Raw genomic sequence first — 57,671 nt, 5'->3', positions numbered from 1 at the left:
CGATTTGCACCACGCGCATCATCGCCGGCGTGGGCGTTCCGCAGCTCTCGGCCATCTACGCCGCCGCATCGGCCGCCAAGGGTTCGGGCGTTCCGGTCATCGCCGACGGCGGTCTGCGCTACTCGGGCGACATCGTCAAGGCGCTTGCCGCAGGCGGCGACTGCGTGATGATTGGCTCGATGTTCGCCGGCACGGAGGAGGCTCCGGGCGAGACGATTATCTACAACGGCCGCAAGTTCAAGGCCTACCGCGGCATGGGCTCCATCGAGGCCATGAAGGCGGGCTCGGCCGACCGCTACTTCCAGAAGGGGTGCAACATCAACAAGCTGGTGCCCGAAGGCATCGAGGCCCGCGTCCCCTTCAAGGGTGCCCTCAGCGAGACGGTCTACCAGCTCATCGGCGGTCTGCGTTCGGGCATGGGCTACTGCGGCGCGAAGGACATCCCGACGCTTCAGACGGCCAAATTCATCCGAATCACCGCTTCGGGCATGCATGAGAGCCACCCGCACGACGTGGCCATTACGCGCGAAGCTCCCAACTACTCGAGTGAACGATAAATGACGAAAAACCGCACAAGAACTCTGTTGGAGTGGGCCGTTGCCGTACTGGCAGTGGCCTCGCTCCTTATCCGGCTGGTGACCGACTGGCATACGGCCGGAATCGTCGTCCAGGCGCTCGGCGCCGTGGCGGCCTGCTGCGTGCTGCTTGTGGGCCTGTCCTCCGGCAAGGAGGAGCCGGCAAACGCCTCGCGCCGGGGCGACCATGGGGCGCAGCGCGGCGAGGGGCGCAACGGGCGCGGCCGCAATGGCCGTTCGGGACGCAACGCATCGACGGCCGCTGCCGCCTCCGTACGCCGGGGCGAGGAGGGCGCCCGTCCGCAGGGACAGCCCCGCAACCGTGCCGACGTGAAGACGGCCCCGCAGCGCGGCAAAGCCGCCGCAAAGGGAGCCCGCAACGAGGCTCCGGCCCGTCCGCAACAGGCTGCCGGCGTGAAGGAGGGGGAGGCTTCCGCCTCGTCGCGCCGTCGCCGCCGCAACCGGGGCGGTCGCGGTGAAGCCGCCGCCGCTGAGCAGCCGCAGGGCTCGGCTCCGCGCAATGCCGCCGCAGCCCCGGCCCAGACGACCCAGACGCCGTCGGAGCGTCCGGCCGAACGCCGGAAACCGGCCGGAGACGCCGCCCGGAAGCAGACAGATGCCGCGACTGCGGAAAAGGCCGTTGCCGCTGAGAAGCCCGTTGGTGCCGAGAAGTCGGCAGCCGTGGAGCGGAGCGCAGCCGGAAAACCCGCTTCGGAGCAGCCTGCCGCCGTCAAGACGGCCGAGTCCACGGCCGCGCGGACGGAGCGTGAAGCGCAGCCCGAAGTTCGTTCCGAGGCACGTTCCGAGGAGCCGCTTCGTGCGGAGGCCGCAGCCGCTTCGGCCGCTGCTGAGCACGCTGCACCGAGTGCCGCACCGGCAGAGGGTGCGCCTGCAGCCGGCGAAAAGGGGTCGGCCGAGGGGGCGCAGGAGCAGTCCGCCGCCCCGCGCAGCCGCAGCCGTCACCGCCGCCGCGGAGCCCGTCCTTCGGGCGAGCACTCCGCAGAGGGTGCCGGCGGAGAGGCCTCGGGCGCAACAGCCGACGGAGCCGCTGCGGAACATACGTCCAACGAAACTAACAAACCTACGGAATAATGCAGGAAAAAATCTTGATTCTCGACTTCGGCTCGCAGTACACGCAGCTCATTGCGCGGCGTGTGCGCGAGCTGAATGTCTACTGCGAGATTCACCCCTTCAACAAGATTCCGGCGCTCGACGCGTCGGTGCGGGGCGTGATTCTCTCGGGCAGCCCCTACTCGGTGCGCGACAAGGAGGCTCCCAACCCCGACCTCTCGGCCATCAAGGGCCGGCTGCCGCTGCTGGGCGTCTGCTACGGGGCACAGTTCCTCGCCTCGGCCTTCGGCGGCGAGGTGAAGCCTGCGCCGAGCCGCGAGTACGGCCGTGCGATGCTGACGGTGGGCGACGCCGGGGATGCCCTGATGAAGGGGCTTCCGGCCAAGACGCAGGTGTGGATGTCGCACGGCGACACTATCACGCGCGTGCCCGACAACTACCGAATTGTCGCCTCGACGGAGGATGTCCGCGTGGCGGCCTACCACATCGAGGGTGAGCAGACGTGGGGCATCCAGTTCCACCCCGAGGTCTACCACTCGACCGACGGCACGCAGCTGCTCCGCAACTTCGTCGTGGGCATCTGCGGATGCGCGCAGTCGTGGACCTCGGAGAGCTTCGTCGAGTCGACCGTGCGCGAGCTGCGCGAGCGGCTGGGCAACGACCGCGTGGTGCTGGGCCTCTCGGGCGGTGTCGATTCGTCGGTGGCCGCCGTGCTGCTCCACAAGGCCATCGGCCATAACCTCTACTGCATCTTCGTCGACTCGGGCCTGCTGCGCAAGAACGAGTTCGAGGAGGTGCTGGCATCCTACGAGAACATGGGGCTCAACGTCAAGGGGGTCAAGGCCGGGGCGAAGTTCCTCGGCGACCTTGCGGGCGTGACCGACCCCGAGACCAAGCGCAAAATCATCGGCCGCGACTTCGTGGAGGTCTTCAACGAGGAGGCGCAGCAAATCAAGGATGTGAAGTGGCTGGCACAGGGTACGATTTATCCCGACGTCATTGAGTCCTGCTCGGTCAACGGACCCTCGGCCACCATCAAGTCGCACCACAACGTGGGCGGCCTGCCCGAGAAGATGAATCTGCGCATCGTCGAGCCGCTGCGGCTGCTCTTCAAGGACGAGGTGCGCCGCGTGGGGCGTTCGCTCGGCATCTCGGAGCAGCTCATCGGCCGCCATCCCTTCCCGGGACCGGGCCTGGCCATCCGCATTCTGGGCGACATCACCCCCGAGAAGGTGGAGATTCTCCAGAACGTCGACAAGATTTATATCGATGCCCTCCATGCGGCCGGGCTCTACGACAAGGTATGGCAGGCAGGTGCCATCCTGCTGCCGGTCAAGAGCGTCGGCGTGATGGGCGACGAGCGTACCTACGAGAGCTGCGTGGCGCTGCGCGCCGTGACCTCGACCGACGGCATGACGGCCGACTGGGTGCATCTGCCCTACGAGTTCCTGGCCGATGTCTCGAACGACATCATCAACAAGGTCAAGGGGGTCAACCGCGTAGTCTACGACATCTCCTCGAAACCGCCCGCCACCATCGAGTGGGAGTAATCCCGCTCTGCGGCAAGCAAACGCTCCGGACCGAGCCTCTCGGTCCGGTTTTTTTGTGTCGGCGGAAGAGCGGGACATCGAGGTGGAGTGGGGACGGAGGAGGAGGGGAGTCATGGGGGGCGGAGGAGGACCGGAGGCGGAATTTTATGGCGGTCCGGCGCCTCGGGGGTGGAGGACGGTGCCGGAGGGACGTGCCGGGGGGGGCTCAGCCGGAGTCCGTGGCCGCGGAGTTGCGCGGGGGCTTGTTGCTGCGTCCGGCGCCGTGGTCGCGGGGCGAAGGAAAGGAAGGCCCCGGAGCCCATTCTTGTGCGGGAACACGGCCGGAACTTTCCCGCGGCGGCGGTTTTTGAGCCGGCGGGGCAGGGCTTGTTGCTGCGTCCGGTACCGCGGTCGCGGGGCGGAGGAGAGGAGAGCCTGGGGTCCATTCTTGTGCGGGGACACGGCCGGAACTTCTCAGCGGCGGCGGTTTTTGAGCCGGCAGGGAGTACATCCGATGCCGGAAATGGCTATCTTTGCATCCGCCTCCGACGCTGCGTCCCTGCGGCGTGCGGAGCTGCGTTAAGATTGACTGCAACCCATGACCGATTTTGCCGCCATTGATTTCGAAACGGCCAACGGCAAGCGCTCCAGCGTCTGCTCGGTGGGCGTGGTGGTCGTGCGCGGCGGCGAGGTGGTCGATTCGCTCTACCGCCTCATCCGTCCCCGTCCCAACTACTACAGCGCCTTCACCACCGCCATCCACGGCCTGAGCTATGCCGATACGGCCGATGCCCCCGATTTCCGCACCGTGTGGGAGGAGGTTGCCCCCCGCATCGAGGGGCTGCCCCTCGTGGCCCACAACTCGCCCTTCGACGAAGGGTGCCTCAAGGCCGCCTTCGAGCTCTACGGCATGCCCTATCCCGGCTACCGCTTCTACTGCACCTGCCGCGCCTCGCGCCGCATCTTCGGCAGCCGCCTGCCCAACCATCAGCTCCATACCGTTGCGGCCGCCTGCGGCTTCGACCTCGAACACCACCACCATGCGCTGGCCGATGCCGAGGCCTGCGCCCGCATTGCGCTCAAGATTCTCTGAAAGGTGCGGCCGTATGCCGTCGTTAGCGGCGGAACGCTGCGCATGCCGCCGGGCCGAAGCCGGACTCTGCGCTGTCGCCTGTTGCGGCGGAACACTGCGCACGCCGCCGGCGCGCATCCTCCGTATGACCCCGCATGAAACGAAGACCCCCGACACGACTGCGTGCCGGGGGTCTTTGTCTGTCGGGCGGCTCGATGGCCTAAAGACCCAGCTCGACCTGGAAGCGGATTTCCCAGCGGTTGTAGTTGGGGTTGAGCGCTCCGCTCTGGTGGTTGTACGAGGCGTCGGCCTGCAGCTTGAGGCTGTGCCCGATGAGGTAGCGCGTCACGCCGATGGTGGTCTGGTTCCAGCGGCGGTAGCCGGCCAGCGACTGCACCTCGCGGTCGGGGAACATCGTCGAGTTGCGCAGCGCGATTTCCCACTTCTGCTTGATGAGGTAGCTCGTCTGGAGGTTGAGGCCCTTGCCCGTGTAGACGAAGATGCCTTCGTTGCCGTCGAAGAGCGGGGTGTCGCACGTGCGGCCCATGAAGTCGGTATAGAAGGCGAAGCCGCGGTACTTGAGGATGAAGTCGAAAAAGTAGGAGCCCAGGTTGCGGTGCTCGCCCTCGGGCATCAGTGCGCCGTTCTGGCCCTGGATGCGCACGGCGCGGCTGTTGTAGGAGTAGGCGCCCGCCAGCAGGATGCGCACCTGCTCATCGTATTCGAAGTCGCCTTCGATGACGTCGCCCTTCGACTTGAAACGCCCCAGCGGGTAGAGCTCCAGGCGTCCCGTATAGGCCAGTCCGCCGTCGGACGACGTGCTCCAGTTGCGGCCCTCGCCCAGCGTGATGGAGCCTTTGGCCGAGAGGCGGAAGCGCTTGCCGATGCGGCCGTTGTATTCACCGAAGAATCCGAAGTCGCGGTCGAGGTTGAATTCGCTGTTGACGATGCTGCGGTCGACGAACTGCAGGGCACTCGACGAGTTGACGCGGGCGCGGTTGGCCTTGATTTTCGTCTGTCCGAAGCCGATGTTCCAGTGTGCGTTGGGTACGTAGTAGACGATTGCGTCGCGGACGATGTTCGTGTTGCCGTTGGGCAGCTCCTTGGTGTCGTAGGGAGTGAATCCGAGCTGGATGGAGTAGACCAGCTTGGGCGAGTAGATGTAACCGTCGAAGCGCAGGCGCAGCCGCTTGACGCGCGCCTCGGTCTGCGTGAGCGAGAAGTCGCGGTCGAACGAGAGCCCCACCATGTTCTGCATGCGGAAGCGCAGCGTCATCGAGTACCACTTGCTCCGCGGCTGGAAGGTGATGCCCTTGCCTATCTCGATGTTGGGCATCATGCGCAGCAGTTCGAGCAGCTCCTCGTCGGAGTGCTCCGCGTCGGCGAGAGCCGCGATGCTGTCTGCGGGATACTCCTGATGGGCCACTTCGAGGCTGTCGGAATCCGTCTGCGAGGCGCCGTTGACGGTGAATACGGTTTTTCGGAACAGGGAACGCTCCTCCTGGGCGCGAAGTCCCGTTGCGGCGGTCAGACACAACAGCAAAAGCAGGATACGGTGTTTCATCTTGGGGTATTTTGGTTCGGTAAAAGGTTTTGGTTGACGGGAATGGTTTCATTCCGGCTTTCGAGTGACAAAGTTGCGAAATAAATCTGAAACCTTTATGAAACCGATGTTACAATTCGGTTACAGCTCCGGCTTCCCGGTTGCCATGCTGCCGCGGGAGGCCCCTCTGGAGGGGGTGGCTCCCTTCGAAGGGGCCGGGTCATGGCTGCCCGCGAGGCGGAGTTCCCGACCTCCCGTTTGCCATTGAGCCCATCTTTCACTATATTTGTATCAAGCCTGCGGCGCGGAACGGTCTGTCGCCCCTCCTCGGGGAACGGCAGCGTGTTGTCAGACGACATTTTTCAAACACGTGGCTTATGGTACAGGTGTTCGGTCGGAGCTTCGGGCTCCGAATCTCGTGGGCGCTGCTGGCGCTGTCACTCTCGGCCTGCGGGGCGGAGCAGAAGGGGGCGGATGAGCCGCTTTTCCCGGCACGTCCGTCGCGCGAAGCCTTCGAGAATTTTTGGTGGGAGGAGGTCTCCGGTGCGGGCCTTCGCTTCTGGAGTCAGAGCGACGGCCGGCTGCAGGTGGTGGCCGATTCGGAACTGCCCGGTGCCCGGCTCGAGTGCGACGGTGTCCCGGGGCAGCCGGTGCTGCGGGTGCTCCGCATCGACGGCGACGGTCCCGAAGCCCTGCTCTCGCAGCTCGGGAGGATGCCCGGTTGGGATGCATCGCAGGAGTGTGTCATGCAGGAGGTGGCGAGCGGTCGTCGGGGTGTGCGGCGCTTTGAGCTTCGGCCGGCAGGGGCCTGCGCCGAGGAGTTCCGCCGGCGGAGTGCCGGGGAGCCCGTGCCTGCAACCTGCAGCGGATGGGGTATGGGCAACAGCGGTATGCGCTATTTCGAGCTGCATGCCAATGCTCCGGGGCGTGCGCTCTTTGTCGAAATCGGCCAGGATGCACCCCTTTTCGACGAGCAGAGCATCGTGCTGCTGCCCGATTCGGTTGTCTTGGGCGGCACGAAGCGCGTCAAGGGGCGGTTGATTATCGGTCACGAGGTCCGTTCGTTCATGGCCGACAACGATACGTGTGAATATTGGGTCATCGACCGCACCGGTCGGCTTGCGGCGGAGTATGACCGTGTCACGGGCGGTGTGAAGAACGGTCGGGTCGTCGAGGCGGAGCTTGAGGTCCGTGATACGGGACCCCGCGATGAGGGTTTTGCGGCCGAATATACGGGCGTCTACGAGGTGACGAAGGTCGTCTCGCTGCGAGCCGGGCAGTAAGTCTCCGTCCCGTGCGGCTGCGCCGTTCCGGCCTTTTTGCTCCGCCCGCCCGTCCCGTGCGGGGCCGGTCCGGCGGTGAAACAAAAAAGCCTGAGTTTTGAGAACTCAGGCCTTTCTTCGTTGCGGAGAGTGGGGATTAACTGTGCTGCGCACGCTTTTTCCCCGTCCCCTCGCCGGGGAGGCCCCTGCAACAGGCGAAAAGCCGTGCGGCTGCGCCGTTCCGGCCTTTTTGCTCCGCCCGCCCGTCCCGTGCGGGGCCGGTCCGGCGGTGAAACAAAAAAAGCCTGAGTTCTCGAAACTCAGGCTTTTCTTCGTTGCGGAGAGTGGGGTAACTGAACCCATATCATAATCGCCAATATATCAACGTATTAAGATTGTAAAAATTTTTAGATACACCGAATAGGCCACAACCTATTTTCGCTGTTTTCCCTTGTATTCACTTGGTTGTTACAAAGTTACGAAAAAATCCCTGATTTTGCAACCGAATTGGAAACGAACCTGCGGATTTTTGAAGCTGTATTTCTAATGGTGTGAGATTGCAACACTTTGTCTACTTATTATGCACATAGGTGTTAGAAAATATTTTCATGGTAATCTATTTGTTTCTCAATAAATCGTGATGATTTCTTGCTTGCTTGTAGATGAAACTCTAACTACCGATAAATATTAATTTATAGTGTTAATCTTGCGTCTCTGTCGTGGCTTATAAATTGTGGAGCGTTTTGACTTTTATACTCCTCCAAATTCGAGGTCAAAGGATGGGTTAATAGATATCTACCGAGACGGAGACATCATTTGTGGTTGTGATACCCTTCTTGTCCAACTTATTTTTCTGGTTCTCATATTAAGTTCAATTGGTAAGTATGGGTACGTAATTTAGAAACTTTATGATACTTTTAATTTCTTACTTGAGATTTTCATGGACGTTTCGGCCAACGGCATATTGACGATGAATTTGAACATATTGAATGCATCCAATAGCCCCACGGGCACATTAAATCCTTGATGCTGATATCATCATCTTGAGTTAAAAAAGAGATTACTATTTACTCTCTTATTTATATCATAAGTTGAGTTATTTTTAATTGCTTATTGGCAAATTTTGTATTATATTAGCGTAATAAATTTAAAACGCAATAATCTTATGGCACAACGTGTATCTGTTTTCGTGGATGGAGCTAATTTATTTTACATGCAAAGAGATGATTTAAGATGGTTTGTTGATCCATGCAAATTACTTGCATACATTGAGTCCAATTATGGTAATATTGCAGACGCATTTTATTATATTGGTCAAGGTATTCCACCGGAGGTTAAGCAGGAGTTATTTCTTAAGGCGCTTCCTCGAATGGGATATAGCCTTGTAACAAAACCTATTAAAACGATATTTGATGCTAAGACTAAAACACAAAAGCAAAAAGCTAATTTAGACATTGAAATAGTATTAGATATGTTTAATACTATTGATAATTATGATTTAGCAGTATTAGTTAGTGGTGATGGTGATTTTACACGAGCATTAGATTTATTAAAAGCCCGAGGTAAAAAGGTCATCGTCATTGCATCAAGTAAGTTTATGGCCTCGGAATTACAGAAAATGGTGGGTCGGCATTGGGTGCATTTAGAAGATCTTAAGAGTAGTGTTAAGAAGGATGAAGAGAAAAAAGATTAGAATGTTCTCTCTATCTCTAATTTGAGGTTCTCCTTGCTGAGAACATAAGCTAAATTATGACCCTTGATAGTCTACTGACCGTCAAGGGTTATTCGTGTCTGTTCTTGTTTCTGATTGATGGAACATAGCCTATAGTTTTAACATCAGGTAATATTTGGGCCTATGTGAGGTGGTAGATGTTGGGTTCTTAGGTTAGATTTTCAGTTGAGTTCTGTTAAAATGTTGTTGTTTGCACTCATAAATGGGTGGTTGGTATAATTAGGGACTGTCGTAAAAAGAATAAAACTTTATAATGAATTGATTGCCAATGTAATATAAAATTTGCATCTTAGCTAAAGATAAAAAGAATACCTCCAATTGCCCTAGAAAAGCCAAATTTGGAGGTATCGCAAAAATTAATCTGCATGGCTAAGGTACAAAATTTCTCTGAAATATCACCCGATCTTCCTTTCACGGAGTTCGATTTTTATGAATTGTATAGGCGGACGTTCGAGACTAGCGAGCTGGGAAAAATCAGGAAGAGGCTGCCGCTTAGTGAGATGGCAGAGAACTTTGGACTGATAAGCAAGAGCATGAGAGCGAAGAAAGGACGAAAAACATACTTCACCCCGGAGGGCAAGGTTGCGCTGATGTTCCTGAAGATGTACACAGGTCTGAGCAGCCCGAGGTTGATGGAGCATCTTAACGGCAACGTCCACTATCAGCTCTTCTGCGATGTGAGAATAGACCCGATGCATCCTCTGACGAACTACAAACTTCTGGACGACGTGTTTTCGGAGCTGGCCCGCGGGCTGAAGATCCAACAGCAGCAGGAGATACTGGCAAGAGCCTGGAAACCGTACATGAAGGACCTGGATACGATGTATACGGATGCAACCTGTTACGAGAGCGAGATGCGCTATCCTACGGATGCGAAGCTTCTGTGGGAAGGAATAGAGAAGTCATATGAGATAATGTGCACTCTGAGTGCCAAGCTGAATGTGCACCGTCCGAGGACGAAGTACGTAGACGTAGAGAAGGCCAACCTGTCGTACAGGAAGCGGCGCAGGCATACGAAAGTCCAGACCAGGAAACTGACCAGACGCCTGCTCAACCTTTTGGGGAAGATACTGAAGCAGACCCGCACACTGGAGAGGGAGAATGCAGGCGCGGAGAAATTGCTGACAGCCAGACAGAAGAGCGATATTGAAATCATCACAAGAGTGTACCGCCAGCAGAAGGCCCACTTCGAGAACAACAATCCTCGCGAGAGTGTCAAGGACAGGATAGTGAGCATCAGCAAGCCGTATGTGAGGCCGATCGTGAGAGGCAAGGAAGTGAAGAGCGTAGAGTTTGGTGCGAAGTGCAACAACATCCAGGTTGACGGACTCTCATTCATCGAGAAGCTGTCATTCAATGCCTTCAACGAGGGAACCAGGCTTACGCACTGCCTGAAGATGCACCGAAAGCTCTTCGGTGTGGAGGCGAAGAAGGTCGGAGGAGATGCAGGCTATGCCGGCAGCGCCAACAGGGGGTACTGCAAGGATAGAGGAATACAGACGTCATTCGTCAAGCGTGGCCGTCCGTCCTTGGAAAAGAAAGAGAACGACATCATCCGCAACGAGCTGGCGAGGGTGAGGGCAACGAGGATGGAAGGCTCGTTCGGAACGCAGAAGGAACACTATGGCCTGAAACGCATCAAGGCAAGGACGAAGTTGACCGAAATCCTGTACATCTTCTTTGGCATCCACACGGCGAATGCAGTACAGCTCGTCCGGCGGGAAGTCAACGAAATTGCCCAGGCTGCCTGATGTTCGAGGTGAGTGAGAAACGGCCCTTTCACTGGAGTATTGGCTCCAGTTGGGTCCAAAAATGAAAAAAGGGCTCCGAAACGGAGCCGAAAATATAAAAGATGAGTTCGATTGGAAAAATTACCGGGACAGTCTGCCGATTGACTCATAATGACGGAATTAAACGACTGTCCCTATAATAGATATATCTGCAACAAAAATGTCGCATTGGTCAATTTTAGAAAAAATTCCACTTGCTAATTCAGGAGTTCCTATTTCACCTCGGCTATCACTTTCAATATTCCAGTCAGATATAATCTTATTATTTGCATGAATGTCTTTCATGGCTGCATCAAGACATTTTTTTATAAATTGTCTATTTGTTTTATTAGGTAAATCAGATTGCCATGAATAAAATATATTCAATTTCATAATTTGCAAAATTGGTTAGTTTCTAATGATAGGTTGGTACTTCAAAAAGTGTGTTTGTGAGGAAGCCCTTAAATCTTTCTATTAAGCAAATATAATGATTTGCCGATTTCAGTGCAATATGTCTCACTGGATTGCTCTCATTTCTCTTTTTGATTATTAATTGGAGAATAATTCCCAATCCAGGTCAATCGGGGTGTCTTTTCTATGTAAAAATTTCTTATTCATAGACATCCTATCCATTAGGTACAGAACAGACTTCTCGTAAGGTATGGCTCTACTCATGCAAGTTATCCGTTGAAGATTCTTTTACCAATGTTTGATTAGACCTGATGGATAGATTATTGGAGGACTCTTACTTTATAATTTGAAGTTTGAATATAGTATTGTATATTAACTATTTATATGATCTTACAAATGCGCATAATTGATGAAAACAATCGATGATATGTCTCAAAAAAGCACGTAAGTTTTTTGTGAAACATCCATGTGAACGTAGCCAAGTATCCGCGAATTCCTTACCCCGCAATAATGCTCGTTACTCGCTATAGAAAGTGAGTCTTTTGTGTAGGGGTAAAACGGCCCTCCTGATTACGAGGATTAGTAGGAGTGGATTCGTCTGGCAGTGCACCTCCTTGGATAGTGTGGTCTCTATACTGCCTATCTTGTTGGTCAGAGACTTATAGTTGTTTGTGGCAAACCACTCCTTGCGGCTATCCGACGCGTTAGACTTGAGTTACGTATGCAGTCCCTTAATGGGGGAGAGCTATTCTCTTCTTCTAGCCAGTCGAGAGCCAAATTGATGTTGGGGACGTTGTCAGTAGTTCTAGGATGTTGTTCACGCACGGCGTTTTGTTATTGACATTCCATTGGGTTGGTCTCGAAGATATGGCGCATCTCTGGCCTTGAGGTAATCTAATTGCCCTCGATGCGGTTCGAATTGTAGATAGAATCGATTTATGTATGGTAGTGGATGTTCCCATTAAAGTATTGCTTTCTGCCAAGCCGTGTCTCAAATCTCAATCCAGGAATAGCAATTTTTGCCGATACTGATGGACTGCCGGAGATAAAAGTGGTTTGGATCTCAAACAAGGAAAAAACATATAATTGATTCAAACACTGATAAACGAGTTCTGGGGTTGTCCCATCTTTGCCGTGGAAACCAAACCCGACAAAGATGGAAAATCAACACACGGATGACCTGTTCCGCATTCTGCGAACGGTCGAAGAGATTCTCGAGATTGTACACTTCATGAAGGATCACCGGAGCCAGCTCGAAGGCGATCCGATTCTCGATTTTGCGGAGGTCTGCCAGTTGCTCCGCCAGAGCGAACGCCAGGTGCGCCGCTTCCGCGAACAGGGGTTGCTCGTTGGCTTCAACATCGGAACCCGGCGCATGTACCTGCTCTCCGAGGTGCAGGAGTTCATCCGCAAGATGCGCCGCCGCGGAAAACTCGAATCGTTGAATCAATAAATCTGTTATCTATGGAAAACAAACAAAATCCCCGCATCTATCGGCTTGTACCCACCGAACAGCTCGAACGTCTCATCAAGGCGAACTTTCTTTTGAGCAAAAGTTTGCTGCTGTTCGAATACCTGTGCAGTCAAAGCGACGAGCCGCTCTTCCTGACGGCCGATGCGGCCTGCGAAGTCCTCGATATTCGCCCCGAAACGCTGACCCGTTATCGTCAGAAACGGTTGATTCGTCCCAAGATCTATCGGCGGCAATTCCTGTACAGCGCCTATGATTTACTAATGCTTGTGTACCGGATTAACCAGCGCAATCTGCAGAATGCGCTGCGGCGTACTCCTCGGATTGTGGTCGAATCGGATGTGTAAAGAGTTTGACAGTGGGGTAGACGGTTATTCCACAAGTGCCGACCTCGGGCCAAGATAGCAGCGTGCTTGCACCTCGGAGTCCCTTTTCGCACGATCTCCACCCGTTCGGGTTGTATCGTCCGAAAAGAGACTTCCGGTTGGTCCCGCTGCTGTGTATCGGCCCGTGGCCGGCACTCTCTTTTCTGAATGGGACCGGTCCATGAACCATATGTTAAACCTTAAAATGGATTTGGGATGATTGACCTTCAGAAACACATCTGGGAAGGCTGGACCGTTGGCGACTTTGTCGAGCGTTTGGCTCCCGAGTTGGATTGTATTATGTCGGGACGCAGCTGGCGCCGTCCCTTTACCACGAAGCAGGAACTCGCCTCGTGGTGCCGGGAGAATCAGCCCTACTACAAAAAGCACATTCCGGGAGTTGTTGCCTATTTTGCCCGGAGGTATCATTTACGTTGATAGCAGCATGAGATGATTTACTACCATCGCTTTTACGTTGAGAGCCTGTACCCCGAGAACCGGCGGAAGATTCTCCGCTGGTTGTTTTGCACTTTTAGTGTCTACCTGTGTGAAGCAACGCCTGCGGGTTACAAGGGACGATTCTACACGCAGGACGTCCGCTTTCCGAAAGCAGCTTTCCGTGATTTGACATTCAGTCTTCGAGGTGATCGCTCGTTATGTCTGTGGGTCATCTCGTATGATCTGCAGACGCTCTATCTTGAGCGGAATATCTATGTCTATGGGAAGTGGCTCGATAGATAGCTGTCTTTCTTTATGGCTATTCAAGCAACATATATACACATGTCGCAACCTGTGGAGAAGAACTAGCTCTGGTAGAGAAAGAAGTAATTACTCATCTGTAAAAATGTGTTGAATCTCCTCTGATGTTATCTTTAAGGCAGTTAATCTTGTAAGGCATTATTATTGTGCCTTGACGATCTCAGAGAGGGATTATTGGCTTTATATACTAAATCCTGATAATTGCGCTCTCCTGCAATTTGAGCGATAGATTTTCCCTGAGGATTAGCTATTTTGGCTTTTAACTTATCTGTGATGTCGATATAATTATTCCCGACTTTCGCACCGGTGATCTCGGGATGGTTAGTACGGTATGTCGTTTTGGTATGACTAATAGTGTATCCGTCTTGGCGGATTATATGGAGAATATCAGGGATTAATTCCTGAAAATCATAAGGTCCGGAAATAGTCATATCATCCACATACGTTGTGAATTTTAACCCGTTTTGCTTGCAATATCGGGCGAGTATATCTCCTGTTCTGGTGAAAACAAGATTTGCGATTACAGAAGATGAGGGTGCGCCTTGGGGGATATGCCCCTTATAAGTGGTCAGGCGTGTTAGAATGGACGCGACGTCCGGAGAAAACCCAAATCGAATGAACATTCGGTAGACTTCTGTTCTGGTAATAGAGGGGAAAAATCCTCGGAGGTCAGTTTGGAAGATATATTTGTTGCCTTGGTGGAATCGAGCATTCATTACACAACTGCGCCCTTTTGTAGATCCGAAAGCATAAGGAGCAGGTGCAATTTTACTGTTAAGTAAACGACATATCTTATGTTGGACGATTTTGAGTGTTCTGATGCTGGGATTGATAACGCGAACTTCGGGAGTTCCGAATTTCGTATATTTTAACTCTCCTTTTTTGTTTCGTTTTTTCTTCTCATACTCGTAGTAATAGGTACTTATGTCAGAGAGAATGGTAGCTATCTCGCCATGCTTAATACCTATAGCGTGACATAAAGATTCAGGACTACTTATCATCGTTGAAGAATGTGTCTAGTAGTGATTTGACAGAAGGAGATATCATACTGTAAATCTCGCGCTTATTTTCTGGGATATCCTCGTTTTCAACAGCCATGAATAATAATACGGGCAAAGGAATGGCGAGATTTTCGGCAATAACCTTTATGGTTTGGATGGTTGGGTCTTTCTGATTATTCTCAATCTGCGAAAGATACGTTTGTGAGATGTTGCTCAACTCGGCAAGTTGAATTTGCGTAATTTTCTTCCGCTTGCGTATATCCTTTATGACCGAACCAATCTTCATGTCTTTTTTAAATTAAGGGGGTGGCGCGTTAAATCAGGTCTTTGAATTTGTCACAAACCTCGAATAGCAACAAGAGCCATTTGGTTGCTTTCTCTATTGAGCCAAGAACATCTGCATTGTCAGATTGCATCTGTTTCAGTTCATTGAGGCAAGACTTCAAAAGAACTTCATCTTCGCCGGTAAGTGGATAACGGCCCTTTGAGAGCAGATCTTCAATACCTTGTATCAGATCTGCAGTTTTTTGATTTTTTCTCATGCTTAGAAACTTTTAAGTGGAGCGAAATTGCTCCTGCTGCCTAAACATTTAGCCCACACTTAAAGTCCATATACGTTATCCCGTGTATCCACCCCCATTTGCTGCTGCGAACTCCAGTGCGATAATCGTATGCAATACGATTATCGCATAAAATGCAACATCTCAACTTGTAGCACCACACATCTTGACGATTAGAAACCTTATATCTCGGTTTCGTTTCGTGTCGTGTTGTCTGTAAACTCCGACGGCTCATCGTGTAATCTTCCACAGAGAAGAAGACGAAGAGACGCTCAAAGCCGTGCCGCCGCCGAGTACCATTCGTAAATAAATGGCGTACAGAACTTAATCTGCTTCAGGCATCTGGATTTAAGTCTGGAAATCAAAAATCTCTCAAAGAACTACGATGCAAAGATAGTTATTATTACTATAAGTTAATAATAGTGGCGTGGAAATTATCAACAAGTTATTAACTAATCTGGAAGAATGTAAGGCGTAGGTATTCTTTCTTCCCGGTTGCCGTCGGGGAAGATAGTCATGCGGAAGGCCGCGAGCGGCCCGCCGTCCTCGGACGAAAAATCATCCTCGCCGAGGCTGCGGTATTTTTCGCCGCTCCGACGTCGCCGCATGACTATGTCTCTTCCCGAGGCAACCGACCGCGTCGGGAATAAGTCCTCATAACATAATTATTCATTGACTATGCGGTCCGTTTGGATTACATGGTCCCAAATTACATGGTCCCAAAAACGTGAGACACACGGTAAAAACTGTTTGATGTTATGCAGACTTCCAAGGAAGAACAGAAAACGAAGAAGAGCAAGGCCAAAGTATCGAAAGCTGCCACTTCAAATCCGAATCCCGACGAGCAGGAATCGTCGCAAGCTGCCTCCTCTTCCGAGACTGCGGAACAACAACCAGCTCCGGCCGTTCAGTTGCTGGATTTGAACAAGATTGTCAGCAGCACCTACAATCCCCGCAAGGATTTCCGCTCGGAGACCTTGCAGGAACTTGCCGACAGCATCCGTCAGGTCGGGGTTCTGCAACCGATTTGCGTCCGGCCCAAAGATGAAGGTTTTGAAATTGTCTATGGCGAACGGCGCTATTGGGCCGCAGCGATGGCGGGGCTGAAATTCATTCCGGCCCTTGTTAGGGAGTTGTCGGATGCTGAAGCCGAGGATGCCGCCATTACGGAGAACCTCCAGCGTGAAGACGTTACACCCCGTGAGGAGGCTGCGGCCTACAAACGGGCGCTGGAATCGGGACGTCATACGATCGAGAGCCTGGTCGGGAAGTTCGGAAAATCCGAGGCCTACATTCGCTCCCGTTTGAAACTCTGTGATCTGATCGACGCCCTCGCCGAGCAGCTCGACCGGGAGGAGATTTCGGTCGGTGTTGCCACCGAGATCGCGAAATACGATGCGGCGGTCCAGCAGGAGGTCTACGAGGAGCATTTCTCGGACGGATGCCGCCTGTCGTGGAAGAATGCCCGGATCCGGGAGATTGCCCGGCGGCTCTACGATCGCTACATGACCCGCCTGGATACCTACCGTTTCGACAAGACCGAATGCCACACCTGCCATCACAATACGGCCAACCAAATCCTCTTCAAGGATGAATGTGCGGACGGATGTGCAGGCTGCCAGAACCGGAGCTGCATGATGCGCAAGAACGACGAATACCTCGTGCAGCAAGCCCTGCAGCTGCTGAAGGAGGACCCGCGAACGCTCCTTGCCACGGTGGGCGATACCCCCGATTCGGTGATTGAGCATCTTGAAGAGGAGGGCTACCGGATTCAGGAGCTGGATTACTACCTCGATTACTACGATACGGCCCCCGAAATGCCCGAAGCCCCGCAGGCGGAGTGCTACTCGTCGGAAGAAAACTACGCGGAAGCGGTGATGCGCTACGAAGCGGCGTTGGCCCGGTTTACGGAGCAGACCCGGCAACTCGAATTTGACGTTACGGAAGGGCGTGTCCGCAAATATGCCATCATCGGAATGTTCGACGTGGAGATTCGCTATGAGGACATCCCGGAGGAGGAGCGTGACGTTGCGGTCGAGGATGCCGCAGGAAAACGGACGGTTTACGTCACGATGGTTCCTGCCTCTCCGATGGAGAGTCTGCTGCGGCAGGACCATCGAAACCGGCAGCTCTGCTACGAGCATATCACCGCCGACATGAAGACGCTGTTCCGCGAATCGAAGGTCTCGGGCAGCCCGCTGACCGAAGAGGAGCACCAGATGTTCTACTACGCCGTGATCCGACACATGGCCGACAATCGGCTCCGACAGTGCGGCATCGAACCTCAAAATCAGTGGCGCGTTACCGAGGAGGAGCGCTTTGCGGCCGCCGGGCAACTGACACCCGAACAGCGGGCGGCAGTGATCCGCATCTTCCTGCTCGACTTCTTCCGCACAACGGCCCGGGATTATAACTGTACGGACGAGGAGGTGGACACGCGCCTGATGTGCCGGTTTGCCGATTTGAATTTCGAGGCTCAAAGCCGGACCGTGCAGGAGAAATACCTGGCAACCTACGAACGACGCCGGACAAAGTTGCAGGAGCAGATCGACGACCTGAAGGCGCAGGAGGAGGCCCGGGCTTTGGCCGAATCCCGGGAATTGGATGCAGAATCCATTCCCGAAGGACTCCCCGAGGAGCCGGAAGCGACGCCCGACACGGAGATTCCGGCGCCGCCTGCCGAGCCGCTGATTATCCCGGCCGATCCGGAGTTCGGCCCGAACAAGACGGCAGAATCGCTGGCCGCCTGATCCAAGTAAAACCGACGGAGCAATCAAACGATTGCTCCGTCTTTCATATCTGCAACTATGAACAGGACACTCAAAAAATTGCGAAACCGATACCGCAGATTCTTCCGACTGCAACCTGCCATGATACAGCCCGCCATCCCGGATAACAGTCCTAATCCGTGGCGATGCGAGGAGTGTGGTTCTCGTCATGTCTACTATCAGGCATGGGTTGATGGTAATACCAATCAAATTTACTCGATAGATGATAATCGTGAAGATATGTGGTGTGATGACTGCCAAGACCACACCTGCCAGGTTCGAGAAAGTGAATTGATGAAAGAGATAATCAATCCATGGTGGGAGAATAAGCTCGTGATAGCGGACCGGGAAAAAATGACCGGTCTTACTCAAAAAGACTTCAATCCCCAAGAGGATTACCGTGCATTCCGGGAAGCCTGCAATCGTTGGTGGAATACCAAGGCGAATGAAGAAAAGATTGAAGTGTGGCGGCTCGCTACCCAATTCGAATCATAACCCTTTCAAAACTTTCAGCATGAAAAACCACAATCTGATAGATGCCATAGCACCCCGACTGACGGAGCTGATAATCCAGCGTATTGAACACCTCGAAACCGATTGGCAGAAACCGTGGTTCACGGACCTCGCGCACGGTCTTCCCCGCAACCTGCGCGGCACGCCCTACCGGGCCGGGAACATTCTGATGCTGCTTTTCCTTTCGGGAATAGCGGACTATCAAACGCCAATCTTCATGACCTTCCGGCAGGCCAAGGAGGAGGGGCTGAATATCCTCAAGGGCTCCCTGTCGTTCCCGGTCTACTTCTGGAAAATTTGCATCCGCCACAAAGAGACCCGCCGCAAGATCGACCTCGAGGAGTACCGCCAGCTTCCGAAGGAGACCCGCAAACAGTACGAGGTCATTCCCATCATACGCTACTATTCGGTCTTCAACCTCGACCAAACGGATATGCAAGAGAAGCAACCGGAACGCTATGCGGCGCTGACGGCCCGTGCCGAGCGGAAGGATTACTCCGACGGCATGGTCTGCGAGCCGATCGACCGGATGGTCGAGCAGCAGGCGTGGCTCTGCCCGATCGAACTCCGTTACGGCGACCGGGCTTACTACACGCGCCTGCACGATCGGGTTGTCTGCCCGCTCAAGGAGCAGTTCCCGAAGGGCGAAGCCTTCTACGGGACGTTGCTGCACGAGGTGGCCCACAGCACGGGCCATGCCGAGCGTCTGAACCGCACGATGGGGAGCAACTTTGGCGACGAAGAGTATGCCCGCGAAGAGTTGGTTGCGGAGCTGACTTCGGCGCTTTGCGGTGCCATGGCTGGCTTTGCCACGACGCCCCGTGAGGAGAATGCCGCCTATCTCAAAGGGTGGCTTACGCAATTGCGTCGGGAACCTGCCTATCTGTTCGATATTCTGGTCGATGTCAATCGGGCCGCCCGGTTGATTTTTGACCATTTGGAGACTGGAGCCGACGAAATTGTAGAAGAGGAGACTGAAGCTCCGGCTGCATAGATTTTTGTTGCCGATTGTTGAACCATGCCGCAGTCTTCGGGCTGCGGCTTAATCCTTTCAAACCATGAAAACCACCCATCCAATCTATGACGTCTACTTCCGCATCGAGGCGGATTATAACGACGGACGCATGTCGCACGAACAGCACGACCGATTCTACACGGAGATCCGCGCGCTCTTCTCGCGTGCCGGCTTTACGATCCTGGAGAACCCACCGGGTTGTCCCTCCTTCCAGTTGGGAACGACCTGTCTCTACTGCCACCCGACAGAGCTTTCCGGCCCGATCGAGGAACCGCATATCGCCCTTGTCGAAAGAGTTCTGCGACCGGGAACTTCGTTTCAATATCAGACAACGGACCGCTACGACCGGCTCTATGACTTTACCGTCGAAGAGGAGTTGGCCTACTACCGACAGCACTATTCCGAACAATTTTTTCTTGAGGCTTTCCGCACCTCGGATCCATCGAAATACCACCTTCGGGATGAGGTCCTTGAAGAACTGGTGCGGCAACTGATGGTGCACACTGTTCGCGCACCGCTGGGCTGTTCGTTCGATTCGCCGTGTGTGCACTTCGTCCGGGAGACCTGCGCCTCACTGGTCCAACGGGGCTTGCTGATAGAAATTCAACGCAAGAAACCTTATGGAACCATGACTTATTGTCGAACCAAATAACAAATCACGCTATGGAAATTATGTGTGAGGAGTATTTTGATGATATTGTTCCAAAAGTGTGTCTGGGGGATAAATAAAAAAGTCTACAGATTTTTTAGATTTGTAGACTAGTAACTTTTAGAAATTAATCCGTTGCAAAAACGTTTATTCTGAATTATTGTGTTACAAATACTCTCCAGCTTCCTTCCTTCTCGCCACGCTCCACATATTTTTTGGAAATCAACTGATCCAGCAGTTTCTGTATAGCCGTCACACTAATACCTGTTTCCTCTTTCATGTCTGCCAATGTTAATGTTGGCTGTGTTCGCATAGCGTTCAGAATTTTCGTATAATTGGGGGTTCGGAAGGCAATCCGTTCCCCATCATACCACCATACATTTTCATTTTGCTCGCTTACAAACAATACATCATTATATATTTCCGTAGCTACCAGATCATTGAAATATTTCAAAAAAGGGTGGATGTCCTTGATGTCTGCATGGGCTCCATCACTGGGGACAGGGCCAACCTCCATATCAGTTTGGTGTAAAGCGTCTAAATACTCACTTTTTTTACGACTGCGTACTACAATCATCGGATAGTCATGGCGAGTCAGAATGTAGTTCACCATCAGTCGTGCAATACGACCGTTGCCGTCCTCGAATGGATGAATGCGTATATAACGATAGTGAAACAGCGCGGCCAACTCTACTGGAGATAATTTCCCCTCTTTCTCCGCGGCATTATACCAATCCACCAGATCTCCCATTAATCCAGGAGTCTCCTCGGGTGAAGCATATTCGAATCTGTCCCCATACCGTGTAATAACACTGTTCGGTCGTGTCTTATACTGGCCGGCATGAATTACATAACTTGTTTGCATGCCGCCAGGCAAATTACGATAAACAGTATAATCTTCTCGTAATATGGTTTTATGTAATGTCCGGATAAAATTCTGTGTCAATGGCACTCCCTTCACCGTAGCCTCTTCCGTCATCATTCGCAGGCCTACGTTACTAGCGGTCATTTCTTGTACGTCACGCACGTCTGCCTCCCCAATCACTTTGCCGAAAAGCAGCAGAATTTCTGTCTGTCCATAAGTTAACGTGTTACCCTCAATGTGGTTGCTGTTGTAATTGAAATCCACTGTAAAACGTCGGCTAAGCCGTTCTTTATCCTTTTCTAACAGTGGTTGCAAATTCTGCCATGCTGCAAGAGCCTTTTTTATGTTAAGATATTTCATACGGACATCTATTTTCCAACCATATTGCAAAGATAACATAATTCTTGGAAAAGGTTGTATATGTACAACCTTTTTGCTTGTTTTTTGAAATGTGCTTTGAAGGTTTAGTCTGTGTGAAAATCTGGTTCACGCGATAATCGCGTGTTGGGATAAGTGGTTCCCAATTTGTTGAGTGGATATAAAAATAGCGAGTAGGTCGCTAAAGAAATTAGCGACCTACCTGCTACATAAGGTTTATTATTTCTTGCAATCCTTACAATGCCTTTGCCCCGAGCAGCTCCTTGCTCGAAATTTCGAGACATTGATGGCGAGCTCCGTCCTTCTCGGCGATCTCCAGCAGGAGAATCTTGTCCTCCTCGAGTGTCAGCTTCGGAAGAGCGAAGACGATGCGCTGGCGCTGGTGCCCGCGCACAATCGAGGGGTCGTTGCAGACCCGCAGCGGTTCGATGATGCGCTGCTGTTGAGCCGTGCGTTTGGCCGCTTTGCGGTCCGCGACGACAAAGCGGCGATAGTCCACCTCGAAGGAGATGTTCGTGTTGTTGGCAATCTGCACATGGAGGTAGATTACGTCGTTGTGGACGTAGATTCCCCGCACCTCGACCTCCACGCCGTATTTTCGGGTGTGGATTCCCTTTACGTCCGCGCGGTTCTGGCGGTAGATGTCGCTCAACACGCGCTTCACCGTGGCAGGACGTTCCCGTCCAATCTCGCGGAGCAGTACGCGCCCCTCGTCCGCACGGGTCGTTTCTGAGGCTGACGCAGGCTGTGTCGCCGGGGTCTCCGCGGCCGCAATCTCGATGGTCGACGTGGAGGGGTTCTCGGCATACCGGGCATCGAAGGTGTAGAATCCGCCGTCCTCGGTAATTACCGTGAGGTTGGTCTCCTCCGCAAAGTCGCGCACGGCGGCCTTCACCCGCACGACATTTTCCGCGCCGTCGGCCTTCCCGGCGATGATGGCCATCGAGCCGATGTCGATGTAGGTTACGGGCGCCGGAAAGAGGATATGCACGGTCTTCGTAAATCCCACCTCGATGGTGCGGGGCGTGAGCCCCTGCCGGGACGAGGTTCCGTCGTTTTGGGCCATGACTTTGGCCGCGGCAAAAAGAGCGGCCAGAAGAGTCAGATAAATGAGGTCTCGTTTCATGGTGTTGTCGTTTAGTTTTCTTTGGAGATTAACAGAATCTGGTGGTTGGCCTTGAGGGTGATGCGCACCTCGCGGAGTTTCTCGGAGAGGTAGCGGGAGGATGCCTGAACCCCGCCCCGTGCCAGCTCTGCGAGGACCTGCTGCCCGGCCGAGTGGGTGATGTTCACGCTCGTCCCGGCCGTCTGCCCCACGGATGCCAGCGCCTCCTTGAGGGCTGTCCGTTCGCGGGAGTTGGGGACGTTGATTCCCGGCTGGCCGTCGAGATCATACGCCTCTGCCTGCACCTGGAAGATGCGTCCCCGGTATTCGATGGAGGTTACCGTCACCCGCAGCCGGTCGGTCGTTACGGAGACGGCGCCGTAGAGCGGCGTATTGCGGGGGATCACCTCGCCGTCGATGCGTACCGGTTCCAGCAGTCGGAGGGCGATTGTCGAGCCCACACGCACGACCTGTGTCTGCGCGATGCAGGCCCGGATGGTCGGAGCCGTATCTACCGGAAGAACGCCCGCGGCCGTCAAAAACCCGATGTTGCGCTCCCGCGCGGAGTCGATCCGCGGATTGAGGGTCGAAGCCCGGACATCGCCCTCGCGGACGGGTCGCATGACGCTGAAACGTCCCGAGGATTTCGCGCCGTCGGCCTCGCTTGAAACCTCCGTTCGGCCTCCGAGGTAGCGCTGTGCGAGGCGGTACTGCTCCTCGGCCACCTCCATCGGGTCGGGCTGCTGCCGCTCGATGTCGAGTTGCTGCTGCAGGGAGGCCACCTGCTCGCGAAGCTCTTCGACTTCGGCATTGCGCGGCGGCGCGGCGTAGAATTGTCGGGCCTGCTGCTGCATGGCGCGGTTTGCCTCGGCAGCCCGGCGCACGGGATCATCGGTCGGAGACTGCGGCTCCGTGTTGCGAAGCTCCTCATCGAGCAGCGAGAAGGAGTTGTTCCCGAGGGTCATCATCCGGTTGCGGGACTGCTCCTCGCTGGCCACGCGCTCCGCGGCCTTGCGCTTGTCGCCCTCAATCTTCGGGGCCTTGCCGTCGGGCAGCGTGGTGTTGATCCCTGCCTGCCCTTCGCCGATCGTGGGCGCGGGTTTGAAGAGGAACCAGATGAATGCGATGACCAGGCAACTTCCGACTGCGGCCATCAGGACGACTTTTCTTTTTCGCTGACGCTCGAATGCCGCAGCAGAATCGGGCGTCGATGTGTTTTTTTGTCTCTCTTCCATGGTTATCGAAGTTTCAGATTTTCCAAAGAGGGAGGTGCCATCCTCCCGAAGTCGAATTGCGGTGCAGGGCCGAAGAGCAGCAGCCCGTAGAGCCCGACCAGCAGCAGAAACATCCCCAGGAGGATGCACCGCCGGGTTCGGGGCGAGAGTTGGTCGTGCCAGCGACGGATACGACGGCGCAGCCAGCGCACGCGGCTTTGGATAAGTGCTTTAACGGTCATAGGTCTGCAGGTCCTTATTTTCGACAATCATCAGATCCTCGACCAGAAACCCCTGCGGGTTGTTGTCCGAGCGGGAGACGTTGACCAGTCGGCAGGTCGTGACGAGCGACCGCTCGGTGATCGTGTTCTCGCGCATGATGCGCTGCCGGGCATAGGTCGTGGCTTCGTAGGGATAGCGGTCGAAGTTGCAGCGGATGCTGTCCACATGGACCATCTGCGAGACGTTGGCGGCAATCAGCCGGTTGAAGAACCCCTTCTCCTGCAGGAACTTGTAGTAGGATAGAGCGCTTTTGTCTGCCATCTGCAGGGCCCGTTCCATGTTCGACTCGATGGCTGCCTTGTCGGGCGAGAGCGAGAAGAAGAGTTCGTGGAAGCGGCGCACATGCTCGCGGGCCTCGACGGGACGGTTCTGGGCAAGGTCCTGCGAGAGGGCGACCATGAGCGAGCGCCCGTTGTCGAGGACGTAGATCTTCTCGCGCTGTCGCTCGGCAAAGGCATACGAGAGGCTGACGGCCGTGATGGTCACCACGGCGCAGATCCCGGCGAAGACGAACGCATAGAGACGCAGCTGCCGGAAGGAGGTTTCGATGTTCAGCAATGATTTGAATTCCATGATGCGATTACTTTTTGAGGATTAGACGAGCTGCGGAAGCCAACCCCTTTCCGGCGGCTCCGACCGTGCTTTTGGTCCCGGCCCAGACCTTCCCGGTAATCCAGCCGGCACCGCCGCTCACAAGCGACGTGGCGCGCGAGATGGTCCGGTTGTAGGAGGAGAAGCCGTTGGCCTGCACGACCCATGAGGCAATCGAAGGGATGCAGAGATAGCCGCAGATGGCCACGAGGATGAAAATCAGGTTGATGCTGTTCGACATGTCAAAATACCAGTTGTAGTCCTGCGCCATCATCTCGGCATCGTGCTGCAGCGAGAGGGTTTGCAGTCGGGCGATGATGGCCGAGAAGAGGTCCGAGATAGGGAGCCACAGGTAGATGGAGATGTACTTGGAAAACCATTGCACCAGGGTGTTTTGAAATCCGTCGAAAATCGAGATGGCGAAAGCGATGGGCCCGAGCAGCGAGAGGACAATCAGGTAGAAGGTCCGCAGCACGTCGAGGATCACGCCCGCGGCGGCGAAGAAGAGCTCCATGATCGCGGTGAGGGCCTTCAGAATCATCCCCTTGATGCTCCACGACTTCCGCTCGCTCTGCATCCGGTCGAGGGCTTGCTGTGACTGCTCGTCGATGCCCAGGGCCTGCAACTCGCGCTCCTTCTCCTCGTCCTCGGTGTAGTAACTCTCTGCCGGAAGCCGCTCGCGGCTCTCCTGTTCGAGGCGTACGCACTCCTGTCGCCACTCCTGCATGTTGAAGGTCTGGCCGACCATCAGCGAGTGGGTGGCCTGCACCAGCGGTGAGAGGATTCCGTTGAGCGACCCGAGCACAAGGGTCGGGAAGAACATGATGCAAATGCCAATCGCCATAGGTCGCAGCAACGGGAAGAGGTCAATGGGTTCGGCCCGGACCATCGCCTGCCAGATGCGGTAGGCAATGTAAATTAGGGCCCCGATTCCGGCTATGGCCGTGGCAACTTTGGCCATCGGATAGCAGAGAACCATCATGTCGTCGTAGAGAACGCGGAGAATCGTGTGGATGTTCTCCGAAATGGAGAGTGCCTGTATCATCGCTACCAGTATCGTTGTTCGTCGGTTCCGTAAAGAGCCATCGCGCGGTCGAGGTCGTTGCGTCGGGCGCCGCGCAGCAGCGAGATGGAGATGTTCTTGCGCGTGTAGTAGCGGGCCAGATCCCGATGGTGGCGCAGCACTCCATAGACCCGTTCCACCACGTCGATGCGGTCCTTATCCGTCAGCGACATGTCCGTGGGGTTGACAATATCCTGCAGCTCCTTGAGCTCCCCGGCCGACTCCTCGATGATGCGGGCATATCCCGTGGCGATGGCCGCCAGTTCCGCGGCCGAGAAGTTGTCATCGACCACCATGCGCTGATAGCCGTTGACGTAGATGTCGGAGATCTCCCCGACGAGCAGCATGCACTGCTGGACCTTGCGGGCCGAGCGGACGAGGTTGTTGACCGCCTTCAGCGCGTCGTAATATCGCTTTCCTTGCTCGTAAATCTTTACGGTCTCTTGAAAACTTTGCAGGAGGGTCGAGCCGTTGCGGGCCGCTTCGACGATCTGTTTGGTGGAGTTGATGATTCCCTGTGCGAGGTTCGTAGGGTCCGTGACGACCCATTGTGCCTGCGCGGCCCGGGCTGTCAGGAGCAGCCCGAGGCAGAGCAGAATGATGCGTGGTTTCATGGTTCGGTCGTTTTTTGAGGGTGGTTCAATGTCTCAATTTGCGGGGTGCCGCTTCGGCGGGCTGCATCATCGCGGGGTCCTCCCCGGCTGCAGGGCGAAAGAGCCCTTCGAATACTTCACGCCACTTCATGCCTCGGGTTCATGATCCGTGAAACACTCTTCGGAAATGCTCTCCTGCTCCGCACGTCGGCAAGCCCGCTCCTCCGCGACAAAGCGTCCGTAGCAGCCCAGCAGCAGCGTATCGCTCTCGGGGTCGAGCTCGATGGGGTGCATGTCGCGTGGATTGTCGCGGCTGCCGAAGAGCAGCGTGCGACGCTCGGCCGTGATGACGGTATCCTGCACCAGCCGCCGGTAGCAAAGCGTGTTGTCGAAGATCAGCATCCGGTAGGTTCGGGTGCAGATGCGGCGGATTGTGGCCGAGAGGTTGTTCTCCGTCGAGAGCCACGAACCGCAGATGCAGTCGTAGGCAATCTCCTCCTGCAGCGAGGTGATAAGTCGCACAAGCTGGGTGCGTTGTCGGATTTCGGCCCGCAGCGCCGTGAGCGCCTCCGCGGGGGTGATGTTTGGGGTACTACTCATGGTAAGTTGTTTTGAAGGTTGGACAAATCGCGTTTGAAAATACCTCCCGGAATGACCAGCAGCAGGTCGGAACCGGGGGTGTGGAAGAGGTCGACACGCGCTCGGCCGTAGTCCTCGTAATGGATGCACGAGGCATACTTCAGCGGGTGCCTCTCAAAGGATTCACGACCCGTCCGCGAATCGTAGCGATGGATGCGAATCCAGAAGCCATCGTCCCGATGGTCAATCTCGAGCCGGGTGTCATTCCGTGTCGAACGCCACTCGCCGCACAGCGGGCGGATCTTGTGGTATTCGAAATCGTAGAAGAGCCGAAATCCGCCGAGCAGGGCCAGCAACGCCAGCAGCAGCCCGACGCAGCTCCAAAGAATCTGTTTCATGGCCGGGAATTTTGGTCTTCCCGCTCGCTGGCCAGCGCGCGGATGGCTGTCTGGATGTCGCCGCCGAGCTTCTCGGCCCGGGCCATCACCTCCATCTTCTCCCGCTCCTCGGTGGTGTAGCAGAGATACTCTTCGGTCGAGACCTCCGTGGCGTAGACCGCCGACTGCATGCCTCCGAGTCCGATCCAAACCTCCTTGTAGGTGCGGCGGGGATCGTTCGCCTGGTTGATTGAGAGAATCTGCGCCCGCTCCTTCTCCGAAAGGCCGAGCAGCGTCTGGATCTGGTCGAACTTGTTCATGTACTTGCGCTGGTCGAGGAGAATCTTGCAGTCGGCATTGTTGATAATCGACTCCTTGACAATCGGCGAGGAGATGATGTCGTCGACCTCCTGCGTAACGACGACCGCCTCGCCGAAATACTTGCGCACCGTTTTGTAGAGGTAGCGGATGTAGGTCGACATGTTGGCCGAGGTGAGAGCCTTCCAGCACTCTTCAATCAGAATCATCTTGCGGATGCCTTTCAGCCGCCGCATCTTGTTGATGAAGACCTCCATGATGATGATTGTCACCACGGGAAGCAGCGTGCGGTTCGAGGAGATGTTGTCCAGCTCGAAGACGATGAAGCGCTTCGAGAGCAGGTCCAGCTGCCGGTCGGAATTGAGCAGGTAGTCGTACTCGCCGCCCCGGTAGTAGGGCTCCAGCACGTTGAGCAGGTTCGCCAGGTCGAAATCCTTCTCGCGGACGTGCTTCTGCTCCAGCAGCCGCCGGTAGTCCGAGGTGAGAAACTCGTAGAAGGTGTTGAACGAGGGCTGAATCGAATCGTCCGTCTTGAGCTTCGAGAGGTAGAGGTTCACGGCGTTCGACAGGGCCACCTCCTCCGCGCGTGTCGGCTCCTCGGATTCGCGTTTCCAGAGCGTCAGCAGCAGGGTCTTGATTGACTCGCGCTTCTCGATGTCGTAGACCCCATCCTCGACGTAGAAGGGGTTGAAGGCGATGGGCTCCTGCTCGGTGTAGGTGAAATAGATGCCGTCGCGTCCCCGCGTCGTGCGGTGGATCAGCGAGCAGAGCCCCTCGTAGGAGTTTCCCGTATCGACGAGCAGAATATGGGTCCCCTGTTCGTAATACTGGCGGACCATGTGGTTCGTGAAGAAGGACTTCCCGCTTCCCGAGGGCCCCAGGATGAACTTGTTGCGGTTGGTGGTGATGCCGCGCTTCATCGGAAGGTCCGAGATGTCGAGATGGAGCGGAACCCCCGTAAGCCGGTCGGCCATCTTGATGCCGAAGGGCGAGAGCGACGAGCGGTAGTTCGTCTCGCCGTTGAAGAGGCAGACCCCCTGCTCGAGAAAGGTCAGAAAGCTCTCCTCGGCGGGGAAGTCGGCTTCGTTGCCGGGGATGGCGGCCCAGAAGAGCACCGGCACGTCCACCGTGTTGTGGTGGGGCGTGCAGCCCATCGTGGCGAGTTGCGACCCCACGTCGTTGCGCAGCCGCTTGAGCTCCGCCTCGCTCTCGGCCCAGACCACGACGTTGCAGTGGCATCTTACGGAGCGCAGCCCCTGCGAATGAGCTTCGTTCAGGTAGAGGTCAATCCACTCCTTGTTCAGGGCGTTGCCGCGCGAGTAGTTTGCCAGTGAGTTCATGTTGCGGGCCCGGGCTTCGAGCCGCTTGAGGGTCTCGTCGTGATTGTCCAGAAAGAGATACTGGTTGTAGATGTGCGAGCATCCGAGCAGCAGCCCCGCGGGGGCCGCGAACGAGAGCCGGCACTCCGAACGGTCGGTCGAAAGGCGCTCGTAGCGGAAGTCCGTCGCGACGCTCTGCGGCAGGAGATCCAGATCGGAGAGCGTGTGCATCGAGAGCAGCTTGTCGCCGATGCGCATCATGCCCGGATCGAGGCGGATGTCCTCGTTGACCGCTGCCTGCCGCTCGTCCGTGAGGGCGAAGTAGCGGGCCAGCAGTCCCGCATCGGAATCCGTGCCGACAATCTCCGCCTCCGTGAGGCGGTCGACCCGCAGCAGCCCCGAATCGTTCAGAATGCGCTCCATCTGGGCGACGCTCTCCAGAAAACGGGTCACGGCCTCCCCGTCGCGGATCTCCTGCGGAATGATGAAGCCCCGGCACAGCACGGACGCGGCACTCGTCTGCCGCAGCCGCTCGGGGGTGCTCTTCGTGATGAAGAGGTGGCAGGTGTGGCGCAGAAAGGGACGTTCGTTGAAGTGGCGTTCATAGGCACGGGAGAGAAACGTGCGTTCGGCCTCGGGATTGGGTGTTTCGTAACGCTCCTCGATGAAGAGGTCCTGCTTGTGGACGACGGTGTGGTCCAGGAGGACCTTCAGGGCCTTAATCCAGGTGGCGTGCAGCGCCTCGTACTCCTCGGCCGTCAGGGTGAAGAGCTCCGGAAGCGTCACGCGGAAGGCGGCCGTCACGTCGGCGAACTTCGAGAGAATGCAGTTCCCCTCGACGGCCAGCAGCGGGAATTTCGACTCGAGGGTCGAAGTTTTCAGGGTTCCTCGCATGGCATCAGCGTTTGGGTAAGGTTCGACGTTCGAGCAGGCGGCGCACACTCCGGCGGTGGATGATGCGGCGCGGATGCTGCCGCAGGGCGAGGAGCTTCATCAGACCGTGGGGTCCGAAGCGGCGATTCAGATAGAAGGTCGCCCAGGTGAGGCCGCTGCCGCCCGCGACGGCGAAGAGGATGCAGATGCCCTGCGGAACCCCTCCGGCGTAGAGGATGACAAAGAGCAGGAAGATGCCCAGCAGCCCGGCAACAAAGAGGATCAGATAGTGCGAGGTCAGCCCCTGGAATTCGACCTGACGGTCGACGCCCTTGTGGATGGTGTACTGTGCCATGTCAGAGGAAGAAGGAGCGTAAGACGGTGCCGACGATGACCAGAAAGACGCACGAGAGGAAGAGCGCCGTGGCGGACTTCGAGGCGTCGGGATCGCCGCTGTTGAACTTCGAGTAGACGCGGACGCCGCCCACCAGTCCCAGCACGGCAGCCACGGCGAAGATCAGTTTGGTGAGCGGGTCGAAATAGGAGGTGACCATGTTGGTCGCCTCGCTGATTCCGGCCATGCCGTTGCCCTGTGCGAAGGAGGTAAGCGATGCGGGGAGCATCAGAATCAAGAAGATTGCGCTTTTTTTCATCGGTTTTGCAGTTTGGTAATGGGTGTGAAAAAGGCCGCAGCCCGCCTTTCGAGGCAGTCTGCGACCGGACGGAAGCAAACCGTTGCTTCCCGTAACAAATCATCCGGGCATTAGCCGTAATCCCGATTCCAGTTCATTGTGCATTCGTTTTTTTGAGGGTCAGACATAGTTTCGCAGGTCAAAATTCTCAATCTCGCGGCGCTCCTCCTCCGTAACATCCGGCGCAAAGATGCGCTCGCCCGCTTCGGCACTCCGGAGCAGCGCCTGTACCTCCGGATCGTGCAGCTCGCCGTTGTTCGGCAGGGACGGAGGCCGCAGCGCTGGACGGGGCTCCCGCGGCTCTACGGTCTCGCCGTTCTCACGGATTGGACCCTGGAGGACCAGCTCGCCCCAGCCCTGCATCGAGGCCGGCTTTTCGGCCGGGGGCGGAACAAATGTAGCAGCATCTTCGGGCTTTGATTCCGCAGGTGTCGGAATGGCCTTCCGAGGCCGCGGATGGCCGGTAACAGCGTAGTGTTTCGGGATAATCAGCAGCGGTGTTTCTCTCTGGCGGGACTCGGCGGCCTGCTCCGAATCGACCTTGCTGCCCGGCCCGTCGGCCCGGGATTCAGCGGACCTGCGCCACCGCTGCGGGAACCATCGCCGAAGCCATCGTGCAATTCGTTCGAGAAGGGAATTCGGGAAGCCCATTTTCAAAACAGCTCTTTCTTGCCGCGTTCCTCGTAGATGCGGTTGATCTCCTCCTTGTACTGGGCAAGGTGTTGCCGCAGGATGTGTTCCGCATAGGAGGTGACGGTCATTCGTTCGCCTCCGACCTTCCGGACAATCTCCAGAATCTTCTGCTTGGTGGCTCCGCTGACGTAGATGGCGCTCCGTGCCCGAATGGTGAGCGGCGTCATGAAAATCCGCTCAAACTCGGTCGCGGCCTTTGTCTGGTCGGCGTCTTCCTGGTCGGAGATTCGGTTTTTTCGCTTCGTTCGCCAGAAATATCCAATTTGGATGGCAAGAGCAATTCCGAGGAAAACGATTGCAAGTAGGAGATAAGATGGGTTGTAAAACATGGCAGTAAGGTTTTTAGGTTAAACAATGGTCTCCTTGTTACGGGTTTTGTAGATTCGGTTGATTTCGTCCCGGAAGGTGGTGATATGGTGGCGCAGAATGTTGTCCACGAAAGAGGTGGCCGTAAGACGCTCGTTGCCAATCTTTTTGACAATCTCCAGAATCTTGAGTTTGGTGGCACGACTCACATAGAGGGAGGCTCTGAGGTCGTAGTTCACGGGTTGCAGGAATGTCTGCTCGTAGTCGGGAAGGGGCATGGTGCGCCGACGGCGATTCTCCGCTGCGAAGCTCTGCGGCAATTCATCCACGGCTGGAGCATCTGCCGTCGCTGTCTCCGGTTCGGGAACCGGCTCCGCTGGGTCGGGAAGCTCCGGGGACTCTTTTGTAGAGGCATCTTCCTGGGTACTCTTTTCGCGGGGTGAGGCTTCGCCTGCAATCATCTTTCGGATCAGGCCCTCGTCGATTTCCATTTTCTGTCGCTTGGCCATATCTACAGGGTTTGAAGCAGGGTGAGCATCTCATGGGCCAGATTTCCAATCCGGGAATCGGCCGTAAAGGCTCTTTCCGGGGCCAGCAGGGTCGAACGTCCCACGCCCGTGCCGTCGGCCAGCAGCTCCTTGTTGAATTTCGACCGGTAGGGTAGGCGGGTCTCCATCAGCGGCAGTCCGAGCTGGCGGATGATGCCATCATACAGGTCGTAGAGCGACGTTTTCTCACGACGGTCGACCATCGTCCAGAAAAGAAAGATGCGCTTGAGCCGGATTGCCGGATTTTCGACAAGTTGCCGCGAAAGGATACGGGCAAAGGAGAGCGCGCTCTCCATGACAATCTTGTCGGCCTTCATCGGAAGGAACAGGCTGTCCATCTTCGAGAATGTCTCAATGACACCTTCGGTGTTGACCGTCCCGGGCAGATCGTAGAGTGTGATTTGCGGAGCATATTCCTTCTCCGATTTGAAACGCTCGGCCTCATCGACCGCTTTGTCCGGAGTGGTACGGACAACAGGCCAGAGCTTTTGTCCCGAGACCCTGAACTGCCGCATCATCAGCAGTTTGTAATAATCATTCGAATCAAGAATCTCCAACTCGCGGGTGCGTTGCGTGTAGATTGACCATTGGGGATAGTCGCAGTCGACGACCAGTACCTTGAGTTTGCAGATGTAGTGCAGATAGCTGGCGAGAAGCGTCGTAAGAGCCGACTTGCCGACACCTCCCTTCTGATTGCAGATGGAGATGTTCCAGGAACCGGATGTCTGTTGATTGGAAGTTTTCATCGTTTGAAGATTTGAGGGGTTGATGATTGGTCGTGTTGGATTTTCAACTCTATATTCATGGATGTGCATGAATCTCCTTTTGAATGGATATTTCCAGAATTCCAGAATTCCAGAATTCCGGAATTCCGGAAATCTGTAAATCTGGAAATATTTATTTGGAGAAATCTCTTCTCCATCGAATATCCATGCCGTCATGTGTCGGTTTGAATCCATCTGCCCGCAAGGTAATGCGGTTTTTGGAGGTTGGTTCCCGGTGTCCTCCGGAGGCCTCGCATGGCCGACAACCGCGCTTTTTAATTCCTGAAGATCCTCGTAATATTGCAACGGAGAATCCGCCCGTGTTTTTTTGTTTCGGAGATGCTTTTTCGGGAGAGGAATTGTCCTCTGCGGATGCCGGAACTGTACCCGTCGCCTGACGGGAGCGAGGTGTACCTTTGTCCGACAACCGGCGGTTTGTCCGACAAAGGTCCTCGCTCTGCGAGGCGGGTGAGGTTCTCCCAAGTCGAACCCCAAATCTTCCATCGAATGACCCGTCAGCGAAAAAACAACCCTCTATCTCAAACTCCGAGTTACAAATACTCGTTCCGACTCAACGAGGAGCAGGAGATTCGCTTCCGGCAGATGCTTGCTGCCGCCGGATTGGAGCACAACCGCAGCCAGTTCATCGTCAAACGACTCTTTGCCGAGCGCTTCGAGGTTATCCGCCGTGACCCTTCGAAGGTGGAATTTCTGACACGTCTCAACGACCTTTACTTCCAGTTTCAGCGTGTCGGAAATAATTATAATCAAGTGGTCCGTGCCATCAACAGCCACTTTTCCAACATCTCGATTCCCCGCCAGATTGCTGCGTTGGAACAGCATACCCGCGAACTGAAAGCGTTGAGTATAGAGATTCTGAATCTTACCAAACAGGCCGAAGGATGGTTGCGAATATAAGGACGGGAGCAACCGTCGGCGGCGCTGTCCGCTACAACGAGGAGAAAGTCAACCGGGGGCAGGCCGAAGTGCTCTTCTGGAATCGGATGCTCTATCCGTTCGATACCGCAGGCCGCATGAGCCACGAACGGTGTATGGCCAGTTTCGAACCCTTCCTGCAGGCGAACCGACGCACGACCAACACGGTCTTCCATGTCTCGCTGAATCCCTCGCCCGAGGACCGTCTGACCGATGAGCAATTGGGCGAGATTGCCCGTGAATATATGGAGCGGATGGGCTACGGCGAGCAACCTTACATTGTATTCAAACACCGGGATATTGCCCGCGAACATCTGCATATCGTGTCGCTTCGTATCGACAGAGAGGGGCGGAAACTGCCTCATGACTTCGAGGCCCGACGTTCCGTCGAGATTACGCGGGACCTTGAGCAAAAATACGGGCTACACCCGAGTGTCAAAGGCCAGGAGCTGCAGGACCGGGAGGAATTGCGCAAGGTGGATTATCCGAAGGGAGATGTCAAGCAGCAGGTCTCCTCCACCGTAAGATTGTGCCTGCGGCATTACCGCTGCGCCTCTTTTGGCGAGTGGCGGACGCTTCTGGAAGCCTTCAATGTCTCGGCCGAGGAACGAACCGGGACCATCGACGGACGCGATTATGCCGGGATGATTTACGGCGCGCTGACTGACGACGGCTATGGCATCGGGACGCCGTTCAAGTCGAGTCGGATCGGAAAAGATGTCGGATATGAAGCTCTGCAACGCTACTACGAGCGTTCGAAAACAGCCTTGAAAGAGCCCGGAGCACTTAATGAGTTGCGGGAAAAGATTGCGGATGGCATGGCGCGGTGTTCAACCCGGACGGAGTTCTGCGAGCGATTGCACGACAAGGGCGTAGATGCGGTATTCCGCCTCAATGCTGCGGGACGAATCTATGGTGTAACCTTTATTGACCACGAGCAGGGAATCGTAGCCAACGGTTCCCTGTTGGGGCGGAATTTCTCGGCCAACGCCTTCGAGCATCAGTTCCATTCCGAAGAGAAGGGTAGGGAAGTCTCCCGGGATTCCTCGGAGCAGGTGAGGCCATCCTCAAAAGAATCGTTCCGGCCGGGGCCGTCTATCCATCCGTTGGACGCGATTCTGGAATTGGCGGATGTGCAAGCCAACGAAGAACAACAACAGCGACATAAGGGAAGAAAAAAGAAAAGAGCGTTACGAAGGTAACGCTCTTTTTTTAATGCTTTATGTTTAGAAAAAAGATGGCAAGAATCATCAGGTAATCTTTCAAGGAGAGCCGTAAAGTATTTAATGCCTTGCGCAATTCATTGTCGACTCGTGTTGTCGTGATTCCGTTCCTGTCTGCTATTTCCTTGTAACTCATTCCCTCGAACTTGTTCGCCGTAAGAATTTGACGCCGCAGTTCAGGCATCCGGGCAATTTGTTTGCGGCATATCTCCATAATCTCCTCGCAGAACAATTCGTTCGGGTTGCAGCATTCGATGGTGTGCGTATAGTAATCCATCACGCACCGCTCCTTCATCAGAATCTTATCATAAACAGCCTTTTTGAGTTCCTTGTTCCGTCGATATTTCAGGCACTCGTTTTTTACAGACTGATATAAATATGCTTCGAATGTTTTGATTTCGATATATTCCCGATGGCGCCACGCGGCAGTAAAACTTTCGTTCACGGCGTCTCGCGCTGCATCTTGATCGCGCAGGTAAGAGTATGCGATTCGACACAATTTCTTTTCGTACCGATGAAAAGATTGTTCGAATGATTCTTGCGTCAATTTCTCCGATACAATTTCCTGCATACTCCTCCTTCTGCTTGTAGAGCAAAGATAGGAAAAAAATATTAAAAAACGAGCAAATGAAATTTTTATATATTTATATAGTAATCAGCGTGTTATAAAATTAAGAAAAATTTATAATTTAATAAAAATATTTATTTGCGCGGCAGGGTACGAATTCACCCTGCTCGTGGATATTTAATAATAGAAGGGATTAATAAATTAAAGCCTCAAAAAAATAGCTCGCAAAAGAATCGGCATTATGAATAAAATTGAAATATCAGACACTTTGCTGTTCAAGTTTTTCCTCGGTGAGACCACGAACGACGAAACCGACCGGATTGCCGCCTGGCTGGATGCCAATCCCGAGGAACACCAAAAATACATGAACGAGGTCCATGAAAAGTTCATCATCAGTATTATGACTGAACCGGACTCCGTTCCCGAAGCTGATACCAGTCTTTGGTATCGAATCACCCATTCACGGGCAATCCGCCAAACCATGGGGATTGCGGCTTCCCTGCTGCTTGTTATTGGAGGATGTTATCTATTTTTTACGTCCCAATTGACGCAAATGGTCGGAAGCCCGACCTGCATCGAATCTCCGACCGGACAACATGTCCGTTTGACGTTGCACGATGGCACTACCGTTGAGCTTAACTCAAAAAGTAAGATTTCCTATCCTGCGCTTTTCATCGGGAAGGAACGTCGCGTCCGCCTGGAGGGTGAAGCCATGTTCGAGGTTGCACACGACGCATCACAACCTTTCATTGTCGAGACCTATGCCTGCGACGTTGAGGTGCACGGTACGCACTTCAATGTGATTGCAGACAAGAATACACAGGAGTTTTCGACTGCATTGTTTGAGGGAAGCGTCACTGTTCGGAACAAAATAAACGATGAGGAAATTCTGATGGAGCCCAATACGGTCGTCAACCTGCGGAACGGGCACTTATACCTCGGAGCACTGAACGACAGGGACAACTATCTTTGGACCGATGGTATTATTTCGTTCGGTGGCGACAATTTTGAGCAGATTGTTGACAAATTAAGAAGGTATTTCGACGTTGAAATCGAAATCCAACGGGAAGAGCTGCCCGAGATTAAGTACAAGCGTCTGAAGATTCGCACCTCGGAGGGTCTTGACCACATTTTGCGCGTTCTGCAGCGCTCTTCGGATTTTACGTATAAATACAACGATCTCGAAAATAAGGTCATTATCAAATGAGATAGCGTAATTTATTCATTAATGTCAAATGCCCCAAATGAACTGCCTATGGAAAAACTCATATAGAACCTGATTCCTCCTATTTTTTGATTGACATAAAAAACCTGCAGGTGTTGCACCACCCGCAGGCCGCAGTTCAATCAAAATACTAACCGATTTTTACTTGAACCTTAACTCACAAATGTATGAATAAAAAGATTATTCAGCAAATCCGTCTGTCTATTCTTTTGTTCGTTCCGGCCCTGCTGTTCCCTCTATCCACTCTTCATGCACAGAATGTGCGGGTTACCATTCGGGGAAATGGGGTGAAAATGGAACAGGTCATCAGCGCAATCGAACGACAGACCCGCTATCTTTTCGGTATCGGAGACAATGTAAATACCAACCAACTGGTCTCTGTTCACGTTGAGAACGAACCCCTGAAGAAAGCCCTCGACGAGATGGTCCGCGGTACGGATATCTCCTATACGGTCGAAGGAACCAATATCCTGTTGTTCCAGCGTGCAAACGCCTCGCAGGAGCGGCCGGTGACGGTCTCGGGCCGGGTGACCGATGCCAAGGGGCAGCCGATTATCGGCGCCTCGGTCATCGTGCGGGGCACCACGCTGGGCGTCTCTACGGACGCTGAGGGGCGCTTCACGCTGGAGGTTCCCGCTCCGGCCTCCTCGCAGACCCTCGAGGTGAGCTATCTGGGCTATGAGACGGCTGCGGTGCCGGTCGGTACGCGGACGTCGTTCGCGGTGACGCTCCGGGAATCGACCTCGGAGATTGAGTCGGTTGTGGTAACGGCCCTGGGCATCAAACGCGAAGAGAAGGCCCTCTCGTATAATGTCCAGCAGGTAGGGGCTGAAGAGATTACCACCGTGAAGGATGCGAACTTCATGAATTCGCTCTCGGGCAAGGTGGCCGGTGTGACCATCAACGCCTCGTCGTCGGGCGTGGGCGGTGCCACGAAGGTGGTGCTGCGCGGTAACAAGTCCATCTCGCAGTCGTCGAATGCCCTGTATGTCATCGACGGTATCCCGATGTACAACTTCGGCGGCGGAGGCGGTACGGAGTTCGATTCGAAGGGTGCCACGGAGTCGATTGCCGACCTGAACCCGGAGGATATCGAGTCGATTTCGGTGCTGACGGGCGCTGCAGCCGCGGCCCTCTACGGTTCGAATGCCGCGAACGGTGCGGTGATGATTACGACGAAGAAGGGGCAGGCCGGCGCCTTGAAGGTGACGCTCTCGAGCAATACGGAGTTTCTGAATCCCTTCGTGCTGCCGGAGTTCCAGAACCGCTATGGAACCGGGTTGAACGGTTCGAGCGCGGGGTCTGCCGTCTACAGCTGGGGACAACGGCTTACTCCGGCTGCGCAAATCGGTTATACACCCAATGATTTCTTCGAAACGGGGCACGTCTATACGAACGCCTTCACGCTCTCGGGCGGTACGGACCGCAACCAAACCTATTTCTCGGCTGCTGCGGTCAATTCCGACGGCATCATCCCCAACAACACCTACGACCGTTACAACTTCACCTTCCGCAATACCAGCTATTTTCTGAAGGACAAGTTGCGGTTGGACGCCTCGGCGAGCTACATCTACCAGCAGGACCAGAACATGACCAACCAGGGCGTCTACTCGAACCCGCTGGTCCCGGTCTACCTCTTCCCGCGGGGAACGGATTTCGACGCCTACCGAATCTTCGAGCGTTACAATCCGGCATCGAAACTGATGGAACAGTTCTGGTCTTCGGACCTCGAGGGCGGTGACCTCCGGATGCAGAACCCCTACTGGATAGCCTACCGCAACCTGCGCAATACGGACAAGAAGCGCTACCTGCTCTCCTTTTCGGCCTCGTACGACATCCTTCCGTGGCTGAATGTCGCCGGGCGCGTCAGGATTGACAATGCCAATTCGCTCTACACGCAGAAGCTCTACGCTTCGTCGAACACGACCATTACGGACGGCGGCAAGAACGGCCACTACACCGAACAGCGCGAATACGATACGCAGACCTATGCCGACGTGATGGTGAATATCAACAAGACGTTCGGTGACGACTGGTCGCTGCAGGCCAACATCGGTGCGTCGATTAACAACGTAAAGACCGACCTGCTGTCATACCGGGGCCCGATTCAGGAGAACGGCCTTCCGAATGTCTTCAACGTTTTTGACCTCGATGATTCGAAGAAGCGGGCCGAGAAGTCGGGCTGGCAGGAGCAGACGCAGTCCCTCTTCGCCTCGGTGGAGGTGGGGTGGAAGCAGATGCTCTACCTCACGGTGACGGGTCGCAACGACTGGGCCTCGCAGCTGGCCGAATCGCCCGAATCGTCGTTCTTCTACCCGTCGGTGGGCCTTTCGTGGGTGCCTACCTCGCTCTGGGACATGGGTCGTGCGCTGACCTATCTGAAGATTCGCGGTTCGATTGCCTCGGTGGGTATGCCCTTCCCGCGGCATCTGACCATCCCGACCTACGAATACGATGCCACAAACAAGGTTTGGACCGCCAAGACGCACTATCCGATTGGCGACCTCTACCCGGAGCGGACCCGCACCTACGAGTTGGGTCTCGATGCCCGTCTGTGGAAACACATCAGCCTCTCGGCATCGTGGTATTGGGCCGACACCTACAACCAGACCTTCGACCCGCAGATTTCCGTATCGTCGGGCTACTCGACCATCTACCTGCAGACGGGCCACGTCCGCAATACGGGTGTCGAACTCTCGGCGGGGTATGACAACACGTGGCGGAATTTCCGCTGGGCAACGAACTTCACCTTCTCGTGGAACAAGAACGAGATTGTCGAGCTGGTCCACAACTACAGGCATCCCGAAACCGGTGAAATCATCTCGAAAGACCGGCTGGAGATTAAGGGCCTCGGCAAGGCAAAGTATATCCTCAAACCGGGCGGTACGCTGGGTGACCTCTACACCAATTCCGACCTGGTCTACAACCGTGAAGGTTTCATCGAGGTGGACAAGAGCGGCAACGTGGCCGTCAAGGACGACTACATGGAGGATATCTACCTGGGCTCGGTCTTCCCGAAATACAACCTGGCGTGGCGCAACGACTTTTCGTGGAAAGGACTGAATCTCGGTCTGCTCTTCACGGCCCGCATCGGCGGTATCTGCTACTCCGCGACGCAGGCCAACATGGACCTGTATGGCGTTTCGGAGGCTTCTGCCGCAGCTCGTGACGCCGGAGGTGTCATCATCAACGGCCGCCAGACAATCGACGCGCAGAAGTGGTATCAGGCCATCGGCGCCCAGTCGGGACTGCCGCAGTACTACACCTATTCGGCGACGAACTTCCGCCTGCAGGAGCTTTCGCTGGGTTACACGCTCCCCGCGAAGTGGTTCCGCGACAAGATGCGGATGACCGTCTCGTTCGTCGGGCGCAACCTCTGGATGATTTACTGCAAGGCACCGTTCGACCCCGAGGCCGTGGCCTCGACGGGGCTGAACTACCAGGGCATCGATTACTTCATGATGCCATCGCTGCGCAGCCTGGGCTTTAACGTAAAATTCCAATTCTAAATGAACAGCAAGACCATGAAAACTACGAATCATAACGTGCAGCGGCTGCTGCTTGCGGTCATGCTGCTCGGCATGGCTGCCTGTACGGGCGACTTCGCGGATATCAACCGCAATCCGAACGAAGTGACCGACGAACAGCTGCAGGCCAACAACTACAAGATCGGCACCAATCTCAAGACCCTGCAGGGGCTCGTTGTTCCGACGCAGGAGCACATGTACCAGTTCCTGGAGAGTCTGGTCGGAGGGCCCTATGCGGGCTATATCGGCGCCACGGTCGACACGTGGCAGAACAAGTTCGAGACCTTCAATGCTTCGGCCGACTGGCGGAAGTGGCCCTTCGTGAACGTCATCAGCGAGACCTACCCGGCCTACCGCGCCATCATCAACGGTACGGACGACGTGACGGCCCACGCGCTGGCCGCCGTCTGCCGCATTGCAATCATGCAGCGCGTGACGGATTCCTACGGTCCGATTCCCTACACGCAGATCATGGCCGACAAGACCGAATCGCTCGAGGTGGCCTACGACACGCAGCAGGAGGCTTATGCGGCAATGTTCGAGGAGCTCGACGCAGCGATTGCCTCGCTGGAGGACAATCTCACGCTGCCGTCTGACGCCTTCGGTCGCTACGACGGGGTCTATGCGGGCAATATCGCGCAGTGGCTGAAGTTCGCCAACTCGCTCAAGCTGCGCATGGCGATGCGCCTGACCTACGTGGACGAGGAGACAGCCCGCACGAAGGCTGCCGAAGCGATTGCCGGGGGCGTCATCACGACGAATGCCGACAATGCGCGGATGCAGACCTCGGACAACCGCATGACGCTGATCTACAACGACTGGGGTGATCATCGCGTCGGTGCAGACATCATCAGTTACATGAACGGCTACAACGACCCGCGGCGCGAGAAGATGTTCACGACGGTACGCCTCGTGGAGAACGGACAGGAGGTGCAGGGTTACGCCGGCATCCGTATCGGCATCAACGTCTCGAGCAAGGCGACGGCCGTCTCCTCCTATTCGAACATGCTCATCACGGGGACAGATTCCTATCTGTGGATGAATGCTGCGGAGGTGACCTTCCTGCGCGCGGAGTACGAACTGCGCTGGGGTTCGGCAGAAAACGCCAGGACGCTCTACGAGGATGCCATCCGGCTGTCGTTCGAGGAGCGGGGGGCAAGCGGCGCCGACGCCTACATTGCCGATGCCACGCATACGCCGGCGGCCTATGTCGACCCGATTGGCCGCTATTCGGTTTCGACGCCGCCGAGCAGCGTGACGATTGCCTGGGACGACAAGGCCACGGATATCGAGACAAACCTCGAAAAGATTATCACCCAGAAGTGGATTGCCATCTTCCCGCTGGGGACCGAGGCGTGGGCCGAACACCGGCGCACGGGCTATCCGCGGTTGCTGCCGGTGGTTGAGAATGCCAGCGGCGGGACGGTGGATTCGTCGCTCGGAGCACGGCGCCTGCCGTACCCGGTAGAGGAGTACACCGAGAATCCGACGAACCTCCAGGCAGCTATCGCCAATCTGAACAGCGAATCCGTCAACGGCGCGGGCGACACACAGGGAACCCGTGTGTGGTGGGACCGCAAAAACCTTTAATGACCAACGCCATGAAAAACCATATCATCACCAATCTGTTCCGCTGCATGGCAGTCTCGGCGCTCGCTTTGGGGGTCGCCGCATGCAGCGACTGGACCGAAACGGAGGCTGTCGAGCAGCAGGTCCGGCGCCCCTCAGATCAGGATCCGGCCTTCTGGGCGGAGTATACGGCTGCGTTGCGCGAATACAAGCAGAGCGAACATTTCCTGACCTACGCCCGACTTTATAATTCGCCGACCCCCTCCGCGAGCGAAAAGGACTATATGCGCTGCCTGCCCGATTCGCTGGATATCGTGTCGCTGACGAATGCCGACAACTTCTCGCGCTTTGACGCCGAGGACATGGTCACGATGCACGAAAAGGGGACCCGGGTGCTCTACCAAGTGGACTACGCCGCACGCAAGGCGGAGTTCGCCGACGCCGCGGCCCTCAAAACCTACCTCGACGGCGTTATTGCCGCGGTAGCTGCCAATGGGCTGGACGGCTATTCGTTCACCGCCGACCCGCTGGATGCCACGGCTACGGCCTCGATTGTCTCGACGCTTTCGGCGGCCAAAACGGACGGCCAGCTGCTGGTCTATGAGGGCAATCCGCTCTTCGTGGCCGAAGCCGACCGCGCGAAACTGGACTATGTGGTCCTCGATACCGAGGCGACGACCGACATCACGACCCTGAAGCTGCAGGTGGTCAATGCCACGGGCTATGCCGGCATCGCACCCGAACGGCTGCTGCTGGCGGCTGCGGCCGGGGCTCCGCTTTACGACGAGGAGGTTGTCGAACATGCCGCCATTACGGAGATGGCCGAGCGGGTCGTTTCGCTGGGTCCGCTGGCCGGACTTGCCGCCTACGACATCGACAACGACTACTACGATGTCGAGCGCAACTACCCGCTGCTGAGCGATGCCATCCAACTGTTGAACCCTTCCAAATAGTGAACCATGAAAACACGGAAAAATATGCTGTTGCTGGCCTGCATCGGAATGGTTGCGGTCCAGACGGCCTGCACCAACTACGACGCCGACGACCACAAGTTCGGCAACGTGGTCTACCTCGACGTGGCGGAGACTTCCGAGGTGCAGGCGGCAACAATCAAGAATACGCTCGATGTCTTCGATCGCACCTTTGCGGCGACGCTGGCCTATCCGTCGGAGCAGGACGTGACGCTGACGGTGACGGTCGATCCGTCGCTGGTCGAGCGATACAATGCCCGTTACGGCACCGCATGGCCGATGCTCGACGCGAAGTATTACACCCTTTCGGCCGAAACCGCGACCATCGCTGCCGGGAAGACGACCTCCGAGACGCTGACGCTCCGTTTGCAGCACCTGCTGGGCGAGGGCGAGGAGCAGGCCGGAGCTCTGCCGCTCGACGAAACCTACCTTGTGCCGGTGACGATCGCGCAGTCGTCGGTCCCGACGCTGGCGACCTCCTCGACGGTCTATTACGTGGTGAAACGTTCGTCGAACATCACCGTTGCGGCGCAGCTCGGCGAGGGCAACTGGATTAACTTCCCGACGCTGGACACCTACGGGACAAACAGTCAGGCGTGGAACGGCTTGACGGCCGTGACCTATGAGGCGCTGATCTACATTGACCAGTTTGCCACCTCGACCGTCACCTCCGACGGGAACACCAATGCCGTCAATATCTCCTCGGTGATGGGTGTCGAGCAGTACCTCCTGCTTCGTATCGGCGACACGAACTTTGAGCGTCAGCAGCTGCAGTTCGACGGTTCGGGCTCCGGTTCGAAATTCGGCAAGTTCCCCGAGCGCGATGCCACGAAGAACCTCTCGGCCGGACAGTGGTACCATGTGGCCTGCACCTACGACCAGGCAACCCGCCGCGTCTGCGTCTATGTCAACGGCGAGCTGCAGAGCGAGGGCACCGAAATGGGTCTCACCTCGATGAGTGAGGATACGCGCATCAACCTTGCCATGCGTGCGCTTTATGACTTCTATCTGAAGAATCCGACGGAGGACAACGAGAAGAAGTACGGCGGTTTCGGCGATGCCTACCAGTTCTTCATTGGCAAGTCGTATGATGATTACCGCCCGCTGAACGGCAAGATTGCCGAGGCGCGCGTCTGGTCCGTGGCCCGCACGCAGCAGCAAATCTGGGAGAACATGTACGAAATTGCCAATCCCGAGAGTGATCCGACCCTGTTGGGTTACTGGAAATTCAACGAGGGTGCCGGGAATACCGTCAAGGACTACTCGATGTACGGTAACGACGGCGTGGCCGAGACCGACATTGTTTGGCCCGACGGTATTGAAATTCCGAAAATCAACGAAACCGAGGAATAACTATGAAACGGAACTATGATATGAAACAGGGAATCTTTGTATTCCTAATGGCCATGGGGGCGCTCTTTTTGGCCTCCTGTGAGGCGGATCCGGTAGATACGACACGTGGAGAACTCCCCGACAAGGAGCCGCTGGAGAATACCTATGTGTCGGTTCGCAGCCAGTTTTCTTCCGTAGAACGGTCGGTTGTCTATTTGATGGAGGGCACGGGGACGACATCCGACCCGATGTATTGTCGTTTGAACCGCCCGGCCGAGAAAAATCTGAATCTTCAGACAGCTCCGGATGAATCGCTGGTCGAAATCTATAACACCAAATACGGAACTGATTTTCTGACCATGCCGGCCGCCAACATTCAGATTGCCGATGACGGACAAATCTCGATAGCCGCCGGGGAACGAATCTCCGAGAAAATAAAAGTGACCTTTAAGGCCGACGGGCTTGAAGCAGGGAAATACCTGGCCCCGATTGTGGTGTCGTCGGACGATGTGGCTATGTCCGATGACGGCGGCATCCTCTACTATGTTGTCAAGGTCCGCAAACCGGAGGTCGGCGATTACGAACTGGACCCCGTAAATACGACGGTATTTTATGTAAATACCTCTGAATATTCGCCTCTGTTGGCTGACGTTTGGGTCATAACAAAAGAAGATTTAATGAATCCAAGTGTCCCGAATCTATGGGAACGAACGTATGGCAATATCGTCAATTTGCGCGTGGTTCAGATTGGCTATGACGAGGCTACTGAGCGGGCCATGCTGGTGCTTAACTCGGATATCCGTTACGTTTTGGAGCATGCCGACCTGCATATCCGACCTTTGCAGGACAAGGGTCGCAAGGTTTGCCTTTCGATTGAAGGCGGCAGTACCGGATTGGGCTTCTGCAACTTGACCGATACACAGATTGCAGACTTCGTGGCACAGGTCAAGGCTTGTCTTGAAACCTACGACATCGATGGAGTGAACCTTTGGGACCGCAATTCTGGGTACGGTGAGGTGGAGGGAATGCCTGCCATGAATACCACTTCCTATCCAAAACTGATCAAGGCCCTGCGCGAAACGCTTGGCTCGGATAAATTGGTAACACTTACCGATTATGAGGAACCGACCGAATATTTTTGGGATACAGAGGCGACCGGAGGCATCGAGGTCGGGAAATACCTCGACTATGCATGGTCGGGCTATATGAGCGAGGACGAGGACGTGCAGATTCTTGACCCGTGGGGTCGAATTGACCAAAGTGAGGGCGAAATGAACGGCATGATGTTCCCTGTAAACAATCATCTTCGTAAGCCAATTGCAGGATTGGAACAATCTCAGTATGGAGCATTTGCTGTGCCTTTTTACTCAGCAACCAGTTCATTTAATCTCAATATGATAGGTTTAATGAATCTTTGGGTATGGAGAATGTTAGGCTGGAGTTCTAATAATATCCTTATGTTCGGAGACCTTATTACGAATATTCAAGGAGAATATGAAGGACAATGGAATAACATTATTAGTACAACTCTAATGGTATATGAACCGGACGGTATGGATGGAATGTATGGATATGGGGTGTATATTTCTCATAATTCTAATGGAAATGTATTCGACCCTAATACCGTAGGCTTATATTATGGAGATTATTCGAAAAATTGGTAATACTCGATAGGACTTATGTCCATCTTCAACAAAATTATTCTAACCTAAATTCACAGAAGTTATGAAAAAACATCTTTTAACTTTGGCAACGGTCTTGTTTGCTGCAGGTGCTTTGTTTACTTCGTGTGCAAACAATCCGGAGGAACCGCAGATTCAGTCTGACGGGACTCAAATCTCGACCCGTGCTTACGGAGACAAGTCTCCGAAGATTATGGTCTATGTGGAGACCAACGATGTCAATCCGCTCAATGCCCTTTGCTGGGAGATGAATGGTGAAAAGTTCATCGACATTCTCAATCTCTTTGCCTCGAACATCCACAAGGATTCCGACGGATACCCGACGGTTTATCTCAACGATAAACTGACCCGTATTCTGGAGCCCGATCCCAACAATCCGACGACAACAGGTTTCCACAAGTATGTGAAACCGTTGCAGGAGGAAGGTATCAAAGTCTGCATGACCTCGCTGGGTGACTGGCAGGGAATTGGAGTCGCCAATTTGACCCCTGAAATGGCTGACCGATATGCCGATATTCTGGTTTACTGTGTAGATCGTTATGGCCTGGACGGAATCAATTTCGATGATGAATATGCCAATTATTCTTCGACAATTTATAATTCATATTCTCATGTAATCAAGGCTCTTCGCGCCAAGCTCGATGCCAAATTTGGTGCAGGTAACAAACTGATTACGGTATTCCAGTGGGGGAACTACAACCAGATTGATGTTACCGCCGGAGGAATGATTGACTATGCAGATCATGGAACATTTGGGTCGAATATTTTCTATTCCTCAAGCTCTATTTTAGGCGTTACGAATGACCGTTGGATGCCGCAGGCTATCAATATAGGATATTCGTATAATTCGATTTATTTGACTCAAATCACCAACCGTTCCGCTCAAACCGCAAATGGCAATTATGCGGGTATTATGATGTTCAACCTGCGGCCCTCCAATGATGTGAGTCCGCAGCCGGTATTCCAGGCCATTGCAAATGGGGCATATAATAGAGCAACTGTTTCGAATGTTTGCAGCACTCCGTACACCCAGGATTGGGAATTTATCTCCAGCGGTTTTGAACTGACGAAGGACGATGTGCCTGCCTACCAGCCTACCTATACGGGAAACTAACCTCTCGCAATGTGATGTAAGTCCGTATATCGAGTAATCAAGCTGTACCACCGGGCCCGCGCATCGTTGCGATGTGCGGGCTGTTTATAAAACAAATAATCTTGTGCTCTATGGCCTTTTGGATTTAGCTATGGGGGTTATCGGAAAAGCAGCGACTTATGACGGGAACAGCTATGCAAAAAACTGGATTTCTACAGGGAGCCAAACCATCACCCGCAATGATTGTGATTTGCCCTAAATAAAAAAGCTGCCGTATTTTATCCGCATATCGAGTAATCAAGCTGTACCACCGGCTTTGATGTCGCTCATGCTTCTAACGGCAGCTTTATATGGTTCACAAAAAAGGCACGAACTCAACCCATACCACCCGAGGCTCGCAAAAACCCGACGAAATGATAGGTTGATTCGTGCCTGTTTACACGAACCACCTATCATCCTATTCGTCTCATAAAATTTTGCGATTTCGGGTGGTGACGATAGGATTACGCACAATCATATTCTGATTGCTTTTGCAAAGGTAAACATAATAATTGAGAACTAAAAATAACAGATGTAAATCCCGAAAATCCAGCCAACCTTAATACGATGTATGATTATTTATATTTTCTACATTGTGTCTCTCTCACAGTCCCGGTCATGCAAAAGAGTGTCAAAAGGCTTGAGAAATGTGATTTTATTGTGCAGCTGTTTGCTTTGATTGACAAACCGTTGCGTGATGATGAGCGAAAAAGCCTAAATATTGCATATAATCGTTTTGTCAATCGTATTCAGCAAATATCCAAACAGGATGGGTGTTCAAGGCTGGACTCGTTGCAGCTGTTGGCACGGATTCGCGAAACTTTGGTTCAACTGCTGGAAAACTACAACGACTCGGCCTCTCTACAATACATGTTAATCCGTTCATCACTCACTTTGGTAGATTTCGAGAAGCAGATGATTTACCTGCAGCTAAAGTACCCGGGAATCCGGGAGATTGCCGCGCAGCGGCGTCACTCGCCGCTGAAAATCTCGAAACGCTTCACCAATTCCGACTTGATGGAGGTGATTGCCGCCTTGTCGGCCGTGGGTTTCTTCTGCCAGCAGGACGACTCCCCGGCCACCTTTATGCAGGTAATCCGCGAGTTTGAGACGCTCTGCAATACGAGTTTCAAGAATCCGGACAATTGCCGCTGGGCCGTCCTGAATCGCAAGAACCGTTTGACCCACTTCCTTGATACGTTGCGGGGTACGCTGGTTGAGTTAAGTCAGAAGTAAACGGAAGTTCGACCGTTCGGTGTTTTGCGGGAGTGGGGTAGTGAGCACCATCCCTGCCGACCATCGCTGACTTGGAAGGTCAGTTGAGGCAAGCCGCCTCGTCCCTTTGTTGTCTTGCCGCCCTTAAATCGACAAGTATGCAGCAGGAGGATGATTTGTGGGCATTGGAGAAGATTGTCCGGTTTGCCCGGACCCTGGGAATCGTATTTCCGGAACTGAACCGTTATTGGTCCTGTTACAATTGGTTTGCGTACTACTCGTTGACCGCTTCCGTCGCTGGTCGGGACTTCAAGAACTTGTCGATGTATGGGCAAAGCAAATTAGGGGCAATGCCGACGACCGTACGGTCACTATCAGAAATTAACAGGTTGATTGTAAAAGGAATATTATCTGTTTTTCCCCGTTTGTTGTCCTTGGGGATATCTGGAGGGAAGAGAATATTTCGTATCTTTGAAGTATCATCAAAACGTACCCATGAAATATTACATATTGCTTATCGGTGCTTTATTAGGGTGTATGTCCTGCGGGGAAAGCCGGAATCAATCGAACAAATTGGATGCGGCAGCCGAATTAATGTTCGACCATCCCGAACAGGCTCTGTCCATATTGAAATCCTTGGATGTTGACGAGATATCAAGCAGGTCCGGCAAGGCTCGTTTTGCTCTTCTTTATACGCAGGCCTTAGACAAGAATCAAATAGAACTCCAAAGCGATTCTCTGATTCATCTGGCGGTGGATTATTATAATCGCAAGGGGTCCGAACAGGAGAAAGCTCTGGCTCATTATTATTATGGATGTGTATATGCCAATCTGCATGATACCGATGTCGCAATGAAGTCGTTGGTTGCAGCGGAGGCCTTTGCGGTCAATACAAATGACAGTTACCTGCAGGGATTAATTCATAGTCGCATTGGAAATCTGTATAGTGATGAATACCTCCAAGAGGATGCTTTGCTGCGTTTTGAAAGGGCCCGAGCGTGTTTCCATCAGGCTGGAGCCGCGCGCAATGAAGCGATTTCGTTGAACAATAAAGCGTATATTTATTATTTGACCGGAGATTTTGCCGCGGCAAAGGAGAGTTGGCAGGAAGCCAAAAAGCTATACCTGACTCTCGGTGATAGGAATGCTGCCTATGCAATCGACGGCAATTTGATTTCAATCCGGTTGGAAGAGGGCAATCCAGTGGATTCCATAAAGAACTCTTTTCGAAAAATCTGTTTCGATTATTACGGTGAACCACACCCTCCGGTTGCGGCGGGGACCTGGCTTGCCATCTATCAGCAGGCGGGCGAATTGGACTCGGCTCGGTTGTGCGGACAGACTATTCTTGCCAACAGACATGAGTTTACGGACCATCAAATTGCCGGATGTTATGCGCTGCTGACCCGGATTGAATCTGATTGCAGCCGCTTCGAGCAGGCGCTTCGCTACAGCCGTTTGTACCAGCATATGGCCGACTCGCTGAATCAAGTCACGCAGCAGACAGCCCTGCAAGAGGTGGAGCAGAAGTACAACAATCGGCTGCTCAAGGCATCGCTGGAGTCTTTTCGATTGAAACATCAGGTTCAGATGGCAGGTATGATTTTCATCCTGATTATCTTGGCTCTTATCGTAGTCCTCGTCGGATATGCTTGGACCCGTCGATATAAGAAGGTCCGCGAGGAGCGCGCCTTGTTGAAACAGGAATTGGATAATCTGCATCAGGTCTACGACGACCTGTCCAATCGGTTCCTACAAGTGAGGCAGATGCTTGATTGTTCCAACGAGCGGGAATCGAAGGTGAGCAAGGCCATCGAAGAGCGGTTGTCCGGTCTGCATCAACTGGTTGAAAAGCTACCGGCAATCAAACCGGCGAATTTCGTCCGTGAGTTCAAAAGGTACATGGCCGTGGATACAAACTCGCAATATGCACTCTATGACCTGCAATACATCGTCAATCAGAAATATTTCGGAATCATCGATTATCTTAAAGCCCGATACCCGGATTTGAACAAACATGATTTAGATTTATGTGCCCTCATGTGCTTTGGCTTTTCCCATGCCGGCATCTGTTACCTCTATGACTATTCAACTTTGGGTTCGTTTTATAACAAACGAAGCCGTTTGAGACGCAAGTTACATCTCTCGCAGGAGGAGAAGATTGAAGATTTCATCAGCAGGCAAATAGCCGAATTGAGGAAAAACGAGGAATAACGAGTCTCAGATTGATAGCAAAAGCGACGAATTAACAAATAATTCGTCGCTTTTTTCATTTGTGCAAAAAATATTTCATCACAGGCATATGTGTGATGTAAGTGTCTTATTTCCATATACATACACAAATATCCCGTCGTAAAGAAGTGCCAGTGTGAGATTTGCCTTTGTAACTTATTGTTTTTCAATGCTAAATCCTGGCAGGTATGATATGGAGCGCGGTCAGGATTCTTGCGGAATAGTCTTCTTTATTATACATTCATGCAACTTAAAACCCTAACATATTCTATTATGAAAAAAACGTTTTTATATGTAGCAATCCTGTTGAGTGGATTATTTATTTCTAGTGGAGCGGCCTCTGCTGCCTCTATTACATTGCAAGATTCGGAGACGGAAGAAATCTACATCCGAGACGTGAAACGACTCGGAGGAAAAGGGACGGGCCAGACCCGCTCTGCGGGGGAAACCGTAGATGCCTGGTATACCCCTACCGGGAACTTGCTAGAGCTAACGTTCCATGAAGGGGTGGGTAATGTAACGGTTTATGTCCTGAATGGAATGAACCAGTGTATTGCAAGCCATAGTTGTAATACAACTATTGAAAGCATTGTATATATGACCGTCAATATGTCGGAGGGCGATATCTATACGATTCAAATTATCGGTTCGAATTATGAAGGGTTCGGAACGTTGAATCTTATGTAAGAGAATTCTCATCATGAAACCTCCGTCGGTATATCTGTTGAATACCCTGTTGCGGAAACAGGGTATTCAACGTGATGCATTGAGGCTGGCCACGGCTTGCTCCCGTCATCCGCTACCGCACAGCATCCGTGCATTAAGCGATACACTCGACGAACTGCAGGTGCCGAATCTGGTCTGCAAGCTGGAGTTCGAACAACTTGCCGAGATTGACGGCGCCTATATCGTGGCAGCCGGTAAGACGGAATATCCTTTCTATCTTGTTGAAAAAAGGGACAGGTCTGGCCGGAAGTTCTGTCTGCGGACCTGTTCAGGTCGGCGGCTTGAGGTCCCGGAAGAGTGGTTTCGCAGCGCTTGGGACGGCACGGTGCTCCTGGCGGAAAAAGGCGATGCGTCGAACGAGATACCCTGGTTCGCCTATTGGTTCAAACAGCTGCTGGCCTTCCTCGACCGGACTGCAGTTTATTGGTTTGCCGGACTGTTCGTTCTGCTGCTTGGTCTCGGCTTGTTGTTGAAACCGCTTGGGTGGGAGGATTTGCGTTATCCGGTCAAGATGCTTGGATGTGCCGTTTCGCTGCTGGTGATTGCCAAATCGTCATTCAATCCGCATCTTGCACAGTCCTTTTGCCGGCTCGGCAAACACGCCGACTGCAATGCGGTCTTCCAGTCGGCCGGAGCCAAACTTTTCGGTTGGATTTCACTCGGCGAATTGTCGTTGGCCTATTTTGCCACATCGCTCTTCTGGGGACTCTTCCTTGCAGAGAATCCTGCGGCCCTCTTCCGGTGGCTTGATGTATTGGCCATTCCCTTTGTTGTCTATTCGCTGGGCTGGCAAATCCGTCATCGACGATGGTGTACGTTGTGTCTGGCAATCGATGCGGTACTGCTGGCTGATTTCGGTGTGGAGTTGTTTTTCGGACCCGACAAAGTCGTGGAACGGGGTCTCTGGATTGATGTGGCTGGATATTGTTTGGTCTTCGCATGTATGGTGTTGGGAATCAGGTGCTCCGTTACCCAGGCGGAAATGACCGTGGAGATGCCGCGGCTTCTGGCTCTTCGGGAACACATGCTGAGTGATTCGGATTTGTTCGAGCTTCAGCTTGCCCGTTGTCGGGAGGAGCCGGTCCGCAGCGGTTCGGCCTCCCCGCTCCATAACGGAGTTGAGAGCGGGCGTACCGTTACCGTTGTGATGAATCCTTCGTGTCCTAAATGTGCCCGGGTTCATCGGCAACTCGGCCTGCTGGGTGATTGCCGGGTTGAGCTGCTGTTTGCCGTGAACGACGGGGACCACCTTTCGAATGATGCGGCCCTGCTGATAATCACCACATGGATTACGAAGGGTTGGGCAGAGGCTGACCGACAAATCGGAATATGGTACGAACGGCGTGAAATGATTGTTCGGACCAAGATTCATCCGCAGGCTATCTCAATCTTGCAGGCTCACAGGTCCTATTGTCAGGCAGTCGGTATCGAGGGAACTCCGACCGTTCTGGTGGACAACCGCCGCTTGCCGGATACGTATGATGTGGAGGATTTGAAATATCTATTTTGACGCAACGCAGTATAGACTGTTCGAATTGGGTTTCGCCAGCCCGTGACAACAAAAGAACCTTCCCACGAGGAAGCAAAACCGAGTGTGACAGCTCAAAAGTTTAACTAAAACGCAGAAAGGCGTCGTAAAGATAAGCAACTTTTTCCGAATCGAGTGAAGCCGATGGCGGAAAACGGCAGTTCCGAACACCTGTCGAGACGCAAAGGTCCGGACCAACGCAAATTTTAAACCGATAAAAAACTACGACTATGAAAACGATGAAAGATTTTGCAGCACAGCAGCTCTCGAAGAAGCAGATGAACCAAGTGAAAGGCGGTACAGCCTGCCGTGCTTACAGCAAAGCGAACGGAGAAGAAATTGCTCATGGAGATTTCCCGGGGCAGACAACAGCTGGTGCTACTGTGAGGATGGAGATTGAACTCAATCGGGCCGGTTGGCAACAAGGAAGTTATACGGTAATCTGCGCATAGTTCACACAAGAGAGACAGGAGAAACCTCCTGTCTCTTACCTCCTATGTCTCGTTTAAAAACCGTCATTATGAAACATTGGCTTATTTCCCTGCTTTTTTTGTCGTCAGCGACCCTGGCCTTGGGACAGCGTCCGTCTCCCATTCACATTTCGGGAATGGTTGCCGACAGCCTCAACGTCGAAGGCCGTACGGCCTATCTCTTCATCAGTTTCGAAAATCAGGCGGCTTTCATCGACTCCTGCCGGATTCGCGGTGGGCATTTTGTGCTGGAGGGGCAAATCCCGTTCGATGAGGTAACGGCAGAGGTCCTCATCGACCGGGTTCCGCTCTCTTCCGGTTCAATCGTTGTCCGAAGTGGCGACCGGATTGAGTTCGACTTTGCGCCGTTGGGGCGCATGGGACGTCCCGACGTGTCGGGTTCCGCATCCCAGGAGGAGTTGTGCAGGCTCCTCAAGGCCCCGGTCGTTGCCCTTCGCAAACGGCTGCAGGCCGAATTCATGCAGCTGCCGGCCGGCGACAATCGCCGCGCGGCACTCGGGGAGCGCATTGACTCCTGCTTCCGTGCGGAGGCGGTGTTGTGGCGGGAGTTGCTGCGTACCACCCGAAGCGGGTTCAATGCGGTATATGCCTGTCTGAACCTTTTGCCGGACATGACGGAGCGCGAACAGACCGAGACATACGCATATATCCGTACGGAATTCCCCGACGATGTGAATTTCTCGACACTCACCGGGACAACACCCTCCGGAATGCCCGTAGCCGCAATGACCCCCGAAAGCCGTGAGGCATTCAATCGTTATGCCCGTATTGTGGGCGACCCTCTTCCTTACCCGGAGACGCGAGAAGAGCGGGGCGAATCTGAACTCACGATAACTCCGCCCGATTCCGCAGCTCCGGATGCAGAGAGCTCTGCGGCATCCGCGTCGGTTTATGGGCCGGGGGATTTGGTGGCGGATTTTTCGCTGCCCGACCGAAACGGCAATGCGGTTGCGTGGAGCAGCCTTGCGACGCCATATGTGCTGCTCGACTTCTGGGCGTCGTGGTGCGGGCCGTGCCGTGAGGAGGTGCCGTCGCTGCTGGCCGCCGTCCGGGATTACGGGGAGGAGCTCTCGGTCTATGCGGTCTCCATCGACGAGAACCTGAACCGCTGGAAACAGGCTATTGAGGCGGACGGGAGCGGAGAGGCGCTGACCCATGTCATTCTGCGCAAGGACAATGCGAACTACGACTCTCTGTTCCGCCGGTTCGACATCCGGACCATCCCGCACAACCTGCTGCTGGATGAAGAGCGCCGGGTCGTGGCGGTCGATTTGCGGGGCGACGCCCTGCGCGAGTGGCTTGGAAAGGCCTCGCGGAGTGAAAGACGGTAAAATGGATGTTGCGACGGCTGTCGTATCGCACGCGGCCGCTTCGTGCCGACACCCTGAAGAATTGAGACCAAAAGAGGCCCTGGGTGATTCCTCCGGTTGCGGCCCCGAGCCTGTGGCCCGCTGGCAGGCCTCGGGTGCGTGATTCGTTCTTGCAACCTCCGGTTCGGTGGCGGTCAAAATCCATGAGCCGCTGGACGCGAACCTTCCGCTTCCGGGTCAGCCCGGCCTTCGGCAGGAGTGTCTTGCCGCTTTGCCGGCATCCGGGCAGGAGCGGTAATGTGCGGCGGCAAAGAGCGTGCAGACCCGCGTCATCCTGTGTGGCGGCAATGCGCGGCGCCGACCCTCCGTCCCATCGGCCCGGCCCCTCATTTTGAAAAATGTTCCTTCCCGAATAGAAAAACCAATCATGAAAAACTGTCTCTCCCTTCTTGCGGCGGTTGCCCTCCTGCTTGGCCTGTACTCATGCGGCGGCAACCGCTTCCGGCTCGAGGTCGAAACGGCCCCCGAGACCGGGTGCGACAACTGCGCGGTCTACCTCTTTGCCCGCATGGGCAACCAGCTCACGCTGGTCGACTCCGCGCGGCTGGTCCGTCATGCGGCGCAGCTCTCGGGTCCGCTTCCCGACCCTGAGAGCCTGGTCGAACTGCTCATCCCGGGGCAGGGGAGCTACATCCTGCTTGCAGCCCGCGGGGAGCGGGTCTCGCTGCGCATCGACACTGCCGCACGCTCCTTCTTCCCCGCCTGCCGCGGCTCGTTCGCCACGGAGCGCATGACCGAAATCAGCCGCCGCTATCGGGAAATCGGATACGGGGCGCTGGAGCAGCTGCGCAGCGAGGCGGCCGTTCCGGGGCTCGATGCCCGGCGCCGGCAGGAGCTCGAGACCCTGCTTGCGGCCCGCGAGGCGGAGCTCGACTCCCTGGCCCGCTCGGCGATTTTCAACGACCGGAGCGCGCTGCTGGCCGTCGTTGCGACGATGTGGTATGCCGACACCTCCCCGAACATGACCGAGGACAGCCTCCGCGCCCTGGTCCGGCAGCTTCGTGCACACTTCCCCGGAAGCCCCTGCCTCAACTCGCTCGATGAGCAGGCGGCGCCCGAGCCGCCGACCCGCGAGAGCATGCGGACGGAGAACCTCCGTGCGCGGCTTTCGGGCCTTCCGGAGCCCTATCCCGAGGGGGCGGAGCAGGCACCCGGGGGCGCACCGGAGCCGGAGCCCGGGACGGAGGCGTGCTCCCTGCCGCCCTACGCCGTCGGAGAGCGGGTCGAAGCCTTCTCGCTTCCCGACGGGGAGGGGGTGCGGCGGAACCCGCTGGAGGCTACGGAGGAGTATGTGCTGCTCGACTTCTGGGCGTCGTGGTGCGCCCCCTGCCGCAGGGAGCTCCCCGGGCTGCTCGATGCGGCGAGCCGTTTCGACGGGGTGCTCTCCGTCTGCGCCGTCTCGGTCGACGAGGATGCCGCCGCCTGGAGGAGCGCCGTGGAGCAGGAGGGGCTTTCGCCGCTGCTCAACCTCCGCCTCGACCGCAGCGATGCCTCGTTCGCGGAGCTGGTCGCCCGCTTCGATATCCGGACCATCCCGCACAACCTGCTGCTGGATGGGGAGCGCCGGGTCGTGGCGGTCGATTTGCGGGGCGACGCCCTGCGCGAGTGGCTCGAAAAGGAGCTGAAGAGGTGAGAGCCGGGAAAAATTTGTCATACATTTTCCCCGTCAGCCCACACGGTGATGGCTCGCAGCCCAACGTCGCTGCAGGCCCATGTTTCCCGCCCCCCCCGGACAATTGGGCTGGGAGAAACAGCTCCTGAAGGGCAGGATATACGGAAAGGCCTTTAAGCGGGAAGATAGCCCCGGTATGGCAGTTCCGGACACCTGTCCAGACGTAAAGGTCCGGACAAACGCAATTTTATAACCACAAAAAACTACAACTATGAAAACAATGAAAGATTTTGCAACTCAGCGATTGACTAAGCAACAGATGAATGCAGTGAGAGGAGGTCGTGTATGCACGGCCGTACTGAAAACATCGCAAGAGACCGTGTCGGTTGAAGTCCCGGATGGTCATGTGATGACAGAAATCATAACAGCCGGGATACTCATTGAGGCGCGTTATGGTGATGTTGCGACCAATATCCAATGTCGTTAATCGCTTAGAGTGGGTACGGCTGAACCCGGCCGTACTCCATTCTTTATCAAAAAGAATGGAATCATGAAGAAGTTCTCATTTTTGTTTTTTGCACTTCTGTTTTCGGCGTGTGCACATCCGGATTTCACGCTCGACATGGCCGTTGCGGACGGGTATGACTTTAACGGGCATCAGGCCTATTTGTTGGGTTATTACGATACGAATTGCGCCGTCTGGCTGGATTCCGTACGGATTGCGGACAACCATGCAACGTTCCGCACGAAGATGCCTTACGACGAAATGTTGTGTGAGGTAATCATCGCGGATTGCCCGACAAGTTTCCGACAGTTCCGTTTCGCCCGTGGAGAACGAGCCTCTTTCATGTTCAATCCGGATTTGCAGACGCTTTATCCTCCGGTTGAGGGCTCCGAGGCCTCGGCGGAGATTGCCGACTATATGGAAGAAATCCGCGCAGGCATGCAGAAACAACGCGCATTGAATATGGCGCTGATGGCCGAGAAGGCTGGGAGCCATAGTGCCGAAGAGCTTCGTCGGGAGTTGGAAAAGGTTTCGGCCGACAGGCGTTCGCTCTCCGTCGAACTGCTTTCCGGAACGAAGAGTTTTCTCAATGCCTTTTCCGCCTGTTTCATGCTGTTCGACCTGCCGGCCGATTCGCTTGCCAAAATCAAGGAGGAGCTCCTTCGTCGCTGGCCGGATGATGTGAATCGTTCCATGCTGACCGGCGTGTCGGCCCTTACGGGAGATTCAATCCGCGAGATGTCGCTTCCCACCAAAGCCGTGCTGAATCGTCGGGCGGTGCTGCTTGGTGATTTGCCCCCGTATCCGGCCGAATCACAAGAAGGGTCGGCAGTCGCATCGGCAAAAACGGCGGTTTATGGGCCGGGGGATTTGGTGGCGGATTTTTCATTGCCCGACCGAAACGGCAATGCGGTTGCGTGGAGCAGCCTAACGACGCCTTATGTGCTGCTCGACTTCTGGGCGTCGTGGTGCGGGCCGTGCCGTGAGGAGGTGCCGTCGCTGCTGGCCGCCGTCCGGGATTACGGGGAGGAGCTCTCGGTCTATGCGGTCTCCATCGACGAGAACCTGAACCGCTGGAAACAGGCTATTGAGGCGGACGGGAGCGGAGAGGCGCTGACCCATGTCATTCTGCGCAAGGACAATGCGAACTACGACTCTCTGTTCCGCCGGTTCGACATCCGGACCATCCCGCACAACCTGCT

The 57,671-nt window shown here is 54.7% G+C and carries 56 protein-coding genes (2 of these 56 running past the window's edge); 34 read left to right on the top strand and 22 right to left on the bottom strand.

The window, feature by feature from the left end; all coding sequences use genetic code 11:
- The 4 genes from guaB to C8267_RS04505 all read left to right on the top strand — a co-directional run.
- On the top strand, window positions 1–557 hold the 3' portion of the coding sequence (gene guaB, locus C8267_RS04520) for an IMP dehydrogenase (RefSeq protein WP_106633840.1). The gene continues 916 nt to the left of window position 1, outside the view; 557 of the gene's 1,473 nt are visible here — the last part of the coding sequence; its start codon lies off the left edge, out of view; it ends in the stop codon at window positions 555–557.
- A 27-nt stretch (window positions 558–584) separates the two neighbouring features.
- Window positions 585–1,667: a hypothetical protein gene (locus C8267_RS04515; protein WP_106633839.1), complete on the top strand. Its 1,083-nt coding sequence runs from the start codon at window positions 585–587 to the stop codon at window positions 1,665–1,667.
- Window positions 1,667–3,196, top strand: a complete 1,530-nt coding sequence (gene guaA, locus C8267_RS04510) for a glutamine-hydrolyzing GMP synthase (protein ID WP_087361315.1) — start codon at window positions 1,667–1,669, stop codon at window positions 3,194–3,196. The genes C8267_RS04515 and guaA overlap by 1 nt, the downstream gene beginning before the upstream one ends.
- 577 nt (window positions 3,197–3,773) lie before the next feature.
- On the top strand, window positions 3,774–4,268 hold the full coding sequence (locus tag C8267_RS04505; RefSeq protein WP_087361313.1) for an exonuclease domain-containing protein: 495 nt from the start codon (window positions 3,774–3,776) through the stop codon (window positions 4,266–4,268).
- 199 nt (window positions 4,269–4,467) lie between these two features.
- Here the strand turns inward: C8267_RS04505 and C8267_RS04500 are convergent, their stop codons facing one another.
- Window positions 4,468–5,811: a porin gene (locus tag C8267_RS04500; protein WP_106633838.1), complete on the bottom strand. Its 1,344-nt coding sequence runs from the start codon at window positions 5,809–5,811 to the stop codon at window positions 4,468–4,470.
- Between the two features lie 356 nt (window positions 5,812–6,167).
- Here C8267_RS04500 and C8267_RS04495 point away from each other — a divergent pair, with 356 nt between their 5' ends.
- From C8267_RS04495 to C8267_RS04485, 3 genes are all read left to right on the top strand, one after another.
- Window positions 6,168–7,073, top strand: coding sequence for a hypothetical protein (locus C8267_RS04495; RefSeq protein WP_106633837.1), 906 nt, complete (start codon window positions 6,168–6,170; stop codon window positions 7,071–7,073).
- 1,144 nt (window positions 7,074–8,217) lie between these two features.
- A complete protein-coding gene (locus C8267_RS04490; protein ID WP_106633836.1) occupies window positions 8,218–8,745 on the top strand; it encodes a LabA-like NYN domain-containing protein in 528 nt (175 codons plus the stop codon).
- A gap of 404 nt (window positions 8,746–9,149) precedes the next feature.
- Window positions 9,150–10,535 carry a transposase gene (locus tag C8267_RS04485; protein WP_199792077.1) on the top strand — a complete coding sequence of 462 codons (1,386 nt, stop codon included), beginning with the start codon at window positions 9,150–9,152 and terminating at the stop codon, window positions 10,533–10,535.
- A gap of 159 nt (window positions 10,536–10,694) precedes the next feature.
- Here C8267_RS04485 and C8267_RS10915 read toward each other — a convergent pair whose 3' ends face one another.
- Window positions 10,695–10,946, bottom strand: coding sequence for a hypothetical protein (locus C8267_RS10915; RefSeq protein ID WP_158699713.1), 252 nt, complete (start codon window positions 10,944–10,946; stop codon window positions 10,695–10,697).
- 1,174 nt (window positions 10,947–12,120) lie between these two features.
- On the opposite strand from C8267_RS10915, the gene C8267_RS04480 reads away from it, so the two are divergent.
- The 3 genes from C8267_RS04480 (at window position 12,121) to C8267_RS04470 (ending at window position 13,238) form a co-directional block, all read left to right on the top strand.
- The gene (locus C8267_RS04480; protein WP_106633835.1) at window positions 12,121–12,417 is read left to right on the top strand and encodes a helix-turn-helix domain-containing protein; all 297 of its coding nucleotides are present in this window, start codon (window positions 12,121–12,123) and stop codon (window positions 12,415–12,417) included.
- A gap of 11 nt (window positions 12,418–12,428) precedes the next feature.
- On the top strand, window positions 12,429–12,782 hold the full coding sequence (locus tag C8267_RS04475; protein WP_106633834.1) for a hypothetical protein: 354 nt from the start codon (window positions 12,429–12,431) through the stop codon (window positions 12,780–12,782).
- Between the two features lie 234 nt (window positions 12,783–13,016).
- Window positions 13,017–13,238 carry a hypothetical protein gene (locus tag C8267_RS04470; protein WP_106633833.1) on the top strand — a complete coding sequence of 74 codons (222 nt, stop codon included), beginning with the start codon at window positions 13,017–13,019 and terminating at the stop codon, window positions 13,236–13,238.
- A 443-nt stretch (window positions 13,239–13,681) separates the two neighbouring features.
- Here C8267_RS04470 and C8267_RS04460 read toward each other — a convergent pair whose 3' ends face one another.
- From C8267_RS04460 to C8267_RS10910, 3 genes are read right to left on the bottom strand one after another with little or no spacing between them, the layout of a single operon-like run.
- Window positions 13,682–14,560 carry a reverse transcriptase family protein gene (locus C8267_RS04460; RefSeq protein WP_106633831.1) on the bottom strand — a complete coding sequence of 293 codons (879 nt, stop codon included), beginning with the start codon at window positions 14,558–14,560 and terminating at the stop codon, window positions 13,682–13,684.
- A complete protein-coding gene (locus tag C8267_RS04455; RefSeq protein WP_106633830.1) occupies window positions 14,550–14,846 on the bottom strand; it encodes a helix-turn-helix domain-containing protein in 297 nt (98 codons plus the stop codon). Before C8267_RS04455 ends, C8267_RS04460 begins: the two co-directional genes overlap by 11 nt.
- A gap of 28 nt (window positions 14,847–14,874) precedes the next feature.
- Complete coding sequence (locus C8267_RS10910; RefSeq protein WP_158699712.1) at window positions 14,875–15,102, bottom strand: hypothetical protein; 228 nt, start codon at window positions 15,100–15,102, stop codon at window positions 14,875–14,877.
- A 776-nt stretch (window positions 15,103–15,878) separates the two neighbouring features.
- Between C8267_RS10910 and C8267_RS04450 the strand changes: the two genes are divergently transcribed.
- The 4 genes from C8267_RS04450 to C8267_RS04435 all read left to right on the top strand — a co-directional run bounded on the left by C8267_RS04450 (window position 15,879) and on the right by C8267_RS04435 (window position 20,068).
- Window positions 15,879–17,870 (top strand): ParB/RepB/Spo0J family partition protein, encoded by a 1,992-nt coding sequence (locus tag C8267_RS04450; protein WP_106633829.1) that lies wholly within the window; start codon window positions 15,879–15,881, stop codon window positions 17,868–17,870.
- Between the two features lie 57 nt (window positions 17,871–17,927).
- Complete coding sequence (locus tag C8267_RS04445) at window positions 17,928–18,383, top strand: hypothetical protein (RefSeq protein WP_234025692.1); 456 nt, start codon at window positions 17,928–17,930, stop codon at window positions 18,381–18,383.
- 19 nt (window positions 18,384–18,402) lie between these two features.
- A complete protein-coding gene (locus C8267_RS04440; RefSeq protein ID WP_106633827.1) occupies window positions 18,403–19,395 on the top strand; it encodes an ArdC family protein in 993 nt (330 codons plus the stop codon).
- Between the two features lie 64 nt (window positions 19,396–19,459).
- A complete protein-coding gene (locus C8267_RS04435; protein WP_106633826.1) occupies window positions 19,460–20,068 on the top strand; it encodes a hypothetical protein in 609 nt (202 codons plus the stop codon).
- A gap of 154 nt (window positions 20,069–20,222) precedes the next feature.
- Here the strand turns inward: C8267_RS04435 and C8267_RS04430 are convergent, their stop codons facing one another.
- The 16 genes from C8267_RS04430 to C8267_RS04355 form a co-directional block, all read right to left on the bottom strand.
- The gene (locus tag C8267_RS04430; RefSeq protein WP_106633825.1) at window positions 20,223–21,290 is read right to left on the bottom strand and encodes a Fic family protein; all 1,068 of its coding nucleotides are present in this window, start codon (window positions 21,288–21,290) and stop codon (window positions 20,223–20,225) included.
- A gap of 253 nt (window positions 21,291–21,543) precedes the next feature.
- Window positions 21,544–22,434 (bottom strand): conjugative transposon protein TraN, encoded by an 891-nt coding sequence (traN, locus tag C8267_RS04425; protein WP_106633824.1) that lies wholly within the window; start codon window positions 22,432–22,434, stop codon window positions 21,544–21,546.
- A gap of 11 nt (window positions 22,435–22,445) precedes the next feature.
- Window positions 22,446–23,648 (bottom strand): conjugative transposon protein TraM, encoded by a 1,203-nt coding sequence (gene traM / locus C8267_RS04420; RefSeq protein ID WP_106633823.1) that lies wholly within the window; start codon window positions 23,646–23,648, stop codon window positions 22,446–22,448.
- Between the two features lie 2 nt (window positions 23,649–23,650).
- Window positions 23,651–23,869, bottom strand: a complete 219-nt coding sequence (locus C8267_RS04415) for a hypothetical protein (RefSeq protein ID WP_106633822.1) — start codon at window positions 23,867–23,869, stop codon at window positions 23,651–23,653.
- Entirely contained in the window at window positions 23,859–24,482 is a 624-nt protein-coding gene (gene traK, locus C8267_RS04410; RefSeq protein WP_106633821.1) for a conjugative transposon protein TraK, read from the bottom strand. Before traK ends, C8267_RS04415 begins: the two co-directional genes overlap by 11 nt.
- Window positions 24,483–24,489: 7 nt before the next feature.
- Entirely contained in the window at window positions 24,490–25,545 is a 1,056-nt protein-coding gene (gene traJ, locus C8267_RS04405) for a conjugative transposon protein TraJ (RefSeq protein WP_106633820.1), read from the bottom strand.
- A gap of 2 nt (window positions 25,546–25,547) precedes the next feature.
- Complete coding sequence (locus C8267_RS04400; RefSeq protein ID WP_106633819.1) at window positions 25,548–26,177, bottom strand: DUF4141 domain-containing protein; 630 nt, start codon at window positions 26,175–26,177, stop codon at window positions 25,548–25,550.
- Between the two features lie 126 nt (window positions 26,178–26,303).
- Window positions 26,304–26,756 carry a hypothetical protein gene (locus C8267_RS04395; protein WP_106633818.1) on the bottom strand — a complete coding sequence of 151 codons (453 nt, stop codon included), beginning with the start codon at window positions 26,754–26,756 and terminating at the stop codon, window positions 26,304–26,306.
- Window positions 26,753–27,133: a hypothetical protein gene (locus tag C8267_RS04390; protein ID WP_106633817.1), complete on the bottom strand. Its 381-nt coding sequence runs from the start codon at window positions 27,131–27,133 to the stop codon at window positions 26,753–26,755. The genes C8267_RS04395 and C8267_RS04390 overlap by 4 nt, the downstream gene beginning before the upstream one ends.
- Complete coding sequence (locus tag C8267_RS04385) at window positions 27,130–29,643, bottom strand: TraG family conjugative transposon ATPase (protein WP_106633816.1); 2,514 nt, start codon at window positions 29,641–29,643, stop codon at window positions 27,130–27,132. Before C8267_RS04385 ends, C8267_RS04390 begins: the two co-directional genes overlap by 4 nt.
- A 4-nt stretch (window positions 29,644–29,647) precedes the next feature.
- A complete protein-coding gene (locus tag C8267_RS04380; RefSeq protein ID WP_087309037.1) occupies window positions 29,648–29,977 on the bottom strand; it encodes a DUF4133 domain-containing protein in 330 nt (109 codons plus the stop codon).
- A 1-nt stretch (window position 29,978) separates the two neighbouring features.
- Entirely contained in the window at window positions 29,979–30,275 is a 297-nt protein-coding gene (locus tag C8267_RS04375) for a DUF4134 domain-containing protein (RefSeq protein WP_106633815.1), read from the bottom strand.
- A gap of 159 nt (window positions 30,276–30,434) precedes the next feature.
- On the bottom strand, window positions 30,435–30,971 hold the full coding sequence (locus tag C8267_RS10905; RefSeq protein ID WP_158699711.1) for a hypothetical protein: 537 nt from the start codon (window positions 30,969–30,971) through the stop codon (window positions 30,435–30,437).
- Entirely contained in the window at window positions 30,968–31,336 is a 369-nt protein-coding gene (locus C8267_RS04365; RefSeq protein ID WP_106633813.1) for a DUF3408 domain-containing protein, read from the bottom strand. Before C8267_RS04365 ends, C8267_RS10905 begins: the two co-directional genes overlap by 4 nt.
- 18 nt (window positions 31,337–31,354) lie before the next feature.
- Window positions 31,355–31,822 (bottom strand): DUF3408 domain-containing protein, encoded by a 468-nt coding sequence (locus tag C8267_RS04360; RefSeq protein ID WP_106633812.1) that lies wholly within the window; start codon window positions 31,820–31,822, stop codon window positions 31,355–31,357.
- Window positions 31,823–31,824: 2 nt separating this feature from the next.
- On the bottom strand, window positions 31,825–32,607 hold the full coding sequence (locus C8267_RS04355) for a ParA family protein (RefSeq protein WP_106633811.1): 783 nt from the start codon (window positions 32,605–32,607) through the stop codon (window positions 31,825–31,827).
- Window positions 32,608–32,690: 83 nt separating this feature from the next.
- On the opposite strand from C8267_RS04355, the gene C8267_RS10900 reads away from it, so the two are divergent.
- The 3 genes from C8267_RS10900 (at window position 32,691) to mobB (ending at window position 34,763) form a co-directional block, all read left to right on the top strand.
- On the top strand, window positions 32,691–33,023 hold the full coding sequence (locus tag C8267_RS10900) for a hypothetical protein (protein WP_158699710.1): 333 nt from the start codon (window positions 32,691–32,693) through the stop codon (window positions 33,021–33,023).
- Between the two features lie 109 nt (window positions 33,024–33,132).
- A complete protein-coding gene (locus tag C8267_RS04350) occupies window positions 33,133–33,543 on the top strand; it encodes a mobilization protein (RefSeq protein WP_106634165.1) in 411 nt (136 codons plus the stop codon).
- Window positions 33,528–34,763 carry a conjugal transfer protein MobB gene (mobB, locus tag C8267_RS04345; RefSeq protein ID WP_106633810.1) on the top strand — a complete coding sequence of 412 codons (1,236 nt, stop codon included), beginning with the start codon at window positions 33,528–33,530 and terminating at the stop codon, window positions 34,761–34,763. Before C8267_RS04350 ends, mobB begins: the two co-directional genes overlap by 16 nt.
- A 10-nt stretch (window positions 34,764–34,773) precedes the next feature.
- On the opposite strand, the gene C8267_RS04340 is transcribed toward mobB, so the two are convergent.
- Complete coding sequence (locus C8267_RS04340; RefSeq protein ID WP_106633809.1) at window positions 34,774–35,355, bottom strand: RNA polymerase sigma-70 factor; 582 nt, start codon at window positions 35,353–35,355, stop codon at window positions 34,774–34,776.
- 238 nt (window positions 35,356–35,593) lie between these two features.
- Here C8267_RS04340 and C8267_RS04335 point away from each other — a divergent pair, with 238 nt between their 5' ends.
- The 17 genes from C8267_RS04335 to C8267_RS04260 all read left to right on the top strand — a co-directional run.
- Window positions 35,594–36,559 (top strand): FecR family protein, encoded by a 966-nt coding sequence (locus C8267_RS04335; protein ID WP_106633808.1) that lies wholly within the window; start codon window positions 35,594–35,596, stop codon window positions 36,557–36,559.
- Between the two features lie 185 nt (window positions 36,560–36,744).
- Window positions 36,745–40,086 carry a TonB-dependent receptor gene (locus tag C8267_RS04330; RefSeq protein WP_106633807.1) on the top strand — a complete coding sequence of 1,114 codons (3,342 nt, stop codon included), beginning with the start codon at window positions 36,745–36,747 and terminating at the stop codon, window positions 40,084–40,086.
- A 15-nt stretch (window positions 40,087–40,101) separates the two neighbouring features.
- Entirely contained in the window at window positions 40,102–41,694 is a 1,593-nt protein-coding gene (locus C8267_RS04325; RefSeq protein WP_106634164.1) for a RagB/SusD family nutrient uptake outer membrane protein, read from the top strand.
- A gap of 11 nt (window positions 41,695–41,705) precedes the next feature.
- Entirely contained in the window at window positions 41,706–42,626 is a 921-nt protein-coding gene (locus tag C8267_RS04320; protein ID WP_106634163.1) for a glycoside hydrolase family 18, read from the top strand.
- 6 nt (window positions 42,627–42,632) lie between these two features.
- Window positions 42,633–43,997 (top strand): DUF1735 and LamG domain-containing protein, encoded by a 1,365-nt coding sequence (locus tag C8267_RS04315; protein ID WP_106633806.1) that lies wholly within the window; start codon window positions 42,633–42,635, stop codon window positions 43,995–43,997.
- A gap of 20 nt (window positions 43,998–44,017) precedes the next feature.
- Window positions 44,018–45,640: a BT_3987 domain-containing protein gene (locus tag C8267_RS04310; protein WP_158699709.1), complete on the top strand. Its 1,623-nt coding sequence runs from the start codon at window positions 44,018–44,020 to the stop codon at window positions 45,638–45,640.
- 61 nt (window positions 45,641–45,701) lie between these two features.
- Entirely contained in the window at window positions 45,702–46,772 is a 1,071-nt protein-coding gene (locus tag C8267_RS04305; RefSeq protein WP_106633804.1) for a glycosyl hydrolase family 18 protein, read from the top strand.
- A 103-nt stretch (window positions 46,773–46,875) separates the two neighbouring features.
- Window positions 46,876–47,010 carry a hypothetical protein gene (locus C8267_RS11095; protein ID WP_262494565.1) on the top strand — a complete coding sequence of 45 codons (135 nt, stop codon included), beginning with the start codon at window positions 46,876–46,878 and terminating at the stop codon, window positions 47,008–47,010.
- Between the two features lie 398 nt (window positions 47,011–47,408).
- A complete protein-coding gene (locus C8267_RS04300) occupies window positions 47,409–48,026 on the top strand; it encodes a hypothetical protein (protein WP_158699708.1) in 618 nt (205 codons plus the stop codon).
- A 474-nt stretch (window positions 48,027–48,500) separates the two neighbouring features.
- Window positions 48,501–50,219, top strand: coding sequence for a hypothetical protein (locus C8267_RS11025; RefSeq protein WP_234025690.1), 1,719 nt, complete (start codon window positions 48,501–48,503; stop codon window positions 50,217–50,219).
- 291 nt (window positions 50,220–50,510) lie between these two features.
- Window positions 50,511–50,924 carry a hypothetical protein gene (locus C8267_RS04285; protein WP_106633800.1) on the top strand — a complete coding sequence of 138 codons (414 nt, stop codon included), beginning with the start codon at window positions 50,511–50,513 and terminating at the stop codon, window positions 50,922–50,924.
- A 13-nt stretch (window positions 50,925–50,937) separates the two neighbouring features.
- Window positions 50,938–52,473, top strand: coding sequence for a vitamin K epoxide reductase family protein (locus tag C8267_RS04280; RefSeq protein WP_106633799.1), 1,536 nt, complete (start codon window positions 50,938–50,940; stop codon window positions 52,471–52,473).
- A 248-nt stretch (window positions 52,474–52,721) separates the two neighbouring features.
- Window positions 52,722–52,943 carry a hypothetical protein gene (locus C8267_RS04275; RefSeq protein ID WP_106633798.1) on the top strand — a complete coding sequence of 74 codons (222 nt, stop codon included), beginning with the start codon at window positions 52,722–52,724 and terminating at the stop codon, window positions 52,941–52,943.
- A 68-nt stretch (window positions 52,944–53,011) separates the two neighbouring features.
- Window positions 53,012–54,313: a TlpA disulfide reductase family protein gene (locus C8267_RS04270; protein WP_158699707.1), complete on the top strand. Its 1,302-nt coding sequence runs from the start codon at window positions 53,012–53,014 to the stop codon at window positions 54,311–54,313.
- A 406-nt stretch (window positions 54,314–54,719) separates the two neighbouring features.
- Window positions 54,720–55,985 (top strand): TlpA family protein disulfide reductase, encoded by a 1,266-nt coding sequence (locus tag C8267_RS04265; RefSeq protein WP_106633796.1) that lies wholly within the window; start codon window positions 54,720–54,722, stop codon window positions 55,983–55,985.
- A 250-nt stretch (window positions 55,986–56,235) separates the two neighbouring features.
- A complete protein-coding gene (locus C8267_RS10895) occupies window positions 56,236–56,451 on the top strand; it encodes a hypothetical protein (protein ID WP_158699706.1) in 216 nt (71 codons plus the stop codon).
- A gap of 63 nt (window positions 56,452–56,514) precedes the next feature.
- Window positions 56,515–57,671, top strand: partial view of a TlpA family protein disulfide reductase gene (locus C8267_RS04260; RefSeq protein ID WP_106633795.1) — the 5' portion only. 88 nt of this gene lie beyond the right edge of the window; 1,157 of the gene's 1,245 nt are visible here — the first part of the coding sequence; its start codon is at window positions 56,515–56,517; its stop codon lies off the right edge, out of view.

The sequence above is a fragment of the Alistipes sp. Marseille-P5061 genome (assembly GCF_900290115.1).
Lineage (GTDB): Bacteria > Bacteroidota > Bacteroidia > Bacteroidales > Rikenellaceae > Alistipes > Alistipes excrementigallinarum.
Note: the sequence above shows the minus strand (reverse complement) of the source record. Positions and strands in the feature narration are given on the sequence as shown.

Coding starts and splice junctions, on each gene's coding strand:
- C8267_RS04500 (WP_106633838.1), bottom strand. CDS start 5,811: ATGAAACACCGTATCCTGCTTTTGCTGTTGTGTCTGACCGCCGCAACG.
- mobB (WP_106633810.1), top strand. CDS start 33,528: ATGGTTGCGAATATAAGGACGGGAGCAACCGTCGGCGGCGCTGTCCGC.
- C8267_RS04390 (WP_106633817.1), bottom strand. CDS start 27,133: ATGAAACAGATTCTTTGGAGCTGCGTCGGGCTGCTGCTGGCGTTGCTG.
- C8267_RS04430 (WP_106633825.1), bottom strand. CDS start 21,290: ATGAAATATCTTAACATAAAAAAGGCTCTTGCAGCATGGCAGAATTTG.
- C8267_RS04480 (WP_106633835.1), top strand. CDS start 12,121: ATGGAAAATCAACACACGGATGACCTGTTCCGCATTCTGCGAACGGTC.
- traN (WP_106633824.1), bottom strand. CDS start 22,434: ATGAAACGAGACCTCATTTATCTGACTCTTCTGGCCGCTCTTTTTGCC.
- traJ (WP_106633820.1), bottom strand. CDS start 25,545: ATGATACAGGCACTCTCCATTTCGGAGAACATCCACACGATTCTCCGC.
- C8267_RS04455 (WP_106633830.1), bottom strand. CDS start 14,846: ATGAAGATTGGTTCGGTCATAAAGGATATACGCAAGCGGAAGAAAATT.
- C8267_RS04460 (WP_106633831.1), bottom strand. CDS start 14,560: ATGATAAGTAGTCCTGAATCTTTATGTCACGCTATAGGTATTAAGCAT.
- C8267_RS04440 (WP_106633827.1), top strand. CDS start 18,403: ATGAAAAACCACAATCTGATAGATGCCATAGCACCCCGACTGACGGAG.
- C8267_RS04505 (WP_087361313.1), top strand. CDS start 3,774: ATGACCGATTTTGCCGCCATTGATTTCGAAACGGCCAACGGCAAGCGC.
- C8267_RS04350 (WP_106634165.1), top strand. CDS start 33,133: ATGACCCGTCAGCGAAAAAACAACCCTCTATCTCAAACTCCGAGTTAC.
- C8267_RS04315 (WP_106633806.1), top strand. CDS start 42,633: ATGAAAACACGGAAAAATATGCTGTTGCTGGCCTGCATCGGAATGGTT.
- C8267_RS04375 (WP_106633815.1), bottom strand. CDS start 30,275: ATGAAAAAAAGCGCAATCTTCTTGATTCTGATGCTCCCCGCATCGCTT.
- guaA (WP_087361315.1), top strand. CDS start 1,667: ATGCAGGAAAAAATCTTGATTCTCGACTTCGGCTCGCAGTACACGCAG.
- C8267_RS04400 (WP_106633819.1), bottom strand. CDS start 26,177: ATGAAACCACGCATCATTCTGCTCTGCCTCGGGCTGCTCCTGACAGCC.
- C8267_RS04475 (WP_106633834.1), top strand. CDS start 12,429: ATGGAAAACAAACAAAATCCCCGCATCTATCGGCTTGTACCCACCGAA.
- C8267_RS10915 (WP_158699713.1), bottom strand. CDS start 10,946: ATGAAATTGAATATATTTTATTCATGGCAATCTGATTTACCTAATAAA.
- C8267_RS04380 (WP_087309037.1), bottom strand. CDS start 29,977: ATGGCACAGTACACCATCCACAAGGGCGTCGACCGTCAGGTCGAATTC.
- C8267_RS04300 (WP_158699708.1), top strand. CDS start 47,409: ATGCAAAAGAGTGTCAAAAGGCTTGAGAAATGTGATTTTATTGTGCAG.
- C8267_RS04265 (WP_106633796.1), top strand. CDS start 54,720: ATGAAAAACTGTCTCTCCCTTCTTGCGGCGGTTGCCCTCCTGCTTGGC.
- traM (WP_106633823.1), bottom strand. CDS start 23,648: ATGGAAGAGAGACAAAAAAACACATCGACGCCCGATTCTGCTGCGGCA.
- C8267_RS04355 (WP_106633811.1), bottom strand. CDS start 32,607: ATGAAAACTTCCAATCAACAGACATCCGGTTCCTGGAACATCTCCATC.
- C8267_RS04305 (WP_106633804.1), top strand. CDS start 45,702: ATGAAAAAACATCTTTTAACTTTGGCAACGGTCTTGTTTGCTGCAGGT.
- C8267_RS04490 (WP_106633836.1), top strand. CDS start 8,218: ATGGCACAACGTGTATCTGTTTTCGTGGATGGAGCTAATTTATTTTAC.
- C8267_RS04395 (WP_106633818.1), bottom strand. CDS start 26,756: ATGAGTAGTACCCCAAACATCACCCCCGCGGAGGCGCTCACGGCGCTG.
- C8267_RS04435 (WP_106633826.1), top strand. CDS start 19,460: ATGAAAACCACCCATCCAATCTATGACGTCTACTTCCGCATCGAGGCG.
- C8267_RS10910 (WP_158699712.1), bottom strand. CDS start 15,102: ATGAGAAAAAATCAAAAAACTGCAGATCTGATACAAGGTATTGAAGAT.
- C8267_RS04445 (WP_234025692.1), top strand. CDS start 17,928: ATGAACAGGACACTCAAAAAATTGCGAAACCGATACCGCAGATTCTTC.
- C8267_RS04325 (WP_106634164.1), top strand. CDS start 40,102: ATGAAAACTACGAATCATAACGTGCAGCGGCTGCTGCTTGCGGTCATG.
- C8267_RS04320 (WP_106634163.1), top strand. CDS start 41,706: ATGAAAAACCATATCATCACCAATCTGTTCCGCTGCATGGCAGTCTCG.
- C8267_RS04495 (WP_106633837.1), top strand. CDS start 6,168: ATGGTACAGGTGTTCGGTCGGAGCTTCGGGCTCCGAATCTCGTGGGCG.
- C8267_RS04275 (WP_106633798.1), top strand. CDS start 52,722: ATGAAAACGATGAAAGATTTTGCAGCACAGCAGCTCTCGAAGAAGCAG.
- C8267_RS04335 (WP_106633808.1), top strand. CDS start 35,594: ATGAATAAAATTGAAATATCAGACACTTTGCTGTTCAAGTTTTTCCTC.
- C8267_RS04385 (WP_106633816.1), bottom strand. CDS start 29,643: ATGCGAGGAACCCTGAAAACTTCGACCCTCGAGTCGAAATTCCCGCTG.
- C8267_RS04340 (WP_106633809.1), bottom strand. CDS start 35,355: ATGCAGGAAATTGTATCGGAGAAATTGACGCAAGAATCATTCGAACAA.
- C8267_RS04365 (WP_106633813.1), bottom strand. CDS start 31,336: ATGTTTTACAACCCATCTTATCTCCTACTTGCAATCGTTTTCCTCGGA.
- C8267_RS10900 (WP_158699710.1), top strand. CDS start 32,691: ATGGATATTTCCAGAATTCCAGAATTCCAGAATTCCGGAATTCCGGAA.
- C8267_RS04485 (WP_199792077.1), top strand. CDS start 9,150: ATGGCTAAGGTACAAAATTTCTCTGAAATATCACCCGATCTTCCTTTC.
- C8267_RS04470 (WP_106633833.1), top strand. CDS start 13,017: ATGATTGACCTTCAGAAACACATCTGGGAAGGCTGGACCGTTGGCGAC.
- C8267_RS04360 (WP_106633812.1), bottom strand. CDS start 31,822: ATGGCCAAGCGACAGAAAATGGAAATCGACGAGGGCCTGATCCGAAAG.
- C8267_RS04285 (WP_106633800.1), top strand. CDS start 50,511: ATGAAAAAAACGTTTTTATATGTAGCAATCCTGTTGAGTGGATTATTT.
- C8267_RS10895 (WP_158699706.1), top strand. CDS start 56,236: ATGAAAACAATGAAAGATTTTGCAACTCAGCGATTGACTAAGCAACAG.
- C8267_RS04270 (WP_158699707.1), top strand. CDS start 53,012: ATGAAACATTGGCTTATTTCCCTGCTTTTTTTGTCGTCAGCGACCCTG.
- C8267_RS04330 (WP_106633807.1), top strand. CDS start 36,745: ATGAATAAAAAGATTATTCAGCAAATCCGTCTGTCTATTCTTTTGTTC.
- C8267_RS11025 (WP_234025690.1), top strand. CDS start 48,501: ATGAAATATTACATATTGCTTATCGGTGCTTTATTAGGGTGTATGTCC.
- C8267_RS04450 (WP_106633829.1), top strand. CDS start 15,879: ATGCAGACTTCCAAGGAAGAACAGAAAACGAAGAAGAGCAAGGCCAAA.
- C8267_RS04280 (WP_106633799.1), top strand. CDS start 50,938: ATGAAACCTCCGTCGGTATATCTGTTGAATACCCTGTTGCGGAAACAG.
- C8267_RS04310 (WP_158699709.1), top strand. CDS start 44,018: ATGAAACAGGGAATCTTTGTATTCCTAATGGCCATGGGGGCGCTCTTT.
- C8267_RS04415 (WP_106633822.1), bottom strand. CDS start 23,869: ATGACCGTTAAAGCACTTATCCAAAGCCGCGTGCGCTGGCTGCGCCGT.
- traK (WP_106633821.1), bottom strand. CDS start 24,482: ATGGAATTCAAATCATTGCTGAACATCGAAACCTCCTTCCGGCAGCTG.